We start from the raw sequence: 57671 nt of genomic DNA, 5'->3' as shown, positions 1-57671 counted from the left end.
CAAATCAGCGTTATCCCCAAGCCGTAAAGATCCGAGGCTTTGGTTAATTCTCGGTTAAACATTTGTTCCGGCGGCATGAATCCCATCGTGCCTTTGACGACGCTGCTAGCCGCGATATTTCCACCTCCTAGCCGCGCAAAACCGAAGTCTACTAAATAAACATTGAGTTCGTCATCTATTAACAAGTTTTCTGGCTTGATGTCGCGGTGAATTATCGGCGGTTTCTGAGCTTGCAGGTCAACTAAAATTTCTAAAGTGGCGATCGCAATTTGCTTGATATCCGGCGGCGAAAAAGTCCGCGCGACAGCAGATTCGGCATTTTTGTATTCCTGCACCATGCAGAAACCGCTGTCAGTTTGAAAAGAATCGAGATAGCGGGGAATGCCCGGGAAATCCAGTTTTTGCAAAACTTTAATTTCTTGTTCGTAAGCTTCGTATTCTGCCCAGCTAGCACCTAATTGGGCAAATTGAAATTGCTTAATTACAACTAATTTTTGAGTATTTGTATTTTTCGCTAAGTATGTAACTCGGCCGCCGAGACTGTTGTGTCCGAGTTCTTTTTCAATCTGATAGCCCTGAGTGGAAAAATCGGAGAATGCGTTCATATAGTTTGTAGTAATTTTATTGTGGGAGGGGATTCTAGCCCGTCATTAACAGGCATCTTGCCTGTTCCACAAAAAGTTATGTTTTTTGGGATGGGTTTCTATCCTGTCAGCAACAGGCAAGATGCCTGTTCCACAAAGAGTTATTTTTTTTGTGGGGTTATATCCTGTCAGGAACAGGCAAGATGCCTGTTCCACAAAGAGTTATGTTTTTTGGGATGGGTTTCTATCCTGTCAGCAACAGGCAAGATGCCTGTTCCACAAAGAGTTATTTTTTTTTGATGAATCGACATTACCAACATAACTTTTTTCCAAAAAGGCGGCAAGTGCGGTATGATGTGATTTCGCGATCGGTTCTAGCGGGGAGCAGCCGTTAGAGGAAACGGGGAAAGTTCGGTGCAAGTCCGGCGCTGTCCCGCAACTGTAATGAAACCCTTGTGGTTTCTAAAGTCAGAATGCCCGCCGATATCTAACTCACTTTTGAACGCATCTGCGAGGTACGGATGATGGATGGAATTAACACGGCTGTACGCACCAAGCACAGTCTATTTGTTTGCACTGCTTGCGCTAGTGTTTGGAAAAACGGCAAGCGAGAAGGCAAAAGCGGCGGTCAACAATTCATGGAAAATTTGTCGCAACTCGCTAAAGATTGGGAGTTTTCGGATAAATTTGAGATTCAAGAGGTTGAGTGCATGAGTGCTTGCAGTCACTCTTGTGCGGTGTCTTTTGCTGCTGTTGGAAAGTACACTTATCTGTTTGGCGATTTACCAGCAAATGAGTCGGAAAGCGTCGAGGCTGTACTCGAATGCGCGGGTCAATACTATGCTAAACCAGACGGTTTGTTGCCTTGGTCTGAGCGTCCTCAAGCTCTGAAAAAAGGTGTTTTAGCAAAGATTCCGCCGCTGGGAAGTTAAGCTCTTTCCTTCCAGGCTTTGCCCATCGGGGATAACTAAAGCCACCAATCTGCCAGGGACTTAAGTCCCTGGCTAATAGCGAAAGTCCTCTAAAGAGGACTGAGAATAAAAATTTTAAACTCATTAGTCCTCTTGAGAGGACTTTCGCTTTGAGGCAGGGGTTTAAACCCCTGCCGGACTGTCGGTTTAACGAGTTTCCTGTCAGCAATTGACTGACCCAAAATTGAAAGATATTCAATCACACTACAACAACTAAATTATCAATGCACAAAATTCCTGTTACTGTCATCACTGGTTTTCTCGGTAGCGGCAAAACTACCTTAATTCGCCACTTATTGCAAAATAATCAAGGTCGCCGCATTGCTGTTCTGGTTAACGAATTTGGCGAAATCGGAATTGACGGAGAATTGCTGCGCGATTGCCAAGTTTGCGACGAAGAAGAAAATGTTAACAGCAAGATTGTTGAACTAACAAATGGTTGTCTTTGCTGCACTGTTCAAGAGGAATTCTTGCCGACTATGCAGGAATTGTTGAAGCGCAGAGAACAAATTGATTGTATCTTAATTGAGACTTCTGGCCTCGCACTTCCTAAACCTTTGATTCAAGCTTTTCGCTGGCCGGAAATTCGCACGGGTGCTACTGTAGACGGTGTGGTTGCTGTTGTCGATTGCGAAGCTATTGCTAGCGGTTCTTTTGTCGGTGATATCGATGCTTTGATGGCACAGCAGCAGGCTGATTCTAGTTTAGATCACGAAACTCCGATCGAGGAATTGTTTGAAGACCAGTTAGCCTGTGCCGATATGGTACTTTTAACGAAGGTCGATCGCGTAGATGCAGAAACTCACCAGAAAGTCCAAAGCTGGTTGCAGCAAGAGTTGCGTCCGAGTGTAAAAATTGTGCCTTGCAAAGGTGGCGAAATTAACCCTGATGTGCTCATGGGATTTAATGCGGCGGTTGAGGATGATTTGGAGTCTCGCCCGAGTCACCACGATACTGAGGAGGAACACGAACACGATGATGATATTAACTCGACTTACTTTATTGCCGATCGCGAATTTGAACCTGAAGCTTTGGTCAAAAAACTGCAATCCTTGATGCAGCAGGAGGAAATTTATCGGATTAAAGGGTTTGTGGCGGTTCCCAAGAAACCGATGAGGATGGTGTTGCAAGGTGTGGGCTCGCGCATAGAATATTTTTACGATCGTCCTTGGCAACCTTCTGAACTCCGCCAAACCAAATTAGTGCTGATCGGTCGAGAGCTAGAACGCGATCGAATTGCAGCTATAATTAACAACTAATTGTCATCTGAGAGGGGCGGGTTGATGGATATTTTGAATTGCAGCAAATATTATTGGCAAACTCGCTCCTCCAAGCTCTCACGAACAATTTATTAACATTATTTAATATTGTGACCGCTGCCAGCAAGTTTGGTATAAAATAGCGATAATGGTTATCATTGTACAATAATCGAGGTCAAGTATGGTGACTGCTGGGGCGATCGAATCAGTTCCTGTTACCGTTCTCACGGGTTATCTCGGCGCAGGCAAAACTACGCTACTGAACCGCATTTTAACACAGGAACACGGCAAAAAAGTTGCAGTCATCGTCAACGAATTCGGCGAAGTAGGCATCGACAACCAACTGATAATTGATGCCGACGAAGAAATTTTCGAGATGAACAACGGCTGCATTTGCTGTACAGTCCGAGGCGATTTAATTCGGATTATCGGCAACTTGATGAAGCGGCGAGACAAATTCGACCACATAGTCATCGAAACAACAGGTTTAGCCGACCCCGCACCCGTAATTCAAACCTTTTTTGTAGACGAAGATATGCGGGAAAAATTGCTGCTAGACGCAGTTGTCACCGTAGTCGATGCCAAGCACATCTGGCAGCACTGGGACGCAGACGAAGCTCAAGAACAAATTGCATTTGCCGATGTAGTTTTGCTCAACAAAACTGATTTAGTGACTGAGGAAGAATTGGCAGAATTAGAAAAGCGAATTCGCGCCATGAATGCAATGGCAAAAATTCACCGCACCCGCAACGCTGAATTACAAATGGATGCTTTGTTGGGCGTCAAAGCATTTGATTTGAACCGGGCATTAGAAATCGAGCCCGACTTTTTGGGCGAGCACGATCACGAACACGACGAAACTGTTACTTCGGTAGCAATAGTAGAATCCGGTGCTATTGACGGCAACAAATTTAGCGATTGGATTGAGGAATTGTTGCGAACTCAAGGGCCGAATATCTTTCGTACAAAAGGCATTTTGAATGTCGCCGGAGACAACAAGCGATTTGTTTTTCAAGGAGTACACATGGTGTTCGACGGCAGGCCCGATCGACCTTGGAAGGCTACAGAAACTCCGAAAAACGAGCTGGTATTCATCGGTCGCGACTTAAACGAAAATCAATTGCGAGAGGATTTCCGTAAATGCCTGGTTTAACTGGCATCTTGAAGCATTTTTAATAAGCCTTTTAGGAACAGGTAAGATACCCGTTCCACAAGAATAAAATTCATCTCTTGTGGAACGGAACAGGCTTTCCGGCCTGTTCCACAAAAAGAAAATTCATCTCTTGTGGAACGGGCATCTTGCCCGTTCTTAAGAAGAGTACAACATCTCAGATTCAATAAATATGGGTAACGAAAAGACAAATAAAAGTGAACAAACCCTAGAAATTCATGCCGAAGCAATGCTGTCTGACTACGTAACTGCTGTTACGTGGTCGCCTGACGGCACAACTTTAGCAGTCTGTTCCGCTGCGGGCGAGGTGATGCTAGCAGCAGTAGGGGCAGTTAATGAATTGTCATTGCAAACGCTACAAACTGCCACGGGTAAATCAGCAGATTGCTTGTCTTTTTCCCGCGACAGTCAATTCCTAGCTGCTGGCGGACAAGACGGAAAAGTGCGAATTTGGCGCGTTAATTCTGGAGAATTAATTGCTGATTTGGATAACCAGCGCGTCTGGGTTGATAAGTTAGCTTGGAGTCCCAACTGCAACCAGTTAGCTTTTAGTATGGGCCGCTGCGTTCAAGTCTGGAATGCTGAGGATAATGTTGTTGAAGTAACGCTGAATTTCGACTCATCATCTATCCTCGATTTAGCATGGCATCCTATGGTTCAATATCTGGCAGTTAGCGGCTATCAAGGCGTCAAAGTTTGGCATGGCGAAGACTGGGACGAAGACCCGGAAATTTTATCAGTACCCTCTGCAACAGGTGCAATTGCTTGGTCGCCACAAGGGGAATATTTAGCTTGTGGCAATATGGACAACACTCTAATTGTTAATGAATGGGGCAATTTTGAACCGTGGGTAATGCAGGGTTTTCCGGGGAAAGTTCGGGAGTTAGCTTGGTCGGATAAAACTAATTACTTGGGTGCGCCTTTGTTAGCTGCTGCGAGTTCCGAAGGGATTTCAGTGTGGGAAAAACACGCTGATGAAAGTGTCGGTTGGGATTCTTGGGCGTTAGAAGTGCATGAAAAAGTTGTAAATGCGATCGCCTTTCAACCTACCACATTTTTATTAGCTTCCGCAGCCGAAGACGGTCAAGTTTGTTTGTGGTACGAAGCAGAACAATTGCTGCAAATTCTAGAAGGTGCAGAGGACGGTTTTTCCTGTCTCGCATGGCATCCCGAAGGCCAGTTTCTCGCCGCTGGCGGCTGTGGAGGCGAATTGCTGGTTTGGTCAAAGTCTATGCGCGGCAAAGAGTTCGGGCTCAGCAAGCTGTTATAAGTAGGGTGTTAAATTACTTTTTGCGTAAGTAAGCCTAAAAAACGCACAACAGATAGAGCCTGTGCGTCTAGGAGTGTTATCCTCTCTTTCTTGTCAAAATCCCTTGACTGGGACTGAACAGCAAAGCTACTAAAAACAACCCAAACACAACTAATACAATTGCCGCACCAGACGGCATATTCAAATAATAGCTGATATACATACCTGTCACGCTAGCTGTAATCCCAATCATTGCTCCCAATCCCATCATTAAATGCAGCTCTTTTACCAACAAATACGCCGTAATTCCCGGCCCGATTAACAGCGAAATTACTAACAGCGCTCCCACAGTTTGCAAACTCGCAACAATCGTCAGCGTAATCGCCGAAATCATCCCGAAATAAATCCAGTTTACAGGCAAACCGGACGCTTGCGCCCCCAGCGGGTCAAAAGTATAGAATAGCAGTTCTTTGTAAAGGAGTTTAACCGCTACCAAAATTATCAAAGTTATGACAAAAGTCTGCTGCACGTCAGCAGGTGCAACTGACAAGATATTCCCGAACAGAAACCCGTCTAGGTCTAATTTTGTTGTCCGCAACAAGCTAATCAAGGTGACGCTAATTGCTAAAAATGTAGACAAAATTAATGCCATAACGGCATCAACTTTAAGGCGCGATTGCGATTGAATCCACGCCATAATTACCGCGCTGATGATTCCCGATATAAACGCGCCGATCGAAATATTGAAACCTAAAGAAAAAGCCACCGGCAATCCTGCTAATACTGAATGGGCAATCATGTCAATCATCATTCCCATTTGCTGTACAATTAAATAGGAGCCAACAACGGCGCAGAGAATTCCTAGCAAAATTCCGACGGCGATCGCATTTCGCATGAACTCGAATTGTAGCGGCTCAATTAGTAGGTTTAACATTGAATTAGGTCAATAATAGGATTTTTTCAACTACAATCAACTACACAGGCGGGACGCCCGTGCCACAATCAACTACACAGGCGGGACGCCCGTGCCACAATCAACTCCACAGGCGGGATGCCCGTGCCACAATCAACTCCACAGGCGGGACGCCCGTGCCACAATCAACTCCACAGGCGGGATGCCCGTGCCACAATCAACTCCACAGGCGGGATGCCCGTGCCACAATCAACTCCACAGGCGGGACGCCCCTGCCACAATCAACTCCACAGGCGGGACGCCCCTGCCACAATCTATTTTAAAGATCAATTTTTTTTTGCTTACGCTGAAACTAAACTTAAATCGTATCCATAGGCTTTTTGAATATTGGCTGCGGTGAGGACTTCCCGGCAGGAACCAGTTGCAATTAACTGCTTATTTAGCAATAATAAATTGTCGTACTGTTTTAAAGTTTCGCCTAAGTCGTGGCTGACGACTAACAAGGTTTTATTTTCCGATTTTAGTTCGGCAAAAATATCAAAAATAATTTCTTCTGTTGCTTTGTCGATCGCGTTAAAAGGCTCGTCGAAGAAGAATAAATCGGCTTGTTGGGCGATCGACCTTGCTAAGAAAATCCGCTGCTGCTGCCCGCCAGATAGTTCGCCAATTTGCCGATCGCGCAAATCCCACATTCCCACCCGCAGCAAAGCAGCTTTCACCAATTCTTGGGACTGCTTCGAGGGACTGCGAAACCAACCAGCCTGGACGGTTCGTGCCATCATCACCGCATTCCACACCGTAATCGGATAATCCCAGTCAATTTGCGATCGCTGCGGCACGTAAGCCACCCGCGACAACTGTTCCTTCAGCAACCGCCCCTGATATTTCACCAAACCCCGACAGGTGGGGATCAATCCCAGCATCGCTTTCACCATCGTGCTTTTCCCCGCGCCGTTGGGGCCGAACACACCAGTTAATTGCCCCGATTCTAACTGGAAATTCACGCTGTTGAGGGCCGAAATTCCTCGATAATTGACAGCTAAGTCTTGCACTTCTAACATAATTCGAGATTTTGAGAACGATTCTTGTTCGTACCTACTAGAATAGGATAACTCGAAAAAGCAATAACGATTATCGTTCCAAAGGTAAAAATGTTAAAGAAGTTGCCTGGAAAAACCCGCAGATTTTGCGGTGCGGCTGTTTTGGCAATTGGCTGCGGACTGGTTGGGTGCAGTGGAGGACAGAACGCAACCAATCCGGCGCCAGAGAGTCCCGCCGCAACTCAAAGTCAAGCCAGTCGGGCCGCCAATTTGCCCAAAGTCGTCGCCACGACTGGCGTTATCTGCAACATAACTAAAGAAATTGCTCAAAGTTCGATCGACACCATCTGTCTGATAGAGCCCGGAGAAGACCCCCACGCCTATCAAACCAAGCCGGAAGACCGCAAAGCGATTGAAACAGCAAATCTGATTTTATACGGCGGCTACAACCACGAACCCAGCATCATTAAGTTAATTGAATCCAGCAGTAATTCCGCGCCCAAAATCGCCGTACACGAACTCGCAGTTCCCAAACCGCTGATGGGCGAACACGAGCACGAACACGGTGAAGAGAAAGCCCAAAACAAATCCCATGCAGAAGGCGAAAAAGTCCCTGACCCTCACGTTTGGCATAACCCTCAAAATGGCATCCGCATGGTAGAAACAATTCGGGATAAATTGATCGAAGTTTCCCCCACCAATGCTCAACTTTTTACAAAAAATGCAGCAAGCTTAACAGATGAGTTGCAAAAAATAGATACTTGGATAAAAGCTCAAATTGCGACTGTTCCAGCTCAAAAACGCAAGTTAGTAACAACTCACGATGCTCTGACTTACTATGCCGATGCTTACGGTTTGGAGATTGCTGGAGCTTTGCAGGGTGTGACGACAGAGGAACAGCCCACCGCAGCAAGAATTGCCAATTTATCCTCAGAAATTAAGACCGCAGGAGTGCCGACAATTTTTGCCGAAACTACAACTAATCCGAAGTTGATGGAGACTGTGGCGAGGGAGGCAAATGTCAAAATTTCGGACAAGGAACTTTACAGCGACGAGTTGGGCGGCCCCGGCACTGGTGCTGATACATATCAGGGAATGCTGAAAACAAATACTTGCGCGATTACTTCTGGCCTCGGCGGTAATTGTACTGCCTTTGCAGGAGAAGCAACACCAACTCCCAAACCGTAGACTTTGTAGGGTGCAGCAACCACCTTACATTTGCTGGGTACGCAGCAAAACGCAGCGCTCGCAATCGCAGGGGTTTTCGACGGCTAACGCTGCGTTTGCTTCGATGGCTTTAGGGTGAATTTTCCCCATCGGTGTTGGGGGGTTTTTGCCCAATTCCCAATTGCTTCTTAGAGGATTTTAAGTCTTTCCAAAGCGCTTTAATATCTTTATAGGCTTTCTCAGAGCTAATTTTTCCCCCAGTTTCCAGCGAGCAAATATAAGTTATTTTCTGAGCAAATTCCTGCAAGTTGGCATTAAACGCCAAGTTTTCTGGCGTGAAATCACCGTAGTAGCGATTGCGAGGATGTAAAAAATCTTCCCGCTCTTTCATTGCCCCCTCCTAATTTAACTTTTGGTATTCAACTTGTGGTTCGGTCTCTGCTGTTAATAGCACTATTTATAGTCAGTATAGCGACCCTAACAGGCTTATATTGTATTGCGTAAGTAGCAATTGTGCTTTTTCGCTCTCTACTGAGTCTATTAATGCAGTCTTAACCTTAAATTAGCTTTATTTTAACTTTTCTTTAACCTAAAAGCAAAAAAAATGGGAAATGCGCTGTTCGCATCTCCCTTTAGATATATTTTGCAGTTGATTAACCTTTTCTGAAGCCGAATATTTATTTGTGGCACTCGCAGCCGGTGTGGCCGCAGCCGCTGCCGTTGGGGTGGCCCTCAGCGCAAGCACTGGAACAGTATTGTTTGCCGTCTTTTTCAATGGCTTCACTGAGGCTGACAACGCACAGGCAAGAAGGACAGGCACATTTCATTTGGGTGACGGTGGTCATTGTATTTTCTCCTGGTGGATTTGTTTCTGTATGCCAATATTTGAACATATATTCAGATATTAGTCAAGGAAATGTAAAATTTTTGTTACAAAACGTTTGCCGATCGCACTAAAATGAAAATGAGAATTAAAACAAACCTGGAAAAGATGTCACCCAACTCTGCTGTTAACGGAGCGATAAGTCAGTCTTACGAACAAAACGATACACCAACGTGCGATCCATCGCACCTAGTTGACAGTTTGCGGGCAGGCGACATCCAAACACAAGTTCTCAACACCGCAAAAGCGCAGCGGATGGCAGAGTTTTTCAGTCTTTTGGGAGATGCGAACCGCCTGCGGCTGCTGTCGGTATTGGCAAAACAAGAACTGTGCGTGTGCGACTTGGCTGCGGCGTTGAATATGAGCGAGTCAGCAGTATCGCACCAGTTGCGCGCATTGCGGGCGATGCGGTTGGTAAGTTACCGCAAGGTTGGGAGACAAGTTTTTTATAGTTTACTCGATCGCCACGTTTTTGAACTTTACCAAGCAGTCGCCGAACACTTAGACGAATCCTAATATTATTCTCCTTCGATGGTGTGACCCGTAGCGACAACAGCTTGTTTAATAGATTCTTCAGAAGCTTTGGCTTCAACGGTGACAGTTTTAGCCGCTATATCCACCTTGACAGAAGCATCGGATTCAACAGTTTGGATGGCTTTGGTAATTGTATCACCGCAGCCTGGACAGACGATCGACGGAACTTTAAGTACGAGTGCCATAATAAAAGCCAAATATTGTAGATGACAGTATTGATTGTGCTTTTATTTTAATCTAATTTCGCTTTCCCAGCAAAAGTGCGCCAGAATAAATTCTGACGCTACAAAAAGTAACTCCTCAGGCGCAGAGTAATAATTAATGACTGATGACTAATGACTGATGACTAATGACTTAGTATCTGGTACGCACCGCCCAACGGCAGCGGCTACAGGTCGCAAACTAACAACTAAATCTACCATATCCGCTAAAGAAAGAGCTTGCCGCGCGTCAGAAACCGATTTTTCCGGTTGCGGGTGACACTCAACAATTAATCCGTCAGCACCGCAAGCAACCGCTGCTTTGGCGACTGGTGCGACTAATTCTCGCTTGCCGACTGCGTGAGAAGGGTCTACAATTACTGGCAAGTGAGTTAACTGTTTCAGTGCGGCGACTGCACCCAAATCTAATACGTTTCGCGTGTAATTATCGAAGCTGCGGATGCCTCTTTCGCACAGAACTACATCAGGATTTCCGTGACTGAGAATGTATTCGGCGGCCATCACAAATTCTTCAATTGTGGCTGACAAACCGCGTTTTAGCAGGACGGGTTTTCCGGCTTGACCTACTGCTTTTAGCAGCTCGAAATTTTGCATATTGCGACTTCCTATTTGCAGCATATCAGCATAGGTGACAACGGGCTCGATTTGGGCGATCGACATTACCTCTGTCACGACGGGTAAAGCGTAACGCCGGCTGACATCGGCTAAAATTTCGAGTCCCTCAATTCCCATCCCTTGGAAAGCATAGGGAGAAGTGCGGGGTTTGTAGACTCCCCCCCGCAAAGCTTGCACCGATGCTGCCGAGAGTTGGCGGGCCACTGTTTCCATTTGTTGAGAACTTTCCACGGTACAGGGGCCGCCGATTATTAACAATTCTGTGCCGCCGATAGAGACTGTTTCTGAGAGTTTGACAATTGTTTGGTGTTCGGGATGAGATTTGGTTGCGAGTTTGGCTTCTAACATGAGGGTATTTTCCTGGAAAATTAAGTGGGTGGTTGACAACAAAAAACCCGGAACTTTTAAGAGTTCCGGGTTGGTGCGAAAAGACAGCGCGACAATTTACCCAGAACTCCTGTTGGGCCAAAAATAAAAGCCGTAATACCAGTTACTGAATAATGTCATCGGTGTTTTCGCTTGTACTAGATTGGTTGTTGAGAAAAGAACTAGAAAAAACAAAACCGCAGGTGTTAATCTGCGGTTCGCCCGGATGTTCACAGTGAATTATAAATTCACTCCGGGCGAACTCTCCAGTACCAAAAATAAAAATAGCTGTTGGCTGTGAACATAGGTGAAGTGCTGCGATTTGTGGATTAAACACAATACTATTCGACAACCTAGCACAGGGAGACTGGGATGTCAAGCTATTTTTATAAAAATTTGTACGGCGGGCGGGTTTCACCAAAAATAATCGTCAATAATCCACAATCTCGTAAACCCGCCCCCACCCAACGGTAAATCGACCTCGTTTTGCGAGGAAATCAAGGTTCGTGTAGGTTATTGGTGGGGTGGGGGCGGGTTTATTTAGATTGTTTGTATTTGTTAGATATTGTTGGTAAAACCCGCCCCTACCATTCCCGAAATGATTAATCCCAGCCGAAATCTCGATCGCACAATTCGGCTAGTCTTTGGTTGTGCGATCGATAATATACTCTTAATTGCTCGTATACGGTCTCGCTGACTGAGGGATATTGATTCGAGTTGTACTTTTCGTAGGTTTCTAGTTGGTGGGGCGGCAAATCTAAGAATTCTAACACGCTATTGTATGTGCCGCAGGGATTGGCGTACAAGTCTTCGCTTTTGAGGATTAAGATTTGTTCCTCGGGAAATAGTTTCATCCAGGCTGGGAGTTGATCGGCGTAAATGCCGCGTGTTAGATAACTGTGGTGTTGGTGTTCGTAACTGTAGTAGGTTGGGCTGGCTAGGAGTTTTTCAATTTCGCCTTTGAGTCTCTCTGGTTCGCTGGCGATCGCACTTTCTAGGGACAGCGATTCGTATCCGATTTTTATATAGTAATGATAGTGGGAAATTGCGCGTTCTACAGGGTTTCTCAGCAAAGCGATGATTTTAACTTGGGGACATAAATCGTGGATTCGCTGGGGGACGCGGGGATGAAAAATATAGTAGGGGCTGGCTTCTCCTGTTAGCTGGTATTCGCCGCTTTCCGGCTGGGGAAATTGGGAATAATACCAGTCGGCGCTTTGGTCGAAGTTGAGGTCGAAATAATGGATTTCTTTTTGGGTGGCGGCGGCGATTTCGGGATGTTGGATCAGGTAATTGTACAATGATGTTGTGCCGCCTTTTTGGACGCCGATGATGATAAAATCGGGGGGGTTTGGAGTTTGTTTCATGGTTGGTGATAATATATGGATATCGGTGTCAATTTAAGCGTCGTGTCGAGCGATATAGCTTAGAGTCGAGATTAAATAGCTAAAATCGAAGTAAGTCCGCAGGGTTGTTGTTTTTTGGCAGTGATGTCAACTTAACATCAAATGTAGTAGCGGTCTGCTGTCTTAATCCAAAATCATCTAACTCCCCCCAGCGCCCTCCTCGCGGGCAGGGCTGTTTCATTCTAGCAAAATCATCAACCGTCAAAACCTATCACCGAGCCATCTTCGCCCTTCCGTTACCGATCGAAAGCTAACAACTCGGAAAAGATTCACAGCAATAGTAGTTGAGAGAATTGAAAAGTTAATCACAGGCCCAAATTAATGTAAGGGAAATTTATATTCTTAGGAGTTACGCACGGGGGGTCCAGCAACCGGGTTTTTTAACGAAAAAACTTCGTTCGCAGGAAGTAAATTACAGCATATTCCAGGTTGGTGAAGCACAGTAGCAGCTATATTGTGTGGTAACTGTTATGTAGGGGGCGTCGCTGCTCAATGGTTCAATCAAACTTGCAGATTGCAGATTGTTGTTGATGGCGAGGTGGCGCACCTTACTTAATACAATATGGTGTGTACCAAATATACATGAAATATACTGTAATAGTTTATTTTTGACAATGCAGATCCTCCCCCGTAAATACTTTGTTTGTCAGACCTCAATTCCTTAGTGTAACTGTTTAATATAAAATCTCAAATGGTATGAATATCGGTAAAATTAATCTTATGTGGATGTCTTTGTCTCTGCACTCGAATAAAATCCTTGAGTTTTGTTAGAGATTAGATTAGAAGGTGGGTATTATTAATTACCAAATTACGAGCGATTGCTATCTAATTTGCTTCAGGGCGATCGCTTTTTATTTTCCCGATTTAGTATTAGAATCAAACAGCCCTGTTTCTTAAGGGGGCGCTGGGGAGATAAGCGAACCTAATCGTCAAACAGCAGACCGATCCTACGTTTGAGCTGGTTGTGGACGCTCGTTAAATGTGAGATACTGCTACACTGACTGCGAACAGTAAATGCAGGCTGCACGCGGAACACCGAGATACAGATAGCTGCTGTTTAAACGGGATCGCAGCGGATTTCGATGATAAATCCGTCGGGATCGTAAAAGTAAATGCCGCGTCCTGTAGCGCGAGTGACGGGGCCGCTGTCGATCGCAATTTGATTTGACTTTAGCACTTCAAGAGCGCGATCGAACAAAGCCGGATCGATATCGAAGGCTAAGTGGTTGGCGCGGGTAAAAGCTTTCTCCGGGTCTGGGTTTGGCGGTTCCAAGTCCGGCTGCCAAAACAAGTCAATAACAGTGCCGTCTGGAGTGACAAAATTAGCGACTTTACCAGCGGCTACCATTTCTGTTAAAGTTGCGGGAATTTCTGCACCTGTTAGTTCGTGCAGGCCGAGAATTGTACCGTAGAAGTGGCGGGAAGCTTTCATGTCGCGCACGTTTAAAGCAATATGGTGAACGCGGCGCAAATTCCCCGGCGCGAGGGTAATTTTGACTGTGGTTTGGGTTGTTTGCATGATTGTCAATTGCGAATATTAAAATTGAATGCTTTTAGTTTTATTCGGATCGTGCCCTGGACAATCAACGTTTTAAGTTGTTAGTGAGGAATTCCTCGGGGCCGGTGCGAAACCGGGTTGTTTGCGCCCCTGTGCGGTCTACAACCCGTCTTTTCGTCGCAAAAAAACCCGGTTTCTCGACAATCCTGCGTCCAGGACTACGTGTTGTTATTTTTCTTTAGGGAACGATGCCATCCCTACAAATAGCATTGCCAGACCGCCTGCAAGAATCGCGAAGGCAAGTACACCTACAACTAAATCTAATCCCGATGTATTTTCCATTAAATTAAACCGTTCTCCAATTAAATCCAACCATCGGTATTTGTTAATCGCTGAGTGATTGCCAACAATGGGGAAGAGAAAAAAATAAGCTTTCAACTTATTGGAAAAAAAGCCTATTAAGTTCTTCCCTCTTCCCTAAACATCCATCGGTTAAATCCGTTAAATTCCGTACACTGCGCGTTACCGAACTTCTTATTTTGCCAATTCTCGATCGATAGCAGCGATCAGTTCGGGCGAATCCGGGCCAACACTGCTGCGGAACCTAGCAACCACTTCACCCTGTTTGCTAACTAAGAATTTCTCAAAATTCCACGAAACCTCACCCTTGGGATCGGCTGCACTCGTAAGCTTAGCGTACAGCGGGTGCTGCTGACTGCCTTTGGCGTGTACTTTGTCAAATAATTCAAAGGTGACGCCGTATTTTGTAGTACAGAAATTGACGATTTCTGAATTACTTCCGGGTTCTTGTCCTCCGAAATCGTTGCACGGAAATCCTAAAACACGAAGTCCAGCAGCGCTGTACTTCTTGCTCAATTCTTCGAGTCCTTTGTATTGCGGTGTATACCCACATTGGGAAGCTACGTTAACTATCAAGAGTACCTTGCCAGCGTACTCTCCTAGCTGCTTGTCTTCGCCTGCGATCGTTTTTACTTTAATGTCGGAGATTGTGCTGGGCATTTTCAAATACTTTTAAATTTGACCACCACAATTTTACCGCAATTGGGTACAATCTTGTCTATATGCCGATCGCTAAAAATTTAAATATCCCGGTTGGGGCAGGTTTGCGGAGCTCTGGCTTGTATTGTAGATATTGGTGAACCCGCCCATACCAAAATTACGGTTAATTTACCGAACACTATCTTAGTAGATGTCGGTGAACTTTCCCCACAGCATCGATCGCCACAGTCAGCTATTGGATTGAAGTTTCTCCCTAATAGCTAAAATCTACAGCGAAAAGGAGGAGTATTTTAACTCTCTGAGTGGTGTTCCGCCATCCATTTTTGGTAAGTATCCTCAAGTTGCTTGTCTTCTAGAACGAGTTCTAGGCGGACTTTAACGCAACCGTGGCGGGGTTGAGAGGCGATCGAATTTAAGATTTTGCTAGCTTTCTGCACAGAGGTAAATTCCGCCTTAACTGTCGGTTCGTGGCGATCGCTTTTAACCTCCGTCAAATCTATACCGGTGATGTTTCCCTCGCCCAAATCTATTTCTGCCAACACCTTCGGATCTTCACCGACTTGTTCGACAATCAGCTTTTCCCACTGGAGGGGCACTTGTACCATCCGAGTTTCAATTTCTTTGCGCACGATGACTTCGCCGACTTTGCGCTTGCTGCGGTTGATCACCAATCTTTCTTCTAGCAGGCGAATTACTTCTCGATCGACAGTATCCAACTCTTCCTCATTTGTCTCCAAATTTTCATCGATGAGATCGGCATCTGTTAGATTTGACATAACTGTTGAGGGATTCCTTAACTCGCTGTTACTAAATTCACTATGCGGTTCAGAAGCATTTTCTAAAGACTGACTGCCCACATTTGCTGAAACTCCTGGCAGCATATCGACTTGTTCGGAATTAATACTTACAAACAGCGCTTTTTGGTGATAATCGACTTTTTTGAGCAGCTTAATACTTAGTAAAAAAATGCGGGTATTTTCACTGCCTAGCCCTGCCACCACAAAGTTTAACTGACCGTTCTCATCAAAATAGACATCTTTAACTTTGCCTACCAATTGACCTTGGTTGTCTTTAACTGTAAAGCTTTTTAGCTTAGTTCTGACTTTTTCCGGCACCCGGTTGAGACGTGTAATTGATTTTGCAGTTGCGATCTTTTCTGCAGAGGCTTGACGGTTCATTTTTAAAATTTTCCTGCTTTGGGATTTTTATTAGGGATTGGAAAGGACACATTGCTAAAGGCGGGGAAAGTGCATAAACTTTGCCAAAACCAGACAAGTTTTGTACCCCACCCGCCCCGTCACATAGGAATTGCGCGATGCCACAAATCAAACCTGTGCGGTGACACAATTACGTCATTAATTCGCAATTACTATGCAATACCTGTTGCGGTTGCGTTAGATATCTTTATTATCTACAACCGCAGTTCCATCGCTCTTAACGTCTAATTCTTCACGACGCAAAGTTTCTTCGCCTTCAACCGTGCTGCGAACAACTTCTTTTCTGACGTTGACTTCTTCCCGCACGAAAGCTTCCTTGTGAATGTCGGCTGTTTCTTCGTAGACTTCCATGCGTGCAACTTCCCCTGATTGGAAGTCAGCGTCACCAACTGAAACTACTCGACCAGCTTCTACGGGCGTTACTCGCTCGATTACAACTCGTTCTTTTTCAACGGGTACTGAAGCTCGCGCTGTTTCAGTTTCCACGCGCTTGCCAACTGCTACTTCGCCTGTTTTTGCGCGGTGTTTGTTGGCAATCAAGCGTTCTTCATAAAGCTTGAGATTTTGGTGCTGCTGTTCGTTGGTGTCGTAGAGGGGGCGATCGATATCGTAGCTGTAGCTGCTGCGATCGTAGCTAGCAGGAGTTGCAGTGCTTGCCGATGCTGTTTCTTGATTGCGGTAAATGCCTCTTACCTGTTCTTCGCGATCGTAATCCACTGGTTCTAATTCATTGTAAGCCGGCAATTGTTCTGCTTGAGCTTTGCTGCGAAGGCCTGTTGCGTACACGCGACGGGCTCCGTAGTCGAAGCGGGCAGAGCCGATTGGCAACAATACTTTTTTGCCAAAAATCCAAATACCGGTATCAATTACCAGATAGCGGAAACGACCGGTGTCATCGACCAAAGCATCATAAACAGTGCCTACTTTTTCATCAGAGTCGCCGGCATAAACATCAAATCCCTTGATGTCGTCTCCAGCAAAGATTTCTTCCTGATAGTTAGGATAAAATTCTGCTAATCTTTGAAGTGCCATGTGTTTTTTCCTCTTCGCTCTACTTAAATTAATAGTAGAAATTAATTCGTTCAGTTCCCTCTCCCTAAAGTCAGAAGTGTATAATTTAGGGTGTTTAATACTATAGGAATACTACGGCATCTCTGCTTCTATGCTAGCGCGCTCAGCTATTTTAAAGATTGTAAAACTCTACAATTGTCAATCTTATAACAAGTATTAAAAGTCAAAGTGAACCGTAGGGAGACGGCAATGCCGTATCCTACTCCCCGCGCCGGACACGGCATTGCCGTATTCTACTCCCCGCACCGGACACGGCATTGCCCTGTCCCTAATGTTAATAATTGTTAACTAGATAGTTACAAATAAACATTACATCGTTACAGACAAAAATTGAAGCCCCCGATCTTGCGGGAGAGGGGCTTCTGGAAAGTTAGAAATTTTAATTTCAGAGTTGATTTAGTTGAGTTCTGATTGTTTCTATCCGGCTGCGATTAACTCCTAAATCCGACTCTCCCAGACGCGAAGCCGATCGCACGTGGATGACTTTTGCTGCATCATCTACCAAAAATTCAACGTCATCAACAAACCCCATCAAAGCACTGGTGAACTCCGCATAGAGGTAGTTATCAGTTGCCGTGATAATTTTAGTTTTTCCATAGGACTCGATCGCCGCTTTGAGCTTTGCCATCGCTTCACTCTGGGACGAAGTGTATGCCAAAGGCTCAATTTTGTGTTGGGCATCTTGACTGAAGCTGCTGACGCAGTTGGGGGAACTCGGGCACGCTGCGAGTTTTCCTGATACAATGCCGATATTAGCAGGTCTTTTTCCAGCAAACACTGTTTTTTCTCCTGGTATAGCGATAAAAGTAGCGATCGACAGTACTGCTACTGCTAGCAATGACATTAAAATAACAACGACTCTTTTCAATGCTGTCGGCGATTTTGTTTCAACTGTTTGCAAAATATTAGCCCTCTTGAAAGTGTAAATTCTGTATAAGTTTAATATTAATTCAAATTAACATCAAAAATTTAAATATATTTACTTTGTTCTTCTATCAACCAGTAAGTCAACATTCTTCCTTTACCTTTAACCGGGATATAGCCCCGTTCTTCAAAAACGAACTGCTCTTTCAAACGCTCGTAAGTCTGCACCGTCACTTGAATTTTACCAGGCAATCCGTTCGACTCCATGCGGGAAGCAACATTAACAGTATCCCCCCACAAATCATAACTAAATTTGCTAATCCCAATAATTCCCGCCACCACCGAACCGCTGTGAATTCCGATCCGCAATTGAAAATTTTCTCCCATTTTGCTATTAAACCTCCTCAAAGCGGCCTGCATCTCCAAAGCTAAAAGTGCGATCGCCTCAGAGTGATCCTCCCGCGGCGTAGGCAAACCCCCAACCACCATGTAAGCATCCCCAATAGTCTTAATCTTTTCCAACCCGTGCAATTCAGACAACCTATCGAACTCAGAGAAAATCCCGTTCAAAATTTCTACCAACTGCGTCGGACTTTTGTGAGCAGAAAACTCTGTAAAACCCACCAAATCAGCAAACAAGACGCTCACCTCATCAAAATGCTCCGCTATCAACTTTTGCTCTTTTTGCAAGCGATCTGCAATAGGTTTCGGTAAAATATTCAGCAACAATTTCTCTGTTTGCCCTTGCTGCACTTTCAGCGCTGCTTCAGCTTGTTTTCGCTGAATCAACGAACCTAGCTGCGTAGCAACCGCGCTCACTAATTCCAACAAGCGCGGCTGACATTTCAGAACTTTTTCGCGATAAAAAATCAAAATAGCTAACACTTGATTGTCCGCCAAAATTGGCACCCCAAAAGCCGCTTTCAATTCCACAGTCCGCGCAATTTCCGCTCGTAAAAAAACTTGTTCCGGTGCAGTAGAAACATCCTCGATCCATTCAGACTGCTGCGACTGCCAAATCCTACCTGGGAGTCCCACACCGGGAGCAAAAATTAACTGCCAACTTGTTTGTCGGAATTGGGCAAAACTCAAGTCGCTGACGTACCTGCCTGTAGCGCATTTTAAAAAGCCTTCACTGCAAGGAATCCAAGCTTCGCCCAGATTCCATTCAATAGTTTTGCAAATCAAACCTAAAATCACATCTATGGCCGACTCAAAATCCTCAGATTTGCTAATAGCTTGAGTGGCATGCAGCAGCAATCTTGTTTCCATTTCCACCTGGTGGCGTTCAGCGATTTCCTGGTGCAACTGAATGTTTTGAGCGGTCAATTTTTGATTTTTTTCTTGCAATTGCATTTGCAATGAACGCACAGTAAGTTGATTGCTCACTCGCGCCAATACTTCTTTCACCTGAAAAGGTTTTGTGATATAATCCGCTCCGCCAACTTCAAAAGCTTTGGCTTTATTTATTCCTTCTTCTAGCGCGCTGAGAAAAATGATGGGAATTTCCCTAAATTGCGGTTGTGCTTTTAATTTTTTACATAGTTCGTAGCCGTCAATATCCGGCATCATAATATCGAGTAAAATCAAATCGGGTGCGCTAGATTGAATAGCATCTAACGCCAAAAAACCATTATTAACAGGTCGAACTTTATAGCCATTTTTTTGCAAGATTCTAATCAACAAACGCAGATTATCTGGCGTATCGTCAACTACTAAAATATCGCCTTGATAGTTTTCAGTTTTTTCCGCCTGGATCTGCATTATCTGATTCCTCCGACTCGGCAATTAAATTGAGTATTTTCTGGTAATCAAAATTATCGAGATGACCCTGGAGGATTTCGGCAAATTCAGGATGAGCATCCCTTATTTCCTCGATTGTCCTGACAATTAAGTCAAAATCAGCACTGCGGATTACCTGTTTCATGTTGTCTATCCATTTTGCGGGAAGTGTAGGTAAATAAGCAAGCGCAGCATTAGGGAGCGACCCAGATAAATTATGGCGATCGCCTGTGGGGATAAAGTCCGTTGAATGAGAGTAGAGATACTTCACCCCCAAATGTTTGTTGAGGATATCAAATATATCTGTTTTGCGGAAAGGTTTGCTAATAAAATCGTCGCAGCCGACCAATAAAGCAAACGCTTGCCTGCCTTCAATTGTACTAGCTGTCAAAGCAATAATCTTCGGAATCGGGGAGTCTGGATGGAAAATATTCATTTCCCCCTTCCCTTGCTCTCTCTGCTTGATTCTAGCCTTAATTTGTTTAGTAGCTTCGTAGCCGTCCATCACTGGCATTAGCACATCCATCAAAATTAAGTGCGGGTGCCAATTTTCCCACATTTCTATTGCTTCCTGGCCGTTGGTGGCTTGTTCCACCCCGAAACCCAAAGGAGAAAGCATTTTGACTAAAAGTTGGCGGTTGTCTTCGCGATCGTCCACAATTAAAATCCGGTAGCAAGGTTGGTTTGGTTCCAACCCAGTAATTTCGCGGTTAAGTTGCGGATCTGGAAGCTCAGCAGCATAAACCGCACCCACTGGAATTTCAAATTTAAAAGTGGTGCCGAGTTCCAGTTGACTTTCTACGACAATTTCTCCTCCCATCAGGCGGACAAATTGACGGCTGATCTTCAATCCTAAACCCGTGCCTTTCTGAATTTTTTGACCGGAAGCTGTTTGCACAAAAGCCTTAAAAATATTGCCCAATTCTTCGGGAGCAATGCCAACTCCTGTATCTTCAATTTCAAATAAAAGGAAAAAATCCGGCACAGTTAAATCCTCAGCCTCATCGCTGCATTCAACCTTGGGAAAATCACTGCTAGTCATCGAAAATTCCCGAATACTTCTTGTGGTATCAAAGCAAGCTGTGGGACTCTCCAATAAATCCAGAAATCCCGATTTTTCTAACTTTCTCACTCTTAAGATGATTTCGCCTGTTTGGGTAAACTTAATCGCATTACTCAGAAGATTAATCAGCACTTGCCGCAGTTTAATATCATCGGTTCGCACGTACTGAGGAACGTCAGCATCGCGCTGGAAATGCAACTGCAATTCTTCATTATGTACCCGCAGTTGAAACATATCTTGCAAATCGTCGAGCAAGCGGTAGAGGTCGAAGTTTTTCGGGTTGAGCGTCATCCGCCCCGCTTCGATTTTTGACAAATCTAAGACTTCATTGATCAAGGTCAGCAAGTGTTCGCCACTACGGCGAATAATTCTCATATTTTCTCGGTTTTCGACACTAAGATCCGGGCTGGGTTCCATGATTTGTGCAAAGCCGAGTATAGAATTGAGAGGGGTGCGTAACTCGTGGCTCATATTCGCAAGAAACGTGCTTTTAGCTTTGTTTGCGGCTTCAGCAGCTAATGCGGCTTGTTGCAATTGTTCTGTGCGTTCGTCAATTTGGGCTTCTAATGTGTGGTGGTAATCTGCTAGTATTTTTTCGGCTTGTTTGCGATCGCTAATATCTTGAAAAGCTGCGATCGCATAAGCAATATTTCCGCTAGCGTCAAAAATCGGCGTCGTATTGATCTCGATCGCAATTATTTTTCCATCTTGACGAATTTCTACATCGTCAACCTTGACAAATTCTCCTTTCAGTGCGCGCAAAATTGGCAGATTATCCGGCGGGTACAGCTCATCAGTATTGGCAACATAAAGTTGATAAGTTGCAGCTAATTGTTCCGCAGTGCTTTCCGGGATAATGTCTGCACCCAGCAAATCCCGCGCTGCCTGGTTGAAATAGGCGATCGATCCATCGGGATGATAAACAGATACCCCCACTGGCAAAGCTTCTAAAAATTGACTCAGGCGGCTTTCACTCGCAGACAGCGCCTCATTTACTAGCTTTAACTCCTCGTTTACTTCTTGCCGCTTCAGGATTTCATCTGTTAACTTTTGGTCTTGCAAGTAACTGTGAACTGCTTCTACTACCGTTAATTTTAAGTCTTCATTTTGCCAAGGTTTAGGGATATAACGGTACAATTTAGCATACTTGATAGCATTGCTCAGAGCTTCCAAATCTGCTTGCCCCGTCAGCATAATCGTCAGCGTCTCCGGCGAGCTTTCGTGAATTTTTCGGAGCAGTTCGTCCCCTTTAATATCCGGCATGATATAATCGGAAAGCACCAAAGCAATCTCGTATTCATCTGCCTGCAAATCTGCCAGCAACTCTAAAGCATCAGCGCCCCCTTCAGCCGTCTCAATAATACACCGATCGCCGATCGCCTTTTTCAGTTCAATCTTTAAACTGTTCAAAACGTCAGGTTCATCATCAATACAAACAATCACAGGTTTTTTCATAACTTAGCCAGCCCAGATTTTATAATCTCTATTAAGTCTTGGCTTTGCCACGGTTTGTACAAACAACAGTATAAATCGGCTGCTTCTACTGCCCGCTGAACAGCCGCTGCATCCGCTTGTCCAGTCAACATCACTTTAATAATTGTAGGATACTTTTGGTGAACTTTAATTAAAAGTTCGTCACCTTTAATTCCCGGCATCAGCCAATCAGAAACAACCACAATCACCTGAGCTTTTTCTTGAAAATCCTCAAGTAAATCTAAAGCTTCATCGCCACTTTCAGCTAATTCATAAAAGTAATCATTTTTAAATTCACTCTTTAGCTGGATCTTGAGAGTATTCAAGATATCGGGTTCATCGTCAACGCAAAGAATTACAGGCTTATTCATCTTTTCCTCTCAGCTTTAATTTTAGTGGTTTACCGACATGACTTGCTTCTACCTTATTGATTTCGGGCGAGGATGCACGATATCTGTCCCCTATCTTATACCATTTGAGATTTGAGTTTTGAGGTTTGAGACGCGGAATGACTAATTTCATAAAAGTTGGGAACTTGCCTGCAGTTACATTTTTTTTAAAGTGGTATTATTTTAATAGGACTTCCGAACAGAAATTCGGTCGATCGCCCTAAATCTTATCTTGGCAAGAGAGACAGCTAGGAGTTTCACCGGGAATCAGACCCCTACAAATAATTTTTGTTTAAGAGATTGGCAGCGAGACTGTAAAAGTTGTCTGCCCCGGTACAGAATCTACAGCAATTGTGCCGTCATGTTTTTCCACAATTTTTCTCACAATATCCAATCCCAAACCGCTACCTTCGCCTGCTGATTTAGTCGTAAAAAATGGCTGAAAAATTTTGGGAATCACTTCTGGGGGAATGCCTTTGCCGTTATCAGTAAATTTGAGGAAAATATTATCCTCTTCCTGGTGAGTTTCAATTGTCAAAATACCTTTATAATCCATCGCTTGCAGGGCATTATGAACGAGATTCGTCCAAACTTGATTTAAGTCATCTGGATAGCACATAATTTTGGGTAAATCTCCATATTTTTTAACTACTTCTATACCGTGTTTCAGTTGATTTTGATAAAGGGTTAACACCGTTTCAATGCCGTCGTGCAAGTTAGCCTGGACTTTTTCTGGTTTGCTATCGAAATGAGCGTAGGTTTTCAAGGCAAATACTACTTTTCCCGACTTAGCTGTCGCTCTTTGGATCAGGCTAATACTTTTTTTTAAGCTTGCAAACTGGTAAGCAGTATTTAAAACAACTTCCCAATCCGGCAATTTAAATAGCGGCAACAAATGTTCTATGCTGTCGTAGATTTCCATGTCAACTAAAGTATCGGCAATTTCATCTGGCTTTTCAACTGATTCTGCCATCAACTCTCCCGTCAACTGCTGCTTAAACTTACGTTTCTCTCGGCTGGTAAATAAAGTTTCTTGATGGGTAGCTCTGTACAGTAAACTTAAAAAATAAGCTTGACTTTCTTCAGAAAGCTGTTGAAAAAATTGAGGCATCTTGTCTAAATTATAGTCCCAAAAATTAGCTATATTATTAATAGACGAACCTATAATGCCCAGCGGGGTATTGATTTCGTGGGCAATGCCGGCAATCAGTTGTCCGAGTGCAGCCATTTTTTCCGATTGAATCAAATGCTCTTGGGTGGCTTGCAGTTGGTGGAGCGCAGTTGCTAAATCTTGATTTTTTTCTTGCAAAGTTTGTTGCAGCGAACAAATTTTTAAATGAGTTTCTATCCGGGCTAAAACTTCTTCAACCTGAAACGGTTTAGTAATAAAGTCCACTCCGCCAACGGCAAAAGCTTTAACCTTATCCATCACGTCGTTAATTGCACTGATGAAAATCACCGGAACGTCTTTTGTTTCTTCAGAATCTTTCAGCCGCTGACAAACTTCATAGCCGTCCATCTCCGGCATCATAATATCAAGCAGCACTATATCCGGCGGTATTTTTTGAGCAGCAGACAGTGCTAGCTTCCCGTTGGGAACCGGGCGAACTTGATAGCCTTTTTCGCTCAATATTCCTGCCAGCAGCCGCAGGTTTTCTGGCGTGTCGTCCACTACTAAAATATTAGCTCGATTGGTTTTAGGTAAAGTAGAAGTCATCGGGTATTTACGGGTTCTCGCTGATGTCAATTATGTTCAAAATTCTGTCATATTCAAAATTATTAATGCAATCTTGAAGCCGGCCCGCAAGAGAGGGATTGACAGTGCGGATTTGTGCGATCGAAGTCGCGATCGCCTCCATGTCCACACTCAAAATATTTTGCTTGAATTCGGCCATCCAGTCTGGAGAAAGAGAAGCAAAAGCCTCTGGTGTCAGCACCTCCTGACTTGACTCCCCTATACCTGCCCCACTGACTGCGGTTGGATCTTCATAAATATAGCGTACTCCTAAATGCTTTCCCATTGCCACAAAGATATCCTCCTCGCGGAACGGTTTCCGCATAAAATCATCGCAACCAGCCGAAAGAATCACCGCCCGTTCTTCCTCCAAAACGCTAGCAGTCAGGGCAACAATCGCCGTTGCTTGCCCGCCAGTTGTAGTTTTAATTTGTTTCGTTGCCTCGTAGCCATCCATTACGGGCATTCTCATGTCCATCCAAATCAGATGCGGTTCCCACTCCATAAAAATATCCACCGCTTCTTTACCGTTATTAGCTTCTCTTAACTCAAATCCAAGTGGACTGAGAAGTTTTACCAACAGTTGGCGGTTCAAAGGTTTGTCGTCCACAATTAGCAAGCGATAACTTGGCTGATTCGGTTCGAGGGCAACGACTCGACGTTGAGTTTTTTTGCTTTCAATGTCACCAGCTTCAACCAGATGAACTTGGATGTCAAACTGAAAGATTGTACCCTTTCCGAGGTGGCTGGTAACAGTAATTTCACCTCCCATTAATTGCACGAACTGGCGGCTAATCGCTAAACCTAAACCCGTTCCTTCCTGAGAATCTTTACCTGTTTTTGTCTGCACGAATGCTTCAAACAACTGATGGATTTCATCAGGAGCAATGCCTGCACCGGTATCTTGAACTTCAAAATGTAGCGAGTAGCGATCGGGCAATCGATCGCGGCTATTTTGGTCTACCCCCCCCTTTCCTCCTTTGATTTTCACCGACACTCCGCCTTGTGAAGTGAATTTAATTGCATTGTTGAGCAAATTAATTAAAACTTGGCGCAATTTCACTTCATCGGTACAAATATAATGGGGTACTTCCGCGCCCCGCTCGAACACTAATTGCAAGCCTTTTTCCTCAGCTTTGAGAGCAAACATATCTTCTAAATCGTCGAGCAGTTTGTACAAATCGAAGTTTTTTTCATAAATTGTAGTGCGTCCTGCTTCTATTTTTGACAAATCTAAAACTTGGTTAATTAAAGCCAGCAAATGTTCGCCGCTGCGCAGGATAATTGCGACATCTTCTTGATTTTCAGGAGACAGAGTTTTACTGCGGATCATGAGTTGAGCAAAGCCGATGACCGCGTTCAGGGGCGATCGCAATTCGTGGCTCATGTTGGCGAGAAACGTACTCTTAGCTTTGTTTGCTGCTTCCGCCGCTTCTTTCGCCTGCTGCATTTTGATTTCCGCTTGTTTGTTATCAGTAATGTCTTTAATAAAACCTTCGTAGTAAAGTAAATTTCCTGATTCATCGCAGACAGCGCGACAATTTTCGGAAATCCAGATTATGCTGCCATCTTTGCGGTAGATTTCCGATTCAAAGTTGGATAGTATCCCGTACTCGTTCATCAGCGCTGCAAATTCGTCGCGGCGGTTGGGCTTCACGTAAAGCTGGTTCTTGAAATTGGGCTGTGCTGCTATTAATTCTGCGGGCGATTCGTAACCGTAAAGCTGAGCTAAACCGGGGTTAGCGCTGATGTATTTCCCGTCACTAGCAGTTTGAAAGATTCCATTCAAAGCATTTTCATAAATGTTGCGGTACTTTTCTTCTGCTTCTCGGAGGGCAGTTTCTGCTTGTTGGCGATCGGTAATATCGCTAGAAATCGACAAAAAACAAGCTTCTCCGTCAATATCGATGGTTTCTATCGACAGCAGTGCCGTTCTTTCTGTACCATTTTTATTGCGAAACCTGAGTTCGTAATTGTGAATAGCCGTCTTATCTTTTAACATTTGAATCATGCGATCGCGCTCTTCCAAACTCGCCCAGAAATTGAGCTGCACCGCTGTTTTACCGATGATTTCTTCCTGACTGTAGCCCATCATCCGGCAAAAACTATCATTAACTTCTAGGTGACACCCGTCGCTAATTCTCGTGATCGTAATCGCATTCGGACTGGAACGAAAAGCTTTAGAAAACTTTTCTTTAGCCTTAGCAAGATCGGCAGTGCGTTCTGCAACTTGCACTGCCAAATTTTGGTTGTATTCCCTTAATACTTTCTCCGCTAGTTTCCGTTCGGTAATATTTTGAAAAGCGCACATTCCGTAGATAACATTTCCTCGAGCATCGTAAATAGGAGTTCCCCAAACTTGCAGGGGAACCGCTTTGTCAGTGGAGGAGATTTCAATGTCATCAACAGTTACACTTTTACCCTGCAAAGCATTTAAAATTGGGTCACGTTCCGCCGGGTAAATTTCCTGAGTGCCAGCTAAATAAACTCGGTAGATTTGACGTAAATTTTCGGCAGTTGCGGTCACAATTCCTTGAGATAAAAGTTGCTCGCCGCTAGGATTAATGTAGTGAGGTTTACCATTTTTATCTACAATAAAAATTCCTAGCGGTACTGCATTAAGAAATTGTTTGACTCTGCTTTCGCTTTCCGAGAGAGAAGTAAATGAATGCTGCAATTGCTCTGCCATGCTGTTAAAAGCAGCGGCAAGTTCTCCGAGTTCATCTTTGCGATTCAGACTGAGCTTTGTATCCCATTCATTCCGCGCCAAAGCTTTCGCCGCCGCATTCAATCTTAAAATCGGCCGCACCACCCATTTAGCAGTAAGAATCCCCAGTATTGTCGCCCCAATCAAAGCTGCAACCGACAGTAAAAAAGTGGTGCGCGTATTGAGGTTAATTTGCTCCATAAAATCGGACTCGGGTACAACTACTACAATCAGCCAATCCAACCCGCGCTCGTCTTTAAAAGGAGCTACCTGAATAAAATTTCGCTTGCCATTTACCTCAAAAGTAAGCTGTTGAGAATTAGAGATTTTAGCTAAGCTGTCGTAGGATTTCTCTAAATGCTGTGCGGTTTGTCTAATTACCGGATTCTCGCTTTCTGAAGCTTTGATACGTCTGGTTTCTTTACCTTCCACCACGAATTCTGGACTCGCCGTTGAAGTGGCAATTAACATCCCCGATCGCTCCATCACAAAAGTTTGCCCCGACTTGCCAATTTTGAGGCTGACGAGAAATTCTTTGATTCTGGAAAAGAGCAAATCGCTGCCAGCTACTCCTAACAACTTGCCAGCGTCATCGTAGATAGGCAAAGCAGCAGTAATTGCCAGTTCCCTAGTCAAAAAATCTGTATATATTGGAGTCCAAATTGGTTTTTTTGCCGCTACAGCAGCTATGTACCAAGGGCGAATTCGCGGGTCGTAAATATCGGGCGAAATTTGCACTAATTGAACGCGATTTCCCTGAGAGTCAGCAGTATATCGAGCTAATTTATTGCCAGTAGAGCTGTCAGCAGCCGATATCAAAGTCTGGTTGTTAGTGCGGATTGCTCCCGAGTGGTCTCCATTTTCTGTGGCGGTGTAAATGATGCTGATCGAATCAAAATATTGAATTTGTTCGATAAAATGAAGTTCTAATTTTTGTTTTTCTTCTAGGTTCAACTGCCCCAATTTTAGGCTTTGAACGTTGAGGTGATTGACTATGTGGGGAATTGACATATAATTTTCCATGCGGTCTTTGATGCGATCGCTAATTTCTCCCCGCAACTGAGCGGCCACATCGTTGACTGCCCGCTGACCGTTTTGGAACGACAGCCAACCTACAACTCCTACGGTGCCGACAATTTGCAATAAAAAAGGAACTACAAGCACAGTTTGTAATGGAGCTTTGCCGATAATTTTGGTAGCAAAGCGATTGAGCGGTTTAGAAAACATAGTCATATTAAGAGGAATTGGGAATTGGAAATGGGGAATTGGGCATTGGTAATTGTTTTGAGTTCTGATTGGAAATCATCTTCCCTTTGCTCTTCCTTTTCTCCTTATCCTGTAGTTTACTGGCAACAGTACCGCCGATCAATTTCAATCAAAATAGCGTATTTATAATCAGAGTTTTTTCGTAACTACTGATACAGATCGCCCAAGCGCGATCGACCTAACTCGAAATCATCTGAGGTATTGCACCATTCTCAATCAGTCTTGGACGGGCCCGCTAGAAGAGCAACGGCCCACAATCAAACTCACTCTTCGCAGAACAGGTCTGAAAGCCTGTTAATCGAGGATCGTGCAACATTTCAGTTTGAACTCACATCTTGCACCATTCTCGCTTAACAGGCTTCCCTAGCCTGTTCCACAACAAGTACATTTTCTTGTGGGGCGGGCAGGAGATCCCGCCCAGAGAAGGGTTATTAAGAATGGTGCAACATCTGAGTTTAAACAAACAGTAGCTAACGAGCACTCCGCCCAAAAACCTGCATTTACCTGCGATTCAACTCCTTGCTTTCGCCGTAACGTAACAGCATATCCAAACTCTCCAAACGATTTTGCCAAGTTTGAACTTGATAGCTATTTTCTGCAGAATGCAAGCGCATCGAAGATTGAAATTGAGATTGAAAACTCCTTAACAATCTTTTAGTAGTTGCTAAACTTTCCATTGAAGGATTTGCCGCCAAGTTGCTCAAAGCTTGCGCCAATTCATCCGATCGACTTTGCAAAACTTTCAGTTCAGATTCCGACACCCGCAACTGATTGTTAGCCAACAAAAAACTCCATTCCTGCTTGAGAGCAGTATAGCGCGAAGCGGCCGCTGCAAACGGCTGTCGGTAAGGAATCGGCTCCGCAGCAGAAGTGGAACGCACCGGCCGGCCTTGAGTGCGGTTAAAAAACCCCTGCATCCCGCTGCTGATACTTTCCACCGCAAAAATAGCATAGCCCCCTGTCGGCAAATCGCGCAAAGCTTGAATTTGGTCGATCGCCACAACTTCCGGGAGAGTCAATAACTTAACCGACGGAGAAATCAAAGCCGAACCGAGAATTTGTTCCTTTACCAGCGGTTCGGTGATGCGCTGAAGTCGGTTCGTATCCAAAGCATAAGTCATCGGCACAATCAAATCTACAATGCCCTGACGAGCCCAAACTTCCCAATTTTGCTGAATTTTGTAAATCCGCTGACTTTCCGGATGCGGAAACACCGCTACCGACAGAATTGTGCGCGGATAATTCTGCCGCAAAAGCTGAGAAACTTCAGCTACAAAAGTATTAATTTGATTAGTTTTAAACTCAACCCACTGCCGCCACAAACTGCCGTCTCTGGGGGAAATATTCACCGGGTCTGCACCAGTCAACTGCCTGAATTGCTGCCTTGCCGCAATACCGTAACCGTAAGTAAAATTCGCATTGTCATCTTGAAAAGGATAGCGAATATAGTCTAATTGTACTCCATCTACTTTGTAGTTGTTGGCAATTTCGCTGACTATTTGCAGCAGATAATTCCGCGCTTCCGGGTTAGCAGGGTCGAGATAAAATTTACCGTCGTTAGGATTTTGCGTGCGTCCTTTATTGTCAATATTTGCCCACTGTGGATGAGCGGAAAGCACCGGCCCTGGATAAGAACTAGGCTGACCAATTAAAGTATTGTGGCGCTTATTTCCTGTGGCAAAAACCCAAACCCAAGCGTGCAGTTCCATGCCTCGCTCGCGGGCTAATTTAACCGCAGATGCCAGCGGGTCCCAGCCAACTGTCAGGGGATTTTGTTGCGGTGCAACTTGACTCGGATAAATCGTATATCCGGCATTCAAAGTTTCAAAGAAAACGGTGTTGATACCGGCGGCGGCTAGCCGATCGAACACTGCCGCCAAACCCTGCTCAGATCGCGCTGCGACGATCGTACCGCGATCGAGCCAAACCGCCCGAATTTCGGCCCCAAGGCGCTGTCCTTCCTTGGGGTAATTTTGCCACAGCAACTGCCGCGCTTCCACCCACTGCGATCTCGCCTCCGCGTAGTTTTGCTCTTGCAGGAGTTGGTCAAAAGTTTGCAAAACCTGCCGCGCTTGGGCGATCGCCCCCGCCGTTGCCCCTTGCAGAACAGGCGGGCCGCTGGCTGCCGGGCCGCCGGCACTGTTGCTTGCCGCCACCAGTTGAGGGGTGGTAGCAGCATTGAGATTAACAGGCGTATTAGCTGAATTAGCTGCTATCAGGGCGCTTTCAAACCTGCCGAGGAGGTTGGTGAGTTCTTGGCGCATCAAATACGCTTCAATGCTGACGATCGGCTTATTGGAATTTGCCTGCACGTCCAAACCCGCCGGCGCAGACTGATCCGAAGGGTCTGTAAAAGTTGCAGGTACTGGATCGGGCAGCGCACCCGAGGGAGAAAGTCGGCTCAGCGGGGTACTGCGCGGCGAACCAGGGGTGTTTCTAGTGACTCTGGAGGGGGGATTTGGTAGTGGGGTCGCGGTCGCTGTTGGCGGCGCAGCAGGCGGCGCAGCGATTGTGCCTCCCCAGCGGGCGATCGAGGCTTGCAGCCAAGCCTTATCTACATTTGCCGAACCCTCGCTACCCCAGCGCCAGCCGAGATAGGTAGCGCGATCCGTGGCAATGGCTGCGGAGGAACCGGAACTATCTTTCCAAGTAGCTATAGTTTGACTGTTCGCATCAGCCGGAATCAAGACACCGCCTTGGACTGAGGCATTTTTTTGTTCTGCTGGCACCCAACTGCTAGAAGTAGTGCAAGCCAGATCCCGACAGCGGCTGCGCGGTTGCGGGCTCGCCGGTTGGGTTAACGGAAAAGCCCAATAGGCCCCGAGGAGCGATCGCAAAGATTGGCGCACCAAGGCCGGGGAACTGCGGCCGACGGGGCCAGAAGCAATCAAGCGGCCGCCCTGGGAAGCCCAAGCTTCTAAAACTTTAATTTGTGCCGGAGTCAAAGTTTCAATGTTGGGCAAAAACAGCACGTTAACGCCTGCCAAATCCGCAGCACTTTTGATTTGTTCGAGATTGATTGGTTTGTAAGCAATGCCGCTTTCCCAGAGGCGCGTGGTAATCTTTACCCAGTCGGGAGAATTCTCGGAACTGCGAACAACGCCCAGAACTACTTCTGCGAAACTCGGAGAGGGAAATAGGATGAAGAGATTGAGTAACGTACTCGCTAGAGTTCCAATTAAGACTCTTTGCAAGAAAGTAACAAAGCGAATTTTTTGAGCCTGGGAGCAGGTCTCAGGCATTTGATCGGGCTTATTGATTTGTTGCATAAATATGAGAATTACTCACCACACCGCTAAATAAAATTTTAATAACAATTAAGAGCGATCGATCGATTTTAGATTTTAGATTTTAGATTTTAGATTTGGGATTTTAGATTTGGGATTTGGGATTTGGGATTTTATATCGAATCTGTTAGCATCGGAATTATTCCTATCTTTCTTCTCGACCTCTGCGTGAATGGGCGTCCATCCCTTGTCCGGGGCGGTTAATACATTCTCTTTTTTTAACCGCAGATGAAGGCAGATAAACACAGATTAACGCAGATAAATTAGATCGCTTTCGGTTGCACCGTTCGTGATTGTTGACTGTGGACTGGATTTTACTATTCCGATGCTACCGGAATTGATATTAGATGTAAATCTGGGTCTATTCCTCATGACAGTTGACAGTTGACTGTTTGGACATTTGGGCATTTGAACAATACCGATGCCACCGGAAACGATTTTAGATTAAAACCTGGGTGCATTTGGGTTGAAAAAACAAAAATACAATTTAGATGCCGGAAAGCTTGCTGTCAACTGTCAACTGTCAACTGTCAACTGTCAACTGTCAACACTTTTCTAAGTTGCAGCTTCATTCACCGGAAAACGATCGATTAACTGCATCGCCCGACAAGCATTTCTCCGCAAAGAATCGGAAACATGAGGAACATGAGGAATCTGAGACAAGAAATCCAAAGTCCGGCGCAAAATCCGCACCACATCCCCTTCATCCAAACTCGTATGGCTAATCAGTTCCAGCCATTCAACGCCCAGAGCCCACTGTTCGACCAAAGTCACTAATTCCCGTTCCAGCCAAATCGGGATTGCAGCTTCGTGACGGTACTGCACTTGAAACAACCGGCGGCGCAGGCCTTTTTGCAGATTGTCCAAAGGTGCCAAAACTTCTGGCGACAGCGAGTAGTGAGTCCAACTGTCGGGCCTGGAAACTTCTGTAACTAAGGCCGCGCAAGCAGCAGCGAGGTGGTGGGGGTCGAGTTCGTCAAACTCTGCAGACATCAGCGACAAACCCAGCCACAGTTCGTTATCGCCGCGAATGGCGGCGCAAGCTTGGCCCAAGATTGTGGGTACCAACCTGTCGGAGGAGTCATCTCGGTTTCCAGTTGCCGAAACTACTCTTTCCAAGCAGCCGAAATTCAGCAAGATGTCGATTAAGTTGAGAAATTGCTCCCAGTAGCGAGCTCGCTGCTTTTCTAACTCTTGTTCGCTTTTGCGGATTTCTTTTTTCAATTCTTCCCGGCGGCGCTGGCGTTTGAGCAAAGTACCGGGATTGCCCCATTCTAGAACCGGGTGAATTTCTAGCTTAGCTTCTAGGGCTGCGATTTTCTGCTGTTGCTCGATCGCCTCTGGGCTCGGTTCTGGTGTCGGCAATTCTGGGATCGATGCAGCAATTGAAGCAGTTTCTTCAGTTCCCAAACGGCACTGGCCGAGTCTCAGGGGCATTTCCGGCGGCGGGTTCAAGGTATCTGCAACGCTCAAGCGGGGTAATTCGGCGTGCAGGGTAGCGACATCGCTAATGGCGACTACATACCAACGGTTATCTTTGCCCAAGCACACCAAATTTGGTGCTTGGCCGGAACCTGGGGTTTTGGCAACCAGTACCGCGGGTACAGGAGTTGTGTGCGATCTTTTGGCTGTCGGAACGTGCTTGCCTTTGAGACTCAGAACCGTGCCGAGCACTGCAAAAGCCACAGCTACGGACATTTCCTTAAATCTGGCTTCTTCAGCTTGCTGCAATAAAGTTTTCAGCAAACGTTTCTCTTCTTTGAGTCTTCCCTGCAATTTTTCGTAATGGGCGAGTTCTTTTTCCAGGGTGGAGACATTTCCTCCGGCGGCCAGGGACTCTTCGAGAACTGCCAATTCTGTTTGCAATCGGTCTAATTCTGCTTGCTGCGGCTGCAAGTACAAGGTAGACAGGTATTGACCAAAACTCCGCTCTACCAACTCTTGAGCTTCGTCGAGAGTGTGAGTTTGCAGCAAATTCAGCACCATGCCGTAGCTGGGCGTAAACTGACTGGCGAGGGGGTCGGCTTTGGCTGTTGCCAAATAAGATGCTTCTTTTGCGCCTTCAAAGCGTGTCTGAACTGCGACCACGTGCCCCAGCTTGTCCATGCCCCGCCGGCCTGCCCGACCGGCCATTTGCAGGAATTCTGAAGCGTTTAGCAGTCGGTGTCCCTTGTCGGTGCGCTTGGACAGGGTGGAAATGACTGTGGTGCGGGCGGGCATATTAATCCCGGCTGCTAGGGTTTCGGTGGCAAATACGACTTTAATCAAACCTCTGCCAAAGAGTTCTTCTACTAAACCTTTCCAAGCGGGCAAAATGCCTGCGTGGTGGGCGGCGATGCCTTTTAAAAGTGCTTCTTTTTGACCGAAGCGTTCTGCTTCTGGGTTTCGCTGTAAAAAATCGTCAATGATGCGTTTGAGTTCGGCTGTTTCGGCTTCGTTAACCAGGGAGAAATTGCCGACTTCTGCGACTGCTTGGTCGCACCCGCGACGGCTGAAGATGAAGTAAATTGCTGGTAGCATATCTCGATCGTCCAACCGGGCCAAAACATCGGTCAAACTCGGAGTGGGGATGCTGCCTCTTTCTACTTTTTGCTGCTTCTTTTTGGGGACTAACCGGATATTAACTCTTTTGCCGGTCTCGTCTAGCAGGGGAAATATCCCTTTTTGGTTGGCGAAGTGGAATTGCAGCGGCACTGGCCGAAAGTCTGAGTAGACGAGCTCTGTGGGCCCGTGGACTTTGTTAATCCAGTCTGTGAGTTGCTCGCTATTGGCAACGGTTGCTGAGAGGGCAAGCAGTTGAATTTCGCTCGAACAGTAGATGATGGATTCTTCCCAGACGGTACCGCGCTGGCGATCGTTCATGTAGTGACACTCGTCTAGCACCACGGTTTCGACTCCGGTGAGGGAAGTACCGACTTCTCCGATCGGCGTACCGTAGAGCATATTCCGAAATATTTCGGTAGTCATCACCAAAATCGGCGCATCTCGATTGACGGAGATGTCGCCCGTCAGCAGACCTACGTTGTCGTCTCCAAATTGACTGCGGAAGTCGCGCAGCTTTTGGTTAGAAAGAGCTTTGAGGGGAGTGGTGTAGAAGACGCGCCGCCCCCGGTCGAGTGCTTGATGGATGGCGTATTCCCCGATTAACGTTTTCCCGGAGCCTGTGGGAGCGCACACGACAACCGATTTACCTGCATCGAGGGCGGCGATCGCCTCTCTTTGAAAGTTATCTAGCTCGAATGGAAATATGGTCTTCAGATCCAGCTCTGGGCGGTTCTGGGCAGTGTCTGGCACAAGGATTATTATAAGGTTGCAGGGTAAGTATGCTTAAATCTTGCTGAAAGCAAGTCAGCAGAGGACTGTATTGATTTTAAACCTTCGCCACCAAATCGGCTATGAAGGAATAAGCCTGTTGACAGGAAAGCAGTTGGCAGTTGGCAGAAGAAAGAAAAAAATTTTTGCCTTCTTCCCTCGAACCTCTTCTCTCTTCCTTCTGCCGACGGACATCGGACTGACATCCTTTACATCCGGTACATTGCTCGTTGCCGAACTTCCCTCTTCCCTCGAACCTCTTCTCTCAGACTGACATCGGTTCCCTCATCAGAAAGTTAATCCGTTGCCGAACTTTCCTCTTCCTTCTCAATGATTCCTGTTATTTCCACTATTCCTGTGGTGCAGATTGATTCGGGCGAGCGGCTTTCACTGCAAGTCTATCAGTTCCCAAGTGCCGTTCCTGAAACAAAGGGTTATATCTAGCATGATATTAACAAAGAATATAAATCAGGAATGACGCCCCAAGTGTTTTGACACGCTATTTATGGCGTAAGGTGGGGACTCCACACCCTATAAATAGGGTTTATGTGTAAGTCCTGTAAATCTCAAAAACTTCACGGTTTTATTTATATGAAAATTCTCAAAAAGCGCAGGTTCCGGCTCCGTATTGCCCTTGTTTTGCCCTTTGTATTGCAGATTGTTGGAACTGTGGGCTTAGTCAGTTATTTGTCTTTTCGCAGCGGTCAAAAAGCGGTTAACGATCTATCAGCCCAATTACGCAATGAGCTAACTGCCCGGATTGATGGAGAATTCAGAAAATATCTAGGTAGCCCCCACGATTTTAATCAGTTGAATGGGGCCGCTTTTTCTGGGAATATTTTTGACATGGTTAATGCCAGCAATGCCCAGCAATTTCTCACCCAGGTACAAATTTCTACTTTTATTTATTCATCCTACTGCGGCGACTTCCAAGGGCAGTATTTGGGGGCATATCGCCTGTTTTATCAAGGTTCTGCAACGATCGCCATGTCCGTTAGCAATCAAGAGAGCGACTACAATTTTTACTTTTATGCTATGGATAGTCGGGGGAATCGGCAGCAACTGCTAGAAAAACTCCGCCCCTACGATCCGCGCAAACGTCCTTGGTACATTGCCGCCATAGAAGCCAAACGACAGATTTGGAGTGAGGTTTACCTGGATTTTGCCAGCGGATTGCCGACGATTACAGCTAGCGAGCCAGTGTACGATAGTACGGGAAACATCTTAGGGGTTTGTGCTACGGATGTGGTGCTTTTAGAAGATTTAAGGAAATTTTTAGCTAGTCTGGCAATTGGCAAAACAGGTCATGCTTTCATTATGGATCGCAAAGGTTCCATGCTTTCTAGCTCCACCAAGGAACCTCTAACTGTGGGCAAAGGGGAAAATGCCAAGCTGGTGATGGCGATTCAAAGCGAAGAACCCGTAGTCAGAGAAACTGCCAAATATTTGCAGCAGCATTTTGGCAGCTTCGATCGCATTGAAAGATCGCAACAAGGCGATTACCTACTCAACGGTCAGCGACAGTTCGTGCAGGTATCCCCCCTCAAGGATGGCAAAGGTATTGATTGGCTGATTGCGGTGGTGATTCCAGAAGCAGATTTTATGGCACAAATCTATGAAAATACTCAAAATACGGTCGTGCTAGTGTTAATAGCCTTATTCCTCGCGATCGCGATCGGTATTCTCACTGCCCGTTGGATTACTCACCCATTATTAAAACTTGCTGAGGCATCTCAAGAAGTTGCAAGAGGTAATCTCGACCAAAAAGTTGACGCGGGATCGATTAAGGAAGTTGCTATTGTGGCCGATTCTTTCAACAGCATGACCGACAAACTCAAGGAATCAGTAAAAGCCCTGCGCTTAGCTAATGAGGAGTTAGAAAATCGAGTGGAAATCCGCACGGCAGAACTACGCAAAGAAAAGGAGCGATCGGAACAGCTTTTACTCAATATTCTACCTGCCGAAATTGCCGAGCGCTTGAAACGGGCAGAATCTCCGACAGAACATTTTGAAGAAGTGACGATTCTCTTTGCTGATATTGTTGGTTTCACCAGTCTCTCAGCCCAAATGGAACCTATGCAATTAGTTGCCGGATTGAACCAAATTTTTTCAGCTTTTGATGAGTTGACGGAAAAGTACGGTCTAGAAAAAATTAAAACCATTGGTGATGCTTACATGGTGGTGGGTGGATTGCCAATCGCCAGGGATGATCATGCCAGGGCGATCGCGGATATGGCTTTAGAAATGCAGGCTTACATGAAAACAATACCCAACAATTTAGGAAATTCACTACAAATACGGATTGGCATTAACACGGGTCCCGTCATTGCGGGAGTGATTGGCATCAAGAAGTTTATTTATGACTTGTGGGGAGATGCTGTTAATGTGGCTTCTCGCATGGAGTCTCACGGTAAACCGGGCTATATTCAGGTAACAGAGACCACATATTCTCATTTGAAAGATCTGTATGTGCTGGAACCAAGAGGTACTATTTCTATTAAGGGTCGGGGAGAAATGATTACTTACTGGTTAATCTCTCCAAAAATCTAGAAGCCGATCGGTGCTTCAATTGGGAAGATTGGTTTTGCCAAGTCTCGCCTGCCTTTCTAAACGTTTTCCCTGTCTCCGAGTCTTGTCTATGATTCCTGTTATTTCGACTATTCCTGTGGTGCAGCTTGCTTCGGGCGATCGCCTGTCACTGCAAGTCTATCAGTTCCAAGGTGCGGTTCCCGGCAAAAAAGCTTACCTCCAATCTAACCTCCACGGCGCTGAGATTAGCGGTAATGCTGTGATTTACCAATTGATTGAGTTTTTAAGGTCTTTGGACAGCAGCCAGTTAAGCGGGGAAATTTGGCTGGTTCCGGTTTGCAATCCTGTGGGTGTCAGTCAGCGATCGCACCATTTTTCCCCCGGTCGCTACAATCTTTATGATGGGGTAAATTGGAACCGGATTTTCTGGGATTTTGAAAAACAAGGTGAAGATATTCTGGGTTTTGCTAAGTCTCACCTCCATCTCGATGCCGAGACTGTCAAAGTTAATTACAGAAAAGCGATTGCTTTGAGTTTTGCGAAAGAGTTGGCAAAAATTAACGCTCCTAGCTGCCGCCCTTACAGCGAACTTTACCGATATCAGCTACAATCTTTGTGTTTGGATGCTGACTACGTGCTGGACTTGCACAGTTCTACGAATCAAAGTTTAGATTACCTTTACTGTTTTAATTCCCGCGAGGAGAGTGCGAAAGCTTTTTTGCTCGATCGCGCAATCTTGATGGACGAGTACGACGGCGATGCTTTTGACGAGGCGTTTATCAAGCCTTGGCTGGCGCTGGAGAAGGGTTTGGCCCAGTTGGGAAGTGCGATCCAATTTGACGTGGAAGCTTGGACTTTAGAATTAGGTTCGGGGATGGAAATGAATCCCGAGTCGGTGGCGAATGGCTTGCGGGGCATCAAAAATTACTTAGCAAGTAAGGGTTTATTGAAAATTGATGGATTCCCTCTCCCGGAAACTGCGAATCATCAAGTTATTTTCACCCCCAAAAATTCCACGATCCAATACTACGCGCCGGCGGGCGGGATGATTCAAAATCGAGTGCAATTGGGGAGTTATGTCAAAAAGGGCGATCGGCTTTATCAAATTCTCAGCTTTAATAAGAATGGGGAATTTCCGAGTTTGGTTGATGTTTGTGCTGAGTCGGATGTTTTCATTTTTGATGTTTCGACCAATCAGTCAGTAAATCAAGGAGAGTATGTGTTGTCTGTGATGGCAGATTGAGAATACCGAGAAACCGGGTTTCTTCAAGAAACCCGGTTTCTGAAAACCTATTGCCAGTCGAATCATAATTTACGATATACTATTGAATAGGGCTTGTTTAAATTCCGCTGCATTTTTATAATAAATATCAGGATTGTCAATTAAAGCGCGATCGATAACTGTGGCTGGCGGTTGAGGAATCGCAGAAGTGCGATCGCGCACAGGAACCGCATCATTTTGCAAAACCGCCAAAAACGGGTCTCGATCCTGCAAATTTCGCGGGGAATATCCCGTTATCATCACATACAAACAAGCCACTCGATTTTGGATTATAGAAACTTTTACTCACCCCTTAGCAAGGGCAGGGCTGGTGGGGTTCTTATCATAATATTTTGTGGTTTAACATCGCGGTGAGTAAATCCTTGCTGGCGAACAAAACTCAGGGCACTTCCGACTTGTTGAATAATTGGCAAAGCTGTTTCTTCGGACAAAATGTTGTTATCTTCGAGATATTCAGCGAAGTCAATTCCCTCGATTAATTCCATAACCATGCACCACAATTCGATATTTCCCACCATTTCGGGAAATACTTCGTAAACTTGGAAGACGTGGGGATGGCTGCACTTGGCTAAAGATAAAGCTTCGTTGACAAATCTGGTTGGGAATTTGCGAAAGTTTGGTTTACCTTGAACGTTCGCATTCAGTGTTTTGATGGCGACTAATTTGCCTTCTTTGCGGTTTTGAGCGCGGTAGGTGACACCGAATCCGCCGAGGATTTCTTCGATTAGGTATTTGCCGTTGTGGAGTTGTTGTCCGGGGGGCCAGTACCTCATGAGGGGTATGTGAGGAGATGGAGAGGATGGTTTTGACTATAGCTCAGACGCGGGGAATTTTGTGGCGATGCCCCGGCGGTTGGAAACCGCGACTACAAAGACGAAACCTGCCTCCGCAGGTTGGGAAATTCACATTTCCGAGTCCACGTAGGTGGACTTTGTTGGTGTAGTAGCGGTTTCTAACCGCCGAAAATTAATGTCGAAGATTAACTACTTATGGTTGAATGAAAATATCGATCGCATGATGAAATCTCGCAGCAGTTGACTGAGGTCGATCGCATAAATGTTACAACCTAGTTAAGCGACCATATTCTCAACTTATGGAAATAGTAGTGACGCTGGTGCTGGGTTCGGTGCTGTTGGTCTGGGGAATGCGCTTCGGACGGGTGTTAGTTCGATCGGGAGTGACGGCTAATGATTTGTTTAAGGGCAGAAATTCCATCGCCCTAGCTTTTGCGATGCCATCGCCTGCGATCGTTTTAACTTGGATGCAGGCGGTTTGACAAGCTGGGAGGGCAGCCAGATCAATTCATGACTCAATGCTATCAATTGCTAGTCGGTTGGCCCAAAAGACTAAGCGCCCTTTAGACAATTGAATTGAGATTTTGGGCGGCATCGTTCAATTGTTGAGTGCCTAATTTGGTTTGAGTAATACCACTAGCGGTTTCTTTTGCCGCTAGGTTGAGGCTGTTCATAGCATCGACTACTTGTTGAATAGCAACTGCTTGTTGTTGGGCAGTTAGAGAAATTTGTTGATTGTTCAATACCACATTGTTAACAGCATTTGCTACTGCCGAGAAAGCTGCTGCTGTTTCTTGACTAATTTTGGTTCCTTCTTCTACTGTTTTAGTACCTTCCTTTGTCGCCGTTACGGTGGAATCGATCGCATTCTTAATATCATCGACAAGGCGGTTAATCTTCTCTGCTGATTTCTTACTTTGATCTGCTAGTTTGCGGATTTCTGTGGCTATGACAGTAAAACCTTTGGCGTTTTCGCCCGCCCGGACTGCTTCTACTGAGGCATTCAGTGCCAGCATATTTGTTTGATTGGCTAAATCTGTAACATCACTAGAGATATTGCCAATCTGATGGGTTTGTTCGCTCAATCGCAGAATTTGTGCTGCCATTGCCCCGACATTTTCTTTCAAAATTCTCATCGATTCCAGGGTTTGCTCCACTGCTAGGGTTCCCTTTTCAGTAATCTTTAAAGCTTGCCGTGCAGATTCCGCACCAGCTTGGGCTTGCTGGGCTGATTGTTGGGAAGCCGCGCCCAACTCATCCATTGTGGTTGTAGTTTGATTTACAGAGCTAGATTGCTGTGCGGCTGTGCGTTCCTGTTGTTCAACTGTGGCAGCAATCTCTGTGGAAGAACTGGCGATCGTATTTGCTACCTGATTAATTGGTCGGATAATTTTATAAAAAATAAATAATACAATAAATGAACCCAATACTACAGCAACAACCGTACCTCCTACAGAAACAGTCGTCGCTAATTGCTCCGACTGTTTTGCTATTTTTGTTCTTTGAAGCAGTAGATTATCTTCTAGCTTAAGCATTTCTGCCACCTTATTCCTGATTTCATCCATAAATATCTTGCCTTTACCTGAAATCACCAATGTTCTTAGTTCAGATTCTTTTCCAGCTTTTTTCAGAGATATAGTTTCCTCTAATTCATCTAGTTTTTGCTGAGCCAATTTTTCAATTTGCTCTAATTTTTTAACTTGTTCAGGATTATCTTTTATTAACTTTTTTGTCTCATTTGCTGTTTGATTAAAGGCGATTGTCCCCTTTTTATAAGGTGCTAAAAATTCCTCCTTACCCGTGAAGATAAACCCGCGCTGTCCTGTTTCAGCATCCACTAAATTTTTTTCGAGGGCTTGCAAATTTGTCTTGACTACATAAGTGTGCGTTTGCCACTCAATAGATTTGGCTAAATTATCCATACTCAATTTAGTTGTAAATCCGATACCAATCATTAACAAAAAAATGGAGCCGAAGCCCAACGGAACTACTTTACTAAGCCGAATAATGTTTGGCGACATTTAACTTTTTACTCCTTGATTAGTTGTTTACTTTTGCGTGGGAAGTTGCAGCCTAAATAATTTCCTCCTCTTTTTTACCAAAGTAGTTATTTAATTCCTAATACTCATTCACAATTAATGCCCCTTTTTTGGTGGAAAAAACTTCCCGCGCTTCTTTTTGCTTTCCTTGCTTTACTAACTAAACGATTGACTCAGACCGATCGATAAAAATCTGGCAAAACTTAATATCGAGGAAGCTATGCAGGTTAAAGCCTTTAGGATTAAGGGTTATTTTACCTGCTCCGATTTTGGATAAATCCTGTTTATTCGATTGTAGCGATAAATTGAGGAACGAAACCCAAACATCGTCAAATTCTCTCCCCCACTCTTCCTCTCTCCCACTCTTGATGTGCCTCCAAGTCGATCGCATAAATGTTACAACCTAGTTAAGCAATCAAATTCTGAACTTATGGAAATAGTAGTGACGCTGGTACTGGGTTCGGTGCTGTTTGTCTGGGGAATGCGCTTCGGACGGGTGTTAGTTCGATCGGGAGTGACGGCTAATGATTTGTTTAAGGGCAGAAATTCGATCGCCCTGCTGTTTTTAGGTTTTTATATTGCCTTGCTGCTACTAGCTCTAAATCTGCCTCAAATGCCAGCTTTGCCGATCGAGTGGCGCTTTCACGGGATGCAAGTTACTTGGACTTTGCTGAGGGCGATGTTGATGGGAGTCTGCGGTATTGGGTTTAGTATAAGTTGGTTGACAGCGCGATCGCAAGTAATCGCAGTAATTTTAATTTGCTTGCTGGGATTGGGAGGATTTACAGGCGCTGAAAACTATTTTCTGGCACCAATTTACGCTGATTTAATAGATAATTTGCAGCCAAACGGTGTGTTTCGGCAAACATCTAGCAGCAGTTGCGCGCCGGCGGCGCTAGCAACAGTTTTAAGGCGTTGGGGAATCGATGCGACGGAATCGAGTGTAGCGCGTTTTGCCGGTACGAGTCGCTTGGGAACTTCGATGCCACAAATAATTGTGGCAGCAAGAGCTTTGGGCGTAAATGCGATCGAACTAACGCCAACTTGGGAGCAAATTCAGCAAATTAATCGCCCCGGAGTGCTAGCAGTTTGGCTGTTTGACGGCCCAGCAAAGCTACCCCACGCGGTCGCTTTGCTGGGAATGAATGACAGTGTAGCTGCCATTGGAGACCCGGCACGGGGTCGGATTTTCTATTTAGATAGAGAAACTTTTGCCTACATTTGGCGAGACGAATACGTGCCGATTTTCCGGTCTGCGGATATCTTGTTAAGCAACGAGCAAGCTATTGACTATTTGAGTAAATTAGGATATAATAGCGGCGATTTGAAAGCAGATATCGAGCGGTTTCAAACAGATAAAAAATTGCAAGTCAGCGGTAAGCTAGATAGGATTACTGAGTTAATGTTGAGCGGCAGTTTTTTGGAAGGAGTCCCCAGATTGGATGGGAAATAGTTATTAAAAATCATCAAGCGCCGACTCACTTTTGACGACATAAAATAGGAATCATGCGGTTTTTTTTCAAACAATCTTTGAGTCATATTATCTCCGGTCTATTACCCCTAATACCGTAGGGGCGGGTTCACGAAAAATATCTGCCAACAATCTCCAATCTCCAAAACCCGCCCTTTTTATCGCTCGATCGCACATGATATCATTCGTTCATAGCGATCGCAAATATTCGATCGCCCCAGCAGACGATCGGCGATCGCACCTTGGTAGCGTGGCTGCATAAAATTACCGCAAGCGCCGGCATTTGCATCTAATTCCTCCTATATTTCTACGGTCGATCGCACCTTAGCCGCGCCTCACTGTTTTTGACAGTTGGGAACAGTTGAATCGCTCATTTTAGGCTCAGACAGCTTGACTTCCCATCCAGGTAATTTCCACCAATTAACTCGCTGATTCGGCTGAATCCAAAAGTCTAGTTGCGCGATCTTGCCATCCTCAAATTTGAGTGTGGGAAAGTTAGGATAACTGGTATCATCGGTTTCGCGATAAGTGCGTCCAAGGTAATTTAGGCAAGTCGTTAATCCGTCAGTAATTCCCAATTCTTCCACTCCCGTTCCCTTCAATTTGGCATCATCGTAGCTGAAGGAACCGTTAAATGTATTGCCCGCTAACCCGCCTTTGGTAACAGTGATGGTGAAATCGTAGGTTACGCGAACTGCGTAGGCTTGGGTTGCAGTTACAACTGTGCTCAGAAGAGTCGTGGCGATCGCCACTGATAGTTTTGCAATTGCTTGCACACTCGCATCCCGAAACAGAAGAACACTATAAATTTTGCTTTCAGCCATCGGGAAACTCCTTAACTACGGTTCTATCGTAAGTGATTTACCGGATATGATATCATAAGCTATCAGTTAAATGCGATCGCAGCAGAGTGCCAAGCGAACAAAAATTACCGCATCTGGTTAATCATGTATACTTTTTTGCACTGACAACCCCAACAGAAAACCCTCGTCTTTAATCGCCCAGCATTAACTGAGTAGATTTAACCACATTCATTCCCGCCGCCGCAAATTTTTGATAAGCTGCATCTGCTTGTTCCGTAAAATCAACAACACCCGGAACAACCACAGGCGAAGTGCAATCTTCCAGCAAATAAACCTTTTTTGCCAAATTCGGATCTCGCGCCAAAATTTCCGTTAACAAATCATCAATTGTCCAAGCAACGCAGTGACTTTTGGCTTGTCCGGCAATAATTACTGCATCAAAATCGAGCAATTTATCCACAAACTTAGCATTTTTTTCAGCTATCGGATTGCCGTCGAATCCATCTAAAACTTCCGGTCTCAAAACCGAATAGTTTTCTGTTAGCGGATTCCCGCCTTTGATTTCAAAAAGTGCTTGACTGTTGCGGGCTATTGTATGAAAAAATACTGCTTCTTCAACGGCGGAAACCAGGGCGTGTCCGATGCCGCCCAGCATCGAGTGATAGGGCCAAATTGTCAGGGGATATTTTCCATCGGCGCTGAGTTTTTTGACGTAGTGGCAAGCCTGTTTTTCCAGTGCTGAAAAATTGTCCATGCTGATGCTGTGGGCGATCGCTGGATTGACTTTCCAAATGCCTTTTTGGACATCTTCCAGTGTAATAGAAGTTGCGGCTGGTATGGGATGTTCGCCTGCTTCGTCGATCCAAAAGATTGGATGAAAAATTTGCATGGCGGTGTGGGTATCCATTGTCGGCGCAATGGTTGTAATTGCATTTAAATTGCGGTAGATGAATTCGCACAACCGCAAATTATCGTCTACTGCACCGCTACCGGAACGCCCGCCCACAAATAGTTCAAATTCTGGCAAGCAAAAGGTATTTTGGGCGTCGATTATCAGCAAACAAGTCTGATTTTTATCGCTGGCGGCGGGCTGGATGCTGTGCTGCTTTGCCCAATCTTTCGCTTGGTGGGCGCGTTCTCGGTAGGGGACTCGCCAGACTTCGCCTAATTTTTTGGGGTCGAAAAATTGGGGGATTGGAAGTTGGGCTTTTTGTGTCATGACGATCGCTTTTAGGGTAGTTTACAGTAATAATTTAAGTTGCGAGTATAATGCTGATAAATATTTGCGGGTGAATCATGGCAAAAGAACGAATCCAAGATTATGCTAGGGTAAAACTCAAACGCATCGTGTTGTTTTTTTCGATCGCCCTTTTGCTCGCTCTCTTAATTGTAGCAACTAGATCTGCCTACGTTCAAGATGTTTTGAGAACTGTGTTAATGCGGATCGAGGATTTAGGGTGGTGGGGGCCGGTGGCTTTTGTAGCTACTTACAACTTGGCTACTGTGCTGTTTGTACCGGGTTCGGTGCTGACGCTGGGAGGGGGGGCGATTTTTGGGTTGTGGTGGGGTTCAGTTTACGTATTTGCGGCGTCGATTTTAGGTGCTGTATTTGCTTTTGCGATCGGGCGCTATTTGTGCCGCGATCGCGTGGTAAAATATATGGAATCTCACCCCAAGTTTAAAGCTCTCGATCGCGCAGTTTCCCAACAAGGATTAAAAATAGTTTTTTTGACTCGTCTTTGTCCTTTATTTCCTTTCAATTTATTGAATTACGCTCTGGGAATTACTCAGGTTTCTTTGAAAGATTACGTGCTGGGTTCCTTTGGCATGATACCGGGTACAATTATGTACGTTTACTCGGGTTCTTTGGTGGGAGATATTGCTGCGATAGGCACGGAAACTCTGTATACAAATCCCCAAGATTCAGCAGTAAAATGGTTGATTAATATCATCAGTTTTATTGCTACTGTCGCTGTTACTATGTCTATCACTCGGATTGCTCGCAAAGCTTTGGATGAAAGTGTTTAATTAGCAGGATTTGCCAATGTCACAATCAAAAGTCGATCGCGTAACTGTCCCCCCGATGGACGAACACAACCAGAAATTAGTCTCCTATTTGCATCCGCCCGATTGGGTAAATCCGCAGCCGGCTAGTTCTTATAATTTAGTAGTAATTGGCGCGGGGCCCGCCGGATTAATTGTGGCGGCAGGTGCCGCAGGTTTGGGCGCGAAAGTTGCTTTGATTGAAAAACATTTGATGGGCGGCGACTGTTTGAATGTCGGTTGCGTGCCGTCAAAAGCTTTAATTCGCTCGTCCCGCACTGTTGGCGATATCTGGGAAGCAAATAAATTTGGTGTTAATGTTTCTGACAGTGTAGAAGTGGATTTTGCCGCTGTGATGGAACGGCTGCGCCGCATCAGGGCTGGAATCAGCGATGTTGATTCTGTTCAACGCTACCAGCACAAATTAGGAGTCGATGTTTTCTTAGGTTCCGGTCGTTTTACTAGCAATTCTACCATAGAAGTTGCAGGTCAAACTCTCCGCTTTAAAAAAGCAGTAATTGCCACAGGTGCAAGGGCGCTACAACCGCAAATTCCTGGTTTACAAGAAGCTGGGTATCTGACAAATGAAACTGTCTTTAACCTTACAGAAAGACCTCAGCGTTTGGCAGTAATTGGGGCAGGGCCGATCGGCTGCGAATTGGCTCAAGCCTTTCGGCGGCTGGGTTCGGAAGTGGTATTGCTGCACAAAAATGCTCAGATTTTAGACAAAGAAGATGCGGATGCTGCTAAAATCGTGCAGCAGGCTTTTCTGCGCGAAGAAATTCAACTAATACTTGAATCAAAAATAGAGCGCGTTGAGAAAACAAATGCAGGCAAAGTAATTTATTATAAATGTCAAGGTAAGGAAGCCTCGCTAACAGTAGATGAAATTATTGTGAGTACAGGGCGATCGCCTAACGTGGAAGGATTGAATCTGGAGGCTGTTGGTGTCGAATACAATACACAAACAGGCGTATTTGTCAACGACAATTTGCAAACTACTAATCCCCGCATTTATGCCGCCGGTGATATTTGCATGAAACATAAATTTACTCACGCTGCTGATTTTGCTGCGAGGATGGTAATTCAAAACACTCTATTTTTCGGGCGCAAAAAGCTCAGCGCTTTGACGATACCTTGGTGTACTTACACAGATCCGGAAATTGCGCGCGTCGGGTTGGGCGATCGCGAGGCTAAGGAAAAAGGCATTGATATCGATACATTTTTAATTCCTTTCAGTCAAGTCGATCGGGCAATTATTGACGGCGAAGAGGAAGGATTTGTGAAAATTCACGTCAAGAAAGGCAGCGATAAAATATTAGGTGCAACTATTGTAGCGCGCCACGCTGGGGATACGATCGGCGAGATTACTTTGGCAATGGTTAACAATATTGGTTTGGGAAAGATTGCTAGCACAATTCACCCGTATCCGACACAAGCTGATGCAATTCGGAAAGCGGGAGATGCTTACAATCGCACTCGTTTGACGCCGTTTGTGAAAAATTTGTTTAATCGCTGGCTGGCTTGGACGCGGTAGTTTGAACTGTATTGAATCAACACCAGGTACAATTGAACCGTAGGGGCGGGTTCGCCAACCATCTATGGCGAAAATGAATAATCTCCTAAACCCGCCCCCAGCGGATAGAAAATACAAATTTACTATTAATTTATTGAATCAAATGTTGATGTAAAATGGGGCGTTGGAGGGCGGGTTTATCAGATTGTTTGATTTGTGTTAAAGATTTCGGTGAACCCGCCCCTACAGAGATTGCGGTTTTCAATATTCCCATTTACGTTTCTGTTTCTGTTTCAAATCCCACACCTTCATACAAAAGTGCGATCTGCAAATCAAACTCAATGCTTGATAAAGTGATAATCTCCCCAGCAGTGTAAGAATAGTACAGCCACATTCTCCCCTCTCCCCGACAGTAACGCTCAACAAAAATCTTTTGTGAATCAATCAAGATATACTCTTGCAAAGTCGGAATTTTTAGGTAACAAGTGAATTTTTCATCCCGATCTTTAGCACTTGTGCTGGGAGAAAGAACTTCCACAATGATTTTAGGATTCTGAATGAAATTGCGCGAATCCAGGTCTTGAGGGTCGCAACTGACTATCACATCAGGGTAGTAGTAACGGCTTTGAAAGTTAACTTGCAATTTCACATCTGACACGTTGATCCGACAGCCTCTGGAACGCAGATGCGGGTACAAGTTCCTGTAAAAGTTAAGTGCAAGATCGTTATGAGGAATTGTACTGCCTGTCATGGCAAAAACTTCGCCGTTGACATATTCGTGGCGAATCTCTTGTTGAGCTTCCCATTCGAGATATTCCTCAACGGTCATTTTTTGGGGTTCTTGGGGAATGGATATCATAAAAAAATTTTTGTCAATGTTACTTTGAGTGTAGCATTAGGAGTTGGGAGAGCGCCCCCGCAAACAAACCCTGCCTTAGAAATCCCCTTCATCTACTTGGAATACCGTCAATCCCAAGCCTCTCCACATATCAACCACTTGCTGGCGATCGTCCAACACAAACTTAACATTATATTTCCCTGCAATATGCTGCCGATAAAATTCTTCCTTCATAATCGCATCCTTCCTCATATCTCCGGTTTTCCGCATATAAAGAGCGGCATAATTGACCTCATACTGCTGCAACCATTTTTCAGTTTGAGGCTGACAGTCATCTGTGCGGCCCGACACTACAATAATATGGGCGCTGGACTGCCACTTGCGAACGGTATCTAAGACGGGCTGGTTGGGCAAATCGCGATCGCACGTCGAAGCATCAAAAGGATTTCTGCCGTTGAGAAGTGCCAGCGTACCGTCCATATCAACAATAATTGCATCCGGCAAATCCGGGTTATATTCCGGCGGCCCAACGGGAACCCGCACGTACTTATTGTACATCTTCATAATCACATCTTTGCCCACCGAATTAAGCCTTTTCAAATCCCGTTTTATACATTCCTCAACCGGAACTTGTAGGAAAGAATCATTAACTTCGACAACAGCTTTACCTTTAACCAACTCCTTGATATGCTCGATGTGAGGCCCAAAATTAGTATCATCAACAATGACGTGCTTGCCACTTTCCAAAGCCATCAAAATAATCGTATCTCTCAACTGTACAATAAACTTTTCATTTGCCGGCGACCAATGAGAAGCGTGAGCCATTTCTCTGAGCAAATCTTTATTGCTACGCACCCACTTTGCAGGTTCAGACAGCAGCAATTCCCTAGCAAATTGAGATTTTCCCGAAGCCGGTAAACCGACAAGTACAATAACTCTTTTCATGGTAAGTAGAAGCAAGAAGGAAGAAGGAAGTCGGAAGAAGGAAGAAGGCGCATACAGCAAGCTTTTTAGCCACCTGTATTTTAGGTTTAATTAGGTGCATTTACTTCTTTATTCTCTCACATAAAATATAATGTTAATCTTCGTTCCTAGCGAGGATTTTAGTCCTCATTCAAGAAAAGACTGTAGTCGTTACTACAAACCGAGATGGATGTAATCTAAACCCAATAGCTCCTCTATTTTATAGATATTAACATCACGGAGAGCTTCTTTCACTCCCGCAACTCTTCGGGCCCGCAAAGAAAACAAAATCCCGGAATACGGCAAATGTTTCACCGCTAATGCAAAATCTTTCTGAACTTCGATATGTTCGTGCTGTCGGTAAGCTTCCTCGATTTCTTCAACCAAAGATTGATATTTGTCCTTAACTTGTTGATACAACTCACTCCACTCAGGAAAATAAGCTAAAAACTCTTCTCCTTCATTAGTTAAAACAATTTCTATCAGGCGGCGGGTCGAAAACCCTTCGCGCAGATGGGAAATTGCGACATATTGCGGAGACTTTACTTTAACTCTGTTGAAGTTAGCATCGCAGATAATATACCCTTCCGAATCCATCGGATCTAAATGTTTAGCCGCTTCGATAACTTCTTTCCAGCTAGTTAAAGGATAGGATGCTACCAATTCCCAGCCGTATTTATTTGCCCAAAGAATCGGGTCTGTTTCTAGCAGTGTTTGAGTGTTGCGAACCCCGTGCAGCACGATTTGATTGTTTTGTTGTTGGACAACTATTCTATTGTAAGGCGTCATCAACTCAAAGATAAAACACTGGTCGATTTCTTCGGGCAATTGATATCCCAATTCTTGCCAGACTTTCCAAAACAGTTCGGCAAAGCTGAACCCAAAACCATTAACTTCGCCGGTGGCGTCGGGAGTGCCGCTAGATTGCACTCTCCATTCTCCCTTGTAAAAATAAATTACAGTTAGAGAACCGTCTAGTTTTTCATAAACTTTGGCATGATTCCAATCAATTGCAGCGGCGTGAATTTCTCCGTAATTAAAAAATTTGTCGTAGGGATAAGAAACTATCTGCCAATCTTGAGATGAATCTAAAATAATGCCTCGGCACTGCTGGACTATTTTTTCGCCCAAGGGAGATTCTATCTGCGAGTATTTCAGACAGACTAGATCGGGTTCTTGGCGGTGGCGGGTAACTTTGATATGATAAGTTTCGGACAAGGTTTCCAATCCGTGCTGGCGTAAATAATCTTGCAGTTCCACGTTCTCTTCCTAAATTTGTCGCCTTTTCTATTTTATCGGGAACTGCCGATTTTAGTGAATGTGTAAAAAAAATTAAACTTGCTTTTTTTCTGACTGCCTATTGTGAGCTTTGTATTTTGGAGTATTGTTGTAAATAGGTGAAGGCGCTTCACCGAAAAACTGGACTGTTTCGGCAGCAAGGAAAAAAACAGTGAACAATAAATTATTACTTTTGGCGACTTCGGCGTGTGTATTGACTGCTTTAGTACCTGTATCGGGAGTTTTTGGTGCGTCGGAATTGTCGCAGCGACCGCCGGAAACAAAATCTGTTGCTGTAGCGGGTACGGCTGTTCCGGTAAGTCAAATTTTGCAAAAGTTAAAAGGCAAAACACAAGTACCAATTTTTATCCCCAGCCGGCTTCCTATTTCGCAGAAGCTTTACTATCAAAGCCAAGCGAAAACGGACAGCTATACTATTTCTATGGAGTATACAGCAGATTGCCGAGGTGCGGGAGCTTGCACTTTTGGGGAAATTAGAGGTCAGAAAGGCGGTGAGTTTTCTACCAAATTAGAAGGGGTAACTAAGACTTTAAAAAATGTTCAACTTGCGGGCGGAGTGAAAGGAGTTTTTCACAATGGTTGCGGGGCTTACTGCACAGCAACTATTGAGTGGAAAAGTCAGAATTTTATGTATACTGTAGCAATTAAGAATGGACGGGAATCTGATTTAATTTTAATAGCAAATTCTGCTATTTTAGCTCGGAAGCGTTAAGCTTTGTAGTCGGGGACGCACAACTTCTATCGGTAGGGTGTGCACGGTGCACCTTACCGTTATTGTATGAGAGATTTGTATGGGAGATATTAACTCGCACTCGCCCCTTACAAGATGCTATATTTTTTTGCGCTTACCTACTTCGGGGGAAATCAGGATGAGTGGAAGATGGCTATTTGCGGCGATTTTTGCTGGTGTGGTGACTGCTTTTACGATTCCCTACCCTACCCTACGGGAACCCCTACGGGGAACGGGAACCCCTGCGGGGAACGGGATAGCTTCGCTTCACGCACTTTTGACACCAAACTCAGCGTTAGCAAGGACTGAACTCCCGATTACAGAAATCCGCTGGTTTAATTATTCCCCTGAAGATAGCTGGCAACCGATACAATTTATTGTGCCCGATCGCAACACTGCAAAATCTGCCGGCAGCCGCAAGTTGCGGTTGTACGATGTTCATATTGCCAAGATGTTTGAGATTTCTCATTTTCTGTGCGATCGCGATCGGGCTTCTGAGGGTTACAATTGGTCTTATCAAGCGGAAAATGGCAATATTGAGATGGGACGCTTCAAAATTAGCTGCAATCTCGCCCGTTCCACAGCCACAGCTTACGGGTTAGGGAAACCAGAAATTACAGTGATTCGCCGCAGCTTCAACCTGAAAAATGGTCGCCCTTCTTTTGCGCTAGAAAAATACTCTATTCCCACTTTGAACATTGCTAAAAATAGAGTTGTGCAGTGGAGGAGTTTTGTGCAAAAGTTTCCCCCAATCCCCGATAACTCAGGTGCAAACCAAGCTAACAGTCGTTTTCCTGCGAGTAACATCTTTCGGCAAATCAAAGGCAAAACGCGAGTGCCTGTTTTTCTTCCGAGTAGACTTCCTTTATCTGACATTCAGCAACTTGATTTTGACGTGCAAGCGGGGGCCCACGGTTACATTGTGGGAATGTATTTAGGCAAAGGATGCCGCGCGGTAGCCTGTTATTTCGGCACAATCGAAGCTAAAAGAAATGAACCGTTTTCGCCTCCTTCGCAATTGCCGCAGGATACTTACAGAAGCGTTGAATTGGCGGGCGGATTCAGGGGAATTTATTTCAATAATTGCGGTGCTTACTGCACTGCTTTTGTTGAGTGGCAAAGGCAGGGGGTGCTGTACCGAGTCACAAGGAAAAACGCACGGCAGCAAGAAGTTATCCAGATAGCAAATTCTGCACTTCAAGCAGGACAGCGTTAATACCATTTTTGATTTTTGATTTTTGATTTTTGAATTGGTAATGGCTATCACTAGAATCCAATTGCATTCATTCGCAAACAATCTAGAAATTATCTGCGTTTATCTGTGTTTATCTGCCTTGCATCTGCGGTAGATCGATCGAAGATATATGCAATAAGTCTACTTTTTATGCTAAGCTATTTGGTGGCTTGAGAACTACGATCGCAATTTCGATCGCCCTTTTCCCCTCGCAACTACATTTCTCTCCCCAAATCCCCCAACCTTTGAGCTAATTCTTTCTCGCTGCAGCTAAGCTAACTCCTCATGCCAACCAGTTTCATCCGGCTCGACCCTAGGTCAATCGTACATCGCCGGCAGCCTTTGCTTCGGAATGTCGATCTGCCCCATGCCAGCGACGCCAAATCCTGGATGGGAAACATCATCAAGACTCACAGCTACTGGCGGTCAAAATCCGGTATTTCTATTTTATCGCCCGAATTATCCCAACCAGCAATTAAAGTCCCCACCTGCGGTACGCTAGATCAGGTGAATATATTGGCTGATTTCAAGCTATCCTCCGATCGATATTATGTCCCCAACCACATCTGCCCCTTCCCGAACCGTTCGCATCGGTTCCCGCAAAAGCCAACTCGCTCTCGTGCAAACCCACTGGGTGCAAGAACAGCTACAGAAACACTTCCCGCAACACACTTTTGAAGTCCACACCATGTCCACCCAAGGGGACATAATTCTTGATGTCGCCCTCGCTAAAATTGGCGATAAAGGACTTTTCACCAAAGAATTAGAAACGGGAATGATTAACAATGAAACGGACTTTGCCGTTCATTCCCTCAAAGATTTGCCTACCAATTTGCCCGAAGGTTTAATTTTAGGATGCGTCACCGAACGGGAAAATCCCGCTGACGCCCTGGTAGTTCACTCCAAGCACAAAGACAAGCAACTCGACACTCTCCCAGAAGGTTCAGTAATCGGCACTTCTTCCCTGCGGCGGCTAGCTCAACTGCGACACCATTTCCCTCATTTTGAATTTAAAGATATTCGCGGCAATCTCAATACTAGACTCGCTAAATTAGATGAGGGCGGTTACGACGCGATTATTTTAGCAGTTGCGGGATTGGAAAGATTGGGAATGGGCGATCGCATCCACCAAATTATCCCTGCTGAAATCTCCCTTCACGCCGTCGGACAAGGTGCTTTGGGCATCGAATGCCGCGCCGGAGACACAGAAATCATGGAAGTGATTAAAGCTCTCGAACACTCGGAAACCGCCCAAAGATGTTATGCCGAACGCGCATTTCTGCGGGAATTAGAAGGCGGCTGTCAAGTGCCGATCGGTGTCAATACCAAAATAGAAAACGGTCAATTAACCTTAACTGGAATGGTATCGAGTCTCGACGGCAAGCAATTCGTCAAAGATACTGTTTCCGGCGCCGCCGAGACTGCTGAAATGCTGGGAATTGACCTCGCTCACCGACTGCGCCAACAGGGAGCTAGTGCAATTTTAGAGGAAATATTTGCCCAAGTTCAACGCGGTTCCTAAATCCGATCGGCATCTATTTGTTAAGGCTTCGAGACGCGAGCTATCGCCTTTAGTAAAAAAAAATAACAGGCGGTTCGCTTTTGCTTTCACAGGTAGAGTAGCAAGCAGTCTGATTGTAGATTTTTGGTGGGGATTTTAGATAGGACTTGCGCGATAGATTTCAAAAATATCTGACTAATTTAGGACGCTCCGCACGGGTGTTAATCAACCCGGTTTCTGATGTAAGTCTCGCTTGACGGCCCAAGATTTATGGTAAAAACCGGTTTTTTTTCGCAAGTCCTAGAATTATTAACATACCCATCCAAAATCTACAATCACAAATCCAAAATTAATCAGCAATTTATTTCAGGTAAAGGGAAAATATGAGCGCTAGAGAAATTCAATTAAAGCTGGCATTGAAAAAGGTTCAGCAACTCTACAGCAAAATGCAGGCAGACCAACAAGCTTTGCAGAAGCAATTGAAAGAATTCAAAACTCAAGCAGGAAATTTTTCGGATGTAGTCGAGCAAGTCTTGCCGTCCGTAGTTTCAATTTACGTCATGGATTGGGATACAGAAGAAGAGATTTCTTCAGGGAGCGGCTTCTTTGTATCGCCGGACATAATTGTCACTAACTATCACGTTGTAGAAGATATTGCCGATGAAGATTACTTCTATGAAGAAGATGAAGTCGAACAGGTTTTAGTGGAAACTCACGACGGAAAATTGAGATTGGCAGAGGTGGTGTTTACTGGTAATGCCGAAGAAGATTTAGCATTGCTCTTAATTAGCGATTTTACCTTCGACCCGAACACAGGGGAACAAGTGGAATTTCCCCAAGAATATCCTCCCCTAGAGTTGTCTTTTGATGTGAAAGTGGGAGATAGAGTAATTGCGGTGGGCAATCCTTTGGGGCAGTTTGCTTCAACTGTAACTCAAGGTATTGTGAGTGCTATTCGAGAACCTGACGAGTATGAAGAAGGTGACGAAGAAGATGATAGTGCTGCTGAGGTAAAGGTGTTACAAACGGATGCGGTGATTAATCCGGGAAATTCCGGCGGGCCGCTGATTAATATGGCCGGTCAAGTGGTTGGGGTGAATACGTGGGGATGGGAAGATGCTGATAATATTAATTTGGCGATCGCCTCTGAAGCTTTGGATGATTTTCTAGCGGGATTTGAGGAGACTTTTGAGGACGATTCTCAGAATTAGTCGGGAGTTATCCGTAATATGTCACTCGGGCGATCGCCCTCGCTCGAAATAAGGGCGATCGTTCTTTTTTTTCGCAGATTAATGGGAGGGAGAGGGGCGATCGCTTCAAACTTCTGTTCAAAAAAACAGCAGGCTTTCTGCTATGGTTTTAGGTTTTGGGAGAGATATACCATCTAGTTGATATTTTTCAACTAAAAGCTCTAATACTTCTACAGCATTCTTCAAAGCTGCTTCGTAAGTACCTCAGTGAGTGTGGAACTGTTGGGAGGGAAAATCAGGTAAGTAAACTAGATAGCAATTATCTTCATCAGAAAATTGAATAATTATTATGTAAGGTAATTTGCTAATTCAGAGTCCTCTTCTTCAATTGCTTTCTATATTGCCAGCTTCTGATTAACTTCTCTCTCTAGATTGAACTGTAACTCCACCTTTTCCATTTTTTGAGCCAGACTCAATTGGTTTGTGACTCCTTTTAAAGTCGCCACTGTCTGAAACCGTTACTTGTTTAATCGGAACAACTTCCCCATCTAAAGTGAGATTTGCTGTATCATCCTCAGCTTTCATTTGCTGTAATTTTTCAGATTCAAACTTTTCATCCCTTACCAATACCGAAAAAATCTCCCCCTCATCCCCACCCGCACCCACTTTAGTAGAGAAAAATTCATCATCTGTTAGCCCTTTCATAATCCTATCTCGTCAAAAAACCAATTATTTGCCAAAAAAACAACAAGTAGAAGGGGCGATCGCCCTTCATTGAATCCTCCCTCACTACTTCCTCAGCCCCGCAACACTCACATTCGTCTCGAACTAGGTATTCTCTTTAAAGATGGCGGATTATGTATTGACAGAAGCAAAAATGAATGAAAAAATAGAGGGGATGGCATTAAAGAAAAATACTGAATAATGGACAGTAATTTTGTGAATGCTGGATTTGTCCAACCGCTTAGCTGGATGCTGGGGATTTTAGCCGGAACAAGTCTGTCGCTGTCGCTCCTAGCTCAATCCGGGGCAGCTCAATTGCATCCAACTTCTTTACAAGAGTTGCAACGACAGCAAGAAATACAAAGATTAGGAGATCCGCCGAAAAAGAAGGATCGCCAACAATGGGAAAGGTGGCAGCGACGCTACCAAAGACTTCTGGAACGACACGAACGAGAACGGCGATGGGAAAATGATAGAAATAGCTTTCCACCTATGCTGAGTCCATTGCCTAACATGAATTTGGGTGACAATTTTCCACCGCTACTAAATCCGTTGCCTAACATGAATCTTGGTGATGATTTTCCACCGCTACTAAATCCGTTGCCTAACATGAATTTTGGTGATGATTTTCCACCGATGCTGAGTCCGTTGCCTAACGTGAATTTTGGAGGAATATTTCAACCATCTTTTTTCGTCACACAATGCCGACAGATGGCAGGATACTTCAAATCAAGAGATAGAAAACATTACCATAGCGAAAATAAACGGTGCGATCGCATGGAGGAAGAAGAACGTCGTGCTTTTAATGCAAGACAACAGCAGTTACAACAGCAGTTACAACAGCAGCAATTGCAAGAGCAGGAGCGATTGCGATTAATTCAAGAAGGAAATTCCTTTCAAAGTAAGGGAAAACATGAAGAAGCAGAACCGATCTTCCGCCAGCTTGCTGAGCAGTATCCTAGAGATGCTTATCTGCGTTACAAGTGGGGAAATACCCTTTACAATCTAGGTAAGATTGAAGAAGCGGCTCAAGCATATCACCAAGCGATTAAAATTAATTCAAAATACGCCATTGCTCATCATGCTTTAGGAGTCTTGCGAATGAAGCAAGGGCAATTAGAAGCAGCATTGGCTGAGTTTAAGCAGGCGATTTCGATAAATCCTAAGTATGCTGATGCACTATACAGTTTGGGTCAGGCATTATGGAATCAAGGCAAGATGACAGAAGCCCTCGAGTTTCTCCGAAAGGCTAAGGACTTATTTTCAGAGCAACGGAGGTTGCTGGAGGTTAAAGAGGTGGATAACTTTTTGCAGCAAATTGGTCAATAAAATCTAAAATTTCAGGAAACTCCAAACAATGAATTAATCAGGAAGGAGAGTGTAATGATGAAGCAAAAGCGTCACCTAAAGCTAAATTGAATGATAGGGAGTATGGTAGCTGCAATTGGACTGTTTCCTGGGGCGATCGCTCAATCAGCTACCGATCAATTTCTAACTGAATTAATTGAAGAGTAAGGGGTAGAATCGATATTAGAGAGATTAGCTGTACCCTTAGACGAGAGCGATTGATTGCAGTAGACATCTCCAAAATAGTAACATTTTGTGGTAAAAGAACATCAGATATCTTTTTTGAGACAGAAATATGAGCGATAT

49 protein-coding genes and 1 riboswitch (1 of these 50 running past the window's edge) are annotated in these 57671 nt (G+C 44.9%); of the genes, 19 read left to right on the top strand and 30 right to left on the bottom strand.

Annotated features, from left to right (window positions below; translation table 11 throughout):
- A protein-coding gene (locus QUA80_RS07280) for a serine/threonine-protein kinase (protein WP_333422779.1) crosses the window boundary here: on the bottom strand, positions 1 to 605 show its beginning. It extends 1375 nt beyond the left edge of the window; the window shows 605 of its 1980 coding nt (coding positions 1-605); its start codon is at positions 603 to 605; its stop codon lies off the left edge, out of view.
- A 331-nt stretch (positions 606 to 936) separates the two neighbouring features.
- Positions 937 to 1083: riboswitch (cobalamin riboswitch) on the top strand.
- A gap of 22 nt (positions 1084 to 1105) precedes the next feature.
- Here QUA80_RS07280 and QUA80_RS07275 point away from each other — a divergent pair.
- The 4 genes from QUA80_RS07275 to QUA80_RS07260 all read left to right on the top strand — a co-directional run bounded on the left by QUA80_RS07275 (position 1106) and on the right by QUA80_RS07260 (position 5255).
- Positions 1106 to 1516: a DUF1636 domain-containing protein gene (locus tag QUA80_RS07275; RefSeq protein WP_333422777.1), complete on the top strand. Its 411-nt coding sequence runs from the start codon at positions 1106 to 1108 to the stop codon at positions 1514 to 1516.
- 263 nt (positions 1517 to 1779) lie between these two features.
- On the top strand, positions 1780 to 2814 hold the full coding sequence (gene cobW, locus QUA80_RS07270) for a cobalamin biosynthesis protein CobW (RefSeq protein ID WP_333422775.1): 1035 nt from the start codon (positions 1780 to 1782) through the stop codon (positions 2812 to 2814).
- 181 nt (positions 2815 to 2995) lie between these two features.
- The gene (locus QUA80_RS07265) at positions 2996 to 3967 is read left to right on the top strand and encodes a GTP-binding protein (protein WP_333422773.1); all 972 of its coding nucleotides are present in this window, start codon (positions 2996 to 2998) and stop codon (positions 3965 to 3967) included.
- Positions 3968 to 4157: 190 nt separating this feature from the next.
- Complete coding sequence (locus tag QUA80_RS07260; protein ID WP_333422771.1) at positions 4158 to 5255, top strand: WD40 repeat domain-containing protein; 1098 nt, start codon at positions 4158 to 4160, stop codon at positions 5253 to 5255.
- A 76-nt stretch (positions 5256 to 5331) separates the two neighbouring features.
- On the opposite strand, the gene QUA80_RS07255 is transcribed toward QUA80_RS07260, so the two are convergent.
- Complete coding sequence (locus QUA80_RS07255) at positions 5332 to 6168, bottom strand: metal ABC transporter permease (RefSeq protein WP_333422769.1); 837 nt, start codon at positions 6166 to 6168, stop codon at positions 5332 to 5334.
- 59 nt (positions 6169 to 6227) lie between these two features.
- Here QUA80_RS07255 and QUA80_RS07250 point away from each other — a divergent pair, with 59 nt between their 5' ends.
- A complete protein-coding gene (locus QUA80_RS07250) occupies positions 6228 to 6470 on the top strand; it encodes a hypothetical protein (protein WP_333422767.1) in 243 nt (80 codons plus the stop codon).
- An 18-nt stretch (positions 6471 to 6488) separates the two neighbouring features.
- Here the strand turns inward: QUA80_RS07250 and QUA80_RS07245 are convergent, their stop codons facing one another.
- The gene (locus QUA80_RS07245) at positions 6489 to 7208 is read right to left on the bottom strand and encodes a metal ABC transporter ATP-binding protein (protein ID WP_333422766.1); all 720 of its coding nucleotides are present in this window, start codon (positions 7206 to 7208) and stop codon (positions 6489 to 6491) included.
- A gap of 90 nt (positions 7209 to 7298) precedes the next feature.
- Between QUA80_RS07245 and QUA80_RS07240 the strand changes: the two genes are divergently transcribed.
- Complete coding sequence (locus tag QUA80_RS07240) at positions 7299 to 8375, top strand: metal ABC transporter solute-binding protein, Zn/Mn family (protein WP_333422764.1); 1077 nt, start codon at positions 7299 to 7301, stop codon at positions 8373 to 8375.
- A 109-nt stretch (positions 8376 to 8484) separates the two neighbouring features.
- Here the strand turns inward: QUA80_RS07240 and QUA80_RS07235 are convergent, their stop codons facing one another.
- Both QUA80_RS07235 and QUA80_RS07230 read right to left on the bottom strand, forming a co-directional pair.
- Complete coding sequence (locus tag QUA80_RS07235; protein ID WP_333422762.1) at positions 8485 to 8745, bottom strand: DUF7219 family protein; 261 nt, start codon at positions 8743 to 8745, stop codon at positions 8485 to 8487.
- 286 nt (positions 8746 to 9031) lie between these two features.
- Complete coding sequence (locus QUA80_RS07230; protein ID WP_333422760.1) at positions 9032 to 9199, bottom strand: metallothionein; 168 nt, start codon at positions 9197 to 9199, stop codon at positions 9032 to 9034.
- A 146-nt stretch (positions 9200 to 9345) separates the two neighbouring features.
- On the opposite strand from QUA80_RS07230, the gene QUA80_RS07225 reads away from it, so the two are divergent.
- On the top strand, positions 9346 to 9753 hold the full coding sequence (locus QUA80_RS07225; RefSeq protein ID WP_333422759.1) for a metalloregulator ArsR/SmtB family transcription factor: 408 nt from the start codon (positions 9346 to 9348) through the stop codon (positions 9751 to 9753).
- A 2-nt stretch (positions 9754 to 9755) separates the two neighbouring features.
- Here the strand turns inward: QUA80_RS07225 and QUA80_RS07220 are convergent, their stop codons facing one another.
- From QUA80_RS07220 to QUA80_RS07145, 16 genes are all read right to left on the bottom strand, one after another.
- Entirely contained in the window at positions 9756 to 9956 is a 201-nt protein-coding gene (locus QUA80_RS07220; protein WP_333422757.1) for a heavy-metal-associated domain-containing protein, read from the bottom strand.
- A gap of 147 nt (positions 9957 to 10103) precedes the next feature.
- Positions 10104 to 10955, bottom strand: coding sequence for a 3-deoxy-7-phosphoheptulonate synthase (gene aroF / locus QUA80_RS07215; RefSeq protein WP_333422755.1), 852 nt, complete (start codon positions 10953 to 10955; stop codon positions 10104 to 10106).
- Between the two features lie 620 nt (positions 10956 to 11575).
- Positions 11576 to 12340 (bottom strand): sulfotransferase domain-containing protein, encoded by a 765-nt coding sequence (locus QUA80_RS07210; RefSeq protein WP_333422754.1) that lies wholly within the window; start codon positions 12338 to 12340, stop codon positions 11576 to 11578.
- A gap of 1096 nt (positions 12341 to 13436) precedes the next feature.
- Positions 13437 to 13898, bottom strand: coding sequence for a VOC family protein (locus tag QUA80_RS07205; protein WP_333238241.1), 462 nt, complete (start codon positions 13896 to 13898; stop codon positions 13437 to 13439).
- Positions 13899 to 14105: 207 nt separating this feature from the next.
- A complete protein-coding gene (locus QUA80_RS07200; protein WP_333422753.1) occupies positions 14106 to 14315 on the bottom strand; it encodes a hypothetical protein in 210 nt (69 codons plus the stop codon).
- A 96-nt stretch (positions 14316 to 14411) separates the two neighbouring features.
- Positions 14412 to 14897, bottom strand: coding sequence for a glutathione peroxidase (locus QUA80_RS07195; protein WP_333422751.1), 486 nt, complete (start codon positions 14895 to 14897; stop codon positions 14412 to 14414).
- 290 nt (positions 14898 to 15187) lie between these two features.
- Positions 15188 to 16075, bottom strand: coding sequence for a DUF2382 domain-containing protein (locus QUA80_RS07190; protein ID WP_333422749.1), 888 nt, complete (start codon positions 16073 to 16075; stop codon positions 15188 to 15190).
- A gap of 216 nt (positions 16076 to 16291) precedes the next feature.
- Positions 16292 to 17146 (bottom strand): DUF2382 domain-containing protein, encoded by an 855-nt coding sequence (locus QUA80_RS07185; protein ID WP_333422747.1) that lies wholly within the window; start codon positions 17144 to 17146, stop codon positions 16292 to 16294.
- Positions 17147 to 17570: 424 nt separating this feature from the next.
- The gene (locus tag QUA80_RS07180) at positions 17571 to 17963 is read right to left on the bottom strand and encodes a DUF1499 domain-containing protein (protein ID WP_445302212.1); all 393 of its coding nucleotides are present in this window, start codon (positions 17961 to 17963) and stop codon (positions 17571 to 17573) included.
- Between the two features lie 191 nt (positions 17964 to 18154).
- On the bottom strand, positions 18155 to 19813 hold the full coding sequence (locus QUA80_RS07175; protein ID WP_333422744.1) for an adenylate/guanylate cyclase domain-containing protein: 1659 nt from the start codon (positions 19811 to 19813) through the stop codon (positions 18155 to 18157).
- Positions 19788 to 22349, bottom strand: coding sequence for a response regulator (locus tag QUA80_RS07170; protein ID WP_333422742.1), 2562 nt, complete (start codon positions 22347 to 22349; stop codon positions 19788 to 19790). The genes QUA80_RS07175 and QUA80_RS07170 overlap by 26 nt, the downstream gene beginning before the upstream one ends.
- Positions 22346 to 22738 carry a response regulator gene (locus tag QUA80_RS07165; protein WP_333422740.1) on the bottom strand — a complete coding sequence of 131 codons (393 nt, stop codon included), beginning with the start codon at positions 22736 to 22738 and terminating at the stop codon, positions 22346 to 22348. Before QUA80_RS07165 ends, QUA80_RS07170 begins: the two co-directional genes overlap by 4 nt.
- A gap of 310 nt (positions 22739 to 23048) precedes the next feature.
- Positions 23049 to 24473, bottom strand: coding sequence for a response regulator (locus QUA80_RS07160; protein ID WP_333422738.1), 1425 nt, complete (start codon positions 24471 to 24473; stop codon positions 23049 to 23051).
- A gap of 7 nt (positions 24474 to 24480) precedes the next feature.
- Entirely contained in the window at positions 24481 to 28425 is a 3945-nt protein-coding gene (locus tag QUA80_RS07155; protein WP_445302214.1) for a PAS domain S-box protein, read from the bottom strand.
- 539 nt (positions 28426 to 28964) lie between these two features.
- On the bottom strand, positions 28965 to 31706 hold the full coding sequence (locus QUA80_RS07150) for a family 10 glycosylhydrolase (protein WP_445302213.1): 2742 nt from the start codon (positions 31704 to 31706) through the stop codon (positions 28965 to 28967).
- 600 nt (positions 31707 to 32306) lie between these two features.
- Positions 32307 to 35045, bottom strand: coding sequence for a DEAD/DEAH box helicase (locus tag QUA80_RS07145; protein WP_333422732.1), 2739 nt, complete (start codon positions 35043 to 35045; stop codon positions 32307 to 32309).
- 40 nt (positions 35046 to 35085) lie between these two features.
- Here QUA80_RS07145 and QUA80_RS07140 point away from each other — a divergent pair, with 40 nt between their 5' ends.
- From QUA80_RS07140 to QUA80_RS07130, 3 genes are all read left to right on the top strand, one after another.
- The gene (locus tag QUA80_RS07140) at positions 35086 to 35337 is read left to right on the top strand and encodes a hypothetical protein (protein WP_333422730.1); all 252 of its coding nucleotides are present in this window, start codon (positions 35086 to 35088) and stop codon (positions 35335 to 35337) included.
- A 317-nt stretch (positions 35338 to 35654) separates the two neighbouring features.
- Positions 35655 to 37613 carry an adenylate/guanylate cyclase domain-containing protein gene (locus QUA80_RS07135; RefSeq protein WP_333422727.1) on the top strand — a complete coding sequence of 653 codons (1959 nt, stop codon included), beginning with the start codon at positions 35655 to 35657 and terminating at the stop codon, positions 37611 to 37613.
- Between the two features lie 88 nt (positions 37614 to 37701).
- Positions 37702 to 38835, top strand: a complete 1134-nt coding sequence (locus QUA80_RS07130) for a succinylglutamate desuccinylase/aspartoacylase domain-containing protein (RefSeq protein WP_333422725.1) — start codon at positions 37702 to 37704, stop codon at positions 38833 to 38835.
- Positions 38836 to 38904: 69 nt separating this feature from the next.
- Here the strand turns inward: QUA80_RS07130 and QUA80_RS07125 are convergent, their stop codons facing one another.
- Complete coding sequence (locus tag QUA80_RS07125; protein WP_333422723.1) at positions 38905 to 39132, bottom strand: hypothetical protein; 228 nt, start codon at positions 39130 to 39132, stop codon at positions 38905 to 38907.
- Between the two features lie 23 nt (positions 39133 to 39155).
- A complete protein-coding gene (locus QUA80_RS07120) occupies positions 39156 to 39647 on the bottom strand; it encodes a protein kinase domain-containing protein (protein WP_333422722.1) in 492 nt (163 codons plus the stop codon).
- 320 nt (positions 39648 to 39967) lie between these two features.
- On the opposite strand from QUA80_RS07120, the gene QUA80_RS07115 reads away from it, so the two are divergent.
- Complete coding sequence (locus QUA80_RS07115) at positions 39968 to 40150, top strand: hypothetical protein (protein ID WP_333422720.1); 183 nt, start codon at positions 39968 to 39970, stop codon at positions 40148 to 40150.
- A gap of 81 nt (positions 40151 to 40231) precedes the next feature.
- Here QUA80_RS07115 and QUA80_RS07110 read toward each other — a convergent pair whose 3' ends face one another.
- Positions 40232 to 41689: a CHASE3 domain-containing protein gene (locus tag QUA80_RS07110; RefSeq protein ID WP_333422718.1), complete on the bottom strand. Its 1458-nt coding sequence runs from the start codon at positions 41687 to 41689 to the stop codon at positions 40232 to 40234.
- A 448-nt stretch (positions 41690 to 42137) separates the two neighbouring features.
- Here QUA80_RS07110 and QUA80_RS07105 point away from each other — a divergent pair, with 448 nt between their 5' ends.
- Positions 42138 to 43160 (top strand): cysteine peptidase family C39 domain-containing protein, encoded by a 1023-nt coding sequence (locus QUA80_RS07105; RefSeq protein WP_333422716.1) that lies wholly within the window; start codon positions 42138 to 42140, stop codon positions 43158 to 43160.
- A 353-nt stretch (positions 43161 to 43513) separates the two neighbouring features.
- On the opposite strand, the gene QUA80_RS07100 is transcribed toward QUA80_RS07105, so the two are convergent.
- Both QUA80_RS07100 and QUA80_RS07095 read right to left on the bottom strand, forming a co-directional pair.
- Entirely contained in the window at positions 43514 to 44002 is a 489-nt protein-coding gene (locus tag QUA80_RS07100) for a hypothetical protein (RefSeq protein ID WP_333422714.1), read from the bottom strand.
- Positions 44003 to 44171: 169 nt separating this feature from the next.
- A complete protein-coding gene (locus tag QUA80_RS07095; protein WP_333422712.1) occupies positions 44172 to 45200 on the bottom strand; it encodes an isochorismatase in 1029 nt (342 codons plus the stop codon).
- A 77-nt stretch (positions 45201 to 45277) separates the two neighbouring features.
- Here QUA80_RS07095 and QUA80_RS07090 point away from each other — a divergent pair, with 77 nt between their 5' ends.
- On the top strand, positions 45278 to 46009 hold the full coding sequence (locus QUA80_RS07090) for a TVP38/TMEM64 family protein (protein WP_333422710.1): 732 nt from the start codon (positions 45278 to 45280) through the stop codon (positions 46007 to 46009).
- Positions 46010 to 46025: 16 nt separating this feature from the next.
- Entirely contained in the window at positions 46026 to 47561 is a 1536-nt protein-coding gene (locus QUA80_RS07085; RefSeq protein WP_333422708.1) for a mercuric reductase, read from the top strand.
- 253 nt (positions 47562 to 47814) lie between these two features.
- Here the strand turns inward: QUA80_RS07085 and QUA80_RS07080 are convergent, their stop codons facing one another.
- The 3 genes from QUA80_RS07080 to QUA80_RS07070 all read right to left on the bottom strand — a co-directional run bounded on the left by QUA80_RS07080 (position 47815) and on the right by QUA80_RS07070 (position 50601).
- On the bottom strand, positions 47815 to 48399 hold the full coding sequence (locus QUA80_RS07080; RefSeq protein WP_333422706.1) for a Uma2 family endonuclease: 585 nt from the start codon (positions 48397 to 48399) through the stop codon (positions 47815 to 47817).
- Between the two features lie 75 nt (positions 48400 to 48474).
- Positions 48475 to 49323: a phosphatase domain-containing protein gene (locus QUA80_RS07075; RefSeq protein WP_333422704.1), complete on the bottom strand. Its 849-nt coding sequence runs from the start codon at positions 49321 to 49323 to the stop codon at positions 48475 to 48477.
- Positions 49324 to 49515: 192 nt separating this feature from the next.
- Positions 49516 to 50601 carry a T4 RnlA family RNA ligase gene (locus tag QUA80_RS07070; RefSeq protein ID WP_333422702.1) on the bottom strand — a complete coding sequence of 362 codons (1086 nt, stop codon included), beginning with the start codon at positions 50599 to 50601 and terminating at the stop codon, positions 49516 to 49518.
- A 190-nt stretch (positions 50602 to 50791) separates the two neighbouring features.
- On the opposite strand from QUA80_RS07070, the gene QUA80_RS07065 reads away from it, so the two are divergent.
- From QUA80_RS07065 to QUA80_RS07050, 4 genes are all read left to right on the top strand, one after another.
- Positions 50792 to 51352 (top strand): hypothetical protein, encoded by a 561-nt coding sequence (locus QUA80_RS07065; protein WP_333422700.1) that lies wholly within the window; start codon positions 50792 to 50794, stop codon positions 51350 to 51352.
- 157 nt (positions 51353 to 51509) lie between these two features.
- Positions 51510 to 52586, top strand: coding sequence for a hypothetical protein (locus QUA80_RS07060; RefSeq protein ID WP_333422698.1), 1077 nt, complete (start codon positions 51510 to 51512; stop codon positions 52584 to 52586).
- Positions 52587 to 53154: 568 nt separating this feature from the next.
- A complete protein-coding gene (gene hemC, locus QUA80_RS07055; RefSeq protein WP_333422696.1) occupies positions 53155 to 54126 on the top strand; it encodes a hydroxymethylbilane synthase in 972 nt (323 codons plus the stop codon).
- A gap of 362 nt (positions 54127 to 54488) precedes the next feature.
- Positions 54489 to 55316: a S1C family serine protease gene (locus tag QUA80_RS07050; RefSeq protein WP_333422694.1), complete on the top strand. Its 828-nt coding sequence runs from the start codon at positions 54489 to 54491 to the stop codon at positions 55314 to 55316.
- Between the two features lie 393 nt (positions 55317 to 55709).
- Here the strand turns inward: QUA80_RS07050 and QUA80_RS07040 are convergent, their stop codons facing one another.
- On the bottom strand, positions 55710 to 56000 hold the full coding sequence (locus tag QUA80_RS07040) for a hypothetical protein (protein WP_333422693.1): 291 nt from the start codon (positions 55998 to 56000) through the stop codon (positions 55710 to 55712).
- A 219-nt stretch (positions 56001 to 56219) separates the two neighbouring features.
- Here QUA80_RS07040 and QUA80_RS07035 point away from each other — a divergent pair, with 219 nt between their 5' ends.
- Positions 56220 to 57347 carry a tetratricopeptide repeat protein gene (locus QUA80_RS07035; protein ID WP_333422691.1) on the top strand — a complete coding sequence of 376 codons (1128 nt, stop codon included), beginning with the start codon at positions 56220 to 56222 and terminating at the stop codon, positions 57345 to 57347.
- The last annotated feature ends 324 nt before the right edge of the window (positions 57348 to 57671 follow it).

The sequence above is a fragment of the Microcoleus sp. F4-D5 genome (assembly GCF_036704885.1).
In the GTDB taxonomy this organism is placed as follows: Bacteria; Cyanobacteriota; Cyanobacteriia; order Cyanobacteriales; family Microcoleaceae; genus Microcoleus.
Note: the sequence above shows the minus strand (reverse complement) of the source record. Positions and strands in the feature narration are given on the sequence as shown.

Excerpts from the sequence above, each read along its gene's own strand:
- QUA80_RS07275 (WP_333422777.1), top strand. The coding sequence starts at position 1,106 with ATGATGGATGGAATTAACACGGCTGTACGCACCAAGCACAGTCTATTT.
- cobW (WP_333422775.1), top strand. The coding sequence starts at position 1,780 with ATGCACAAAATTCCTGTTACTGTCATCACTGGTTTTCTCGGTAGCGGC.
- QUA80_RS07265 (WP_333422773.1), top strand. The coding sequence starts at position 2,996 with ATGGTGACTGCTGGGGCGATCGAATCAGTTCCTGTTACCGTTCTCACG.
- QUA80_RS07260 (WP_333422771.1), top strand. The coding sequence starts at position 4,158 with ATGGGTAACGAAAAGACAAATAAAAGTGAACAAACCCTAGAAATTCAT.
- QUA80_RS07255 (WP_333422769.1), bottom strand. The coding sequence starts at position 6,168 with ATGTTAAACCTACTAATTGAGCCGCTACAATTCGAGTTCATGCGAAAT.
- QUA80_RS07245 (WP_333422766.1), bottom strand. The coding sequence starts at position 7,208 with ATGTTAGAAGTGCAAGACTTAGCTGTCAATTATCGAGGAATTTCGGCC.
- QUA80_RS07240 (WP_333422764.1), top strand. The coding sequence starts at position 7,299 with ATGTTAAAGAAGTTGCCTGGAAAAACCCGCAGATTTTGCGGTGCGGCT.
- QUA80_RS07235 (WP_333422762.1), bottom strand. The coding sequence starts at position 8,745 with ATGAAAGAGCGGGAAGATTTTTTACATCCTCGCAATCGCTACTACGGT.
- QUA80_RS07230 (WP_333422760.1), bottom strand. The coding sequence starts at position 9,199 with ATGACCACCGTCACCCAAATGAAATGTGCCTGTCCTTCTTGCCTGTGC.
- QUA80_RS07225 (WP_333422759.1), top strand. The coding sequence starts at position 9,346 with ATGTCACCCAACTCTGCTGTTAACGGAGCGATAAGTCAGTCTTACGAA.
- QUA80_RS07220 (WP_333422757.1), bottom strand. The coding sequence starts at position 9,956 with ATGGCACTCGTACTTAAAGTTCCGTCGATCGTCTGTCCAGGCTGCGGT.
- aroF (WP_333422755.1), bottom strand. The coding sequence starts at position 10,955 with ATGTTAGAAGCCAAACTCGCAACCAAATCTCATCCCGAACACCAAACA.
- QUA80_RS07210 (WP_333422754.1), bottom strand. The coding sequence starts at position 12,340 with ATGAAACAAACTCCAAACCCCCCCGATTTTATCATCATCGGCGTCCAA.
- QUA80_RS07205 (WP_333238241.1), bottom strand. The coding sequence starts at position 13,898 with ATGCAAACAACCCAAACCACAGTCAAAATTACCCTCGCGCCGGGGAAT.
- QUA80_RS07195 (WP_333422751.1), bottom strand. The coding sequence starts at position 14,897 with ATGCCCAGCACAATCTCCGACATTAAAGTAAAAACGATCGCAGGCGAA.
- QUA80_RS07190 (WP_333422749.1), bottom strand. The coding sequence starts at position 16,075 with ATGAACCGTCAAGCCTCTGCAGAAAAGATCGCAACTGCAAAATCAATT.
- QUA80_RS07185 (WP_333422747.1), bottom strand. The coding sequence starts at position 17,146 with ATGGCACTTCAAAGATTAGCAGAATTTTATCCTAACTATCAGGAAGAA.
- QUA80_RS07175 (WP_333422744.1), bottom strand. The coding sequence starts at position 19,813 with ATGCAGATCCAGGCGGAAAAAACTGAAAACTATCAAGGCGATATTTTA.
- QUA80_RS07170 (WP_333422742.1), bottom strand. The coding sequence starts at position 22,349 with ATGAAAAAACCTGTGATTGTTTGTATTGATGATGAACCTGACGTTTTG.
- QUA80_RS07165 (WP_333422740.1), bottom strand. The coding sequence starts at position 22,738 with ATGAATAAGCCTGTAATTCTTTGCGTTGACGATGAACCCGATATCTTG.
- QUA80_RS07160 (WP_333422738.1), bottom strand. The coding sequence starts at position 24,473 with ATGACTTCTACTTTACCTAAAACCAATCGAGCTAATATTTTAGTAGTG.
- QUA80_RS07155 (WP_445302214.1), bottom strand. The coding sequence starts at position 28,425 with ATGTTTTCTAAACCGCTCAATCGCTTTGCTACCAAAATTATCGGCAAA.
- QUA80_RS07150 (WP_445302213.1), bottom strand. The coding sequence starts at position 31,706 with ATGCCTGAGACCTGCTCCCAGGCTCAAAAAATTCGCTTTGTTACTTTC.
- QUA80_RS07135 (WP_333422727.1), top strand. The coding sequence starts at position 35,655 with ATGAAAATTCTCAAAAAGCGCAGGTTCCGGCTCCGTATTGCCCTTGTT.
- QUA80_RS07130 (WP_333422725.1), top strand. The coding sequence starts at position 37,702 with ATGATTCCTGTTATTTCGACTATTCCTGTGGTGCAGCTTGCTTCGGGC.
- QUA80_RS07120 (WP_333422722.1), bottom strand. The coding sequence starts at position 39,647 with ATGAGGTACTGGCCCCCCGGACAACAACTCCACAACGGCAAATACCTA.
- QUA80_RS07115 (WP_333422720.1), top strand. The coding sequence starts at position 39,968 with ATGGAAATAGTAGTGACGCTGGTGCTGGGTTCGGTGCTGTTGGTCTGG.
- QUA80_RS07110 (WP_333422718.1), bottom strand. The coding sequence starts at position 41,689 with ATGTCGCCAAACATTATTCGGCTTAGTAAAGTAGTTCCGTTGGGCTTC.
- QUA80_RS07105 (WP_333422716.1), top strand. The coding sequence starts at position 42,138 with ATGGAAATAGTAGTGACGCTGGTACTGGGTTCGGTGCTGTTTGTCTGG.
- QUA80_RS07100 (WP_333422714.1), bottom strand. The coding sequence starts at position 44,002 with ATGGCTGAAAGCAAAATTTATAGTGTTCTTCTGTTTCGGGATGCGAGT.
- QUA80_RS07095 (WP_333422712.1), bottom strand. The coding sequence starts at position 45,200 with ATGACACAAAAAGCCCAACTTCCAATCCCCCAATTTTTCGACCCCAAA.
- QUA80_RS07090 (WP_333422710.1), top strand. The coding sequence starts at position 45,278 with ATGGCAAAAGAACGAATCCAAGATTATGCTAGGGTAAAACTCAAACGC.
- QUA80_RS07085 (WP_333422708.1), top strand. The coding sequence starts at position 46,026 with ATGTCACAATCAAAAGTCGATCGCGTAACTGTCCCCCCGATGGACGAA.
- QUA80_RS07080 (WP_333422706.1), bottom strand. The coding sequence starts at position 48,399 with ATGATATCCATTCCCCAAGAACCCCAAAAAATGACCGTTGAGGAATAT.
- QUA80_RS07075 (WP_333422704.1), bottom strand. The coding sequence starts at position 49,323 with ATGAAAAGAGTTATTGTACTTGTCGGTTTACCGGCTTCGGGAAAATCT.
- QUA80_RS07060 (WP_333422698.1), top strand. The coding sequence starts at position 51,510 with ATGAGTGGAAGATGGCTATTTGCGGCGATTTTTGCTGGTGTGGTGACT.
- hemC (WP_333422696.1), top strand. The coding sequence starts at position 53,155 with ATGTCCCCAACCACATCTGCCCCTTCCCGAACCGTTCGCATCGGTTCC.
- QUA80_RS07050 (WP_333422694.1), top strand. The coding sequence starts at position 54,489 with ATGAGCGCTAGAGAAATTCAATTAAAGCTGGCATTGAAAAAGGTTCAG.
- QUA80_RS07040 (WP_333422693.1), bottom strand. The coding sequence starts at position 56,000 with ATGAAAGGGCTAACAGATGATGAATTTTTCTCTACTAAAGTGGGTGCG.
- QUA80_RS07035 (WP_333422691.1), top strand. The coding sequence starts at position 56,220 with ATGGACAGTAATTTTGTGAATGCTGGATTTGTCCAACCGCTTAGCTGG.